Source organism: Myroides sp. LJL115, assembly GCF_054871665.1.
The window spans coordinates 1-57671 of the sequence record NZ_JBTXLS010000008.1 but is presented as its reverse complement, the minus strand read 5'-3'; the positions used below and the strand labels follow the sequence as shown (position 1 = coordinate 57671).

Below are 57671 nucleotides of genomic sequence, written 5' to 3'. Positions count from 1 at the left end.
CTACTTGAAGGGGGGAGTAGTTCTTTTTGTTAATGGGAACCCCACTAAAAATGCTATATTACGATAAGGGATTATAAAAATATAAATTACATTATTTGAATAATCACAACTATAGTGCAAAGGTAGTAAATAAATCGGTACACAATGGGTTTGGTTGAAAATATTAAAGTTAATTTATTGTGAATTAAAGGGTTGTGTTATTTACTACTTGTTATCTTAAGTTATAATAGATATAAAAAACATAGATTAGCACAGGATTACAAGGTTTATTTTTATATTGCTAGTTAAATACAAACCATAGTATGGTATAATCCGAAGGAAAACCGTTTCTAATGGTTTATAAAAAATGGCATTTTAAATACTTCGTGGAATAATAAAACAAATGTTTTAAAATAATTATTCTTTAATTGCGTTTGTATTTGAAATAACAATTAATTAAAAGGAAGTCATTTTACATGATAAAAAGGAGTCTGTTACTTATTTGTTTTTTAGTGGGAGTACATCAAGTACAAGCTCAAAAAAAGCATCAAGAGTTAACCAAAGAAGATTATTTAGAGGATTTTGATGTATTGGTAAATATTATCCAAAAGCAACATCCTAATGCATATAGATTCACCACAGATCAGGAATTTAATGAGAATGTGGTGCGCTTAAGGCATGAATTAGAGCAAAATCCTACCTATGCTCAGTTTTTGTTATCAAATCCTTTGTCATATATCAATGATGCACATTCTGGGTTGAGTACCGATTTAGTTTTTTTTGAAGACTTTGCAAAACAAGCATATTTTTTTCCTTTTTCTACTGTAGTTTATAATGGTAAAGTATATGTCAATCAATTTGGACAAGATATCCCGCAAGGTGCCTTATTAGTGGAGGTTAATGGCCATAAAGTAGAAGACTTGCTAGAAAGTATAAAAATAAGTTCCGATGGGGGTATTCAAGCAATTAATGCAAAGGATTTTTCCTTGTATTGTTCCTTTATGTTTAGTGATAAAGATACCTATGAAATCACTTATAAACTAGGAGATAATGCTCAAGAGCAATTCCATATAAGTCTTAAAGCTGTAGATTACTCCCGTAGTTATTACAATTCTCAAAAATCTATACTTCCAATTGATTTAATAAGCTATTCCTATGGGATTTTTGCTAAAGAGTTAAATGATGATACATATTGTTTGACTATTAAAACATTCGGATTTTCAGAAGAATATGCTTATCATAAGCTTAACGAGTTTTTTGGAGAACTCAACAGGAAAGGAATTAAGAATTTAGTTATCGATATTAGAGCCAATGGTGGTGGTCTATTAAGTAATATTCCTTTGTATTACTCTTTTATATCCAAAGACAAAACATTTTCTAATAAATACAAATACGCCACAAAGGTGATTGATATTCAAGTTAGAGAAAATTTAGTGGATAGTAATGAAAGGCAGCTATCCGATATGGATATTAAGAATATGGATAATTTTATGCTTCAACGTTATGACTATGATCCTCAAAGTGAATATTACTTTGGGAATAGTAGACTAGAGGAGAATTATTTGGAGAATTATCCTAGGGATAGAAATGCTTTTGATGGCAATGTGATACTATTAATAGATAATAATACAGTCTCTGCTGCAGCTTATTTTGCGAGCTTATTTCAGCAAAACAATAGAGGAATAATTGTCGGTCAAGAAACTAGAACTTGTAGCAATTTCACCACTGCTTCCTGGTTTTTAAATTATAAACTTCCCAATACCCAAACTATTGTGAATTTACCTCGTTCCGAAGTGTTTTTTAATCAAGATATAGAAGAGCAAGTCCAATGTAGAGGGGTAATGCCCAATTTGTCAGTGAGTGAAGGACTTTTTGTAAAAAGTTTAAAGCAAGCAAAAGACCCAGATATTGAATTGGTCTTACAGTTATTGGAAAAACAAAAAGTAAAGCAAAGAGTAATGCAATCTAATTTGGAGTAGTTTGTAAGGTAAAGCTGCTACAGGAAAAGGGAAAATTGTTGTTGCTTTTGACCCTTGATGTGTTTTATTGAAAAAAATCGGCATTAGGTAGTAAAATTCCTTTTATAAAGTAGGGTTTAAGTATTAATTGTCTAAATTTGGAATACAAATATAAAATTCAAATACAAAGATATGAGTCAAGAGATAAGAGATTTACAACCTAAGGAGTTGTGGGGTCAATTTGCAGATTTAAATGCAGTTCCTCGTCCTTCAAAAAAAGAAGAGCGCGTAATTGAATTTATGATGAACTTTGGTAAAAGTCTTAATTTAGAAACAATTAAAGATCAAGTAGGTAACGTTATTATTAAAAAGCCTGCTACCTCTACAATGGTTGATCGTAAGACAGTAGTGTTACAATCCCATTTAGATATGGTGCATCAAAAGAATAATGATACAGAGTTTGATTTTGATACTCAAGGTATACAAATGTTTGTAGATCAGGATTGGGTAAGAGCAAAAGGTACTACTCTTGGTGCAGATAATGGAATAGGAGTAGCTACTATTATGGCTATTTTAAAGAGTAATGACATTGAGCATCCTGCTATTGAAGCTCTTTTTACCATTGATGAAGAAACTGGTATGACAGGTGCTAAAGGTTTAGTAGGTGGACTTTTAGAGGGAGAGATTCTTTTGAATTTAGATACAGAGGAGGATGACGAAATTGATATTGGTTGTGCCGGAGGTATAGATGTAACTGCTACTGCAGAATATGACGAAGAATTAGTTCCTGAAGGATCAGTTGGTTATAAAATTACAGTGAAAGGTTTGAATGGTGGACATTCTGGTATGGATATTCATAAAGGACTTGGTAACGCTAACAAAATTATGAACCGTTTACTTTTTGATTCTTTTGATTCTTTCGGCTTACAAATCGAATCTATTGTAGGAGGGAGTTTACGTAATGCAATACCAAGAGAAAGTGTAGCTAGAGTTATAATTGCTCAAATTTATGATGAGGCTTTCGTTTATGATATGAATGTCTTAGTGGAAGAAATTAGAGAAGAATTGCACACAGTGGATCCAAACTTTGAAGTGGTTTTTGAGAAATTAGAATCAAGTGATTCACCTAAGTTTGTAATGCCTCCTATGGCTCAGTACTTCTTTGTGCGTTCCTTATATGCAGCTCATAATGGGGTGTATAAAATGAGTACAGATTTTGAAGATTTAGTAGAAGCTTCAAATAATATTGCAAAGGTAGAAGTGGGGAAAGGGAAGTTATCGGTTAAATGTTTAACTCGTTCTTCGGTAGAATCTTCTAAAATGGATTTAGCCAACTCTCTGAGAAGCGCATTTGAATTAATGGGTTGTGAGGTAGAATTCTCTGGGTCTTACCCAGGATGGAGTCCTAATTCAAATAGTGAGATTTTAGGAGTTTTAGAAGAAATATATGAAAAGCAAAACAATGCTAAAGCTAATGTAGTGGCTTGTCATGCAGGTTTAGAATGTGGGATACTAGGTACGCATTACCCGGAGATGGATATGATATCTTTTGGACCAACCATTCGTGGAGCTCACTCGCCAGATGAAAGAGTTAGCATTTCTTCAGTTCAGAAATATTGGAAGTTTATTTTGGAAGTATTGAAAAATATTCCAAAGAAAAATTAAATATGTTTATAAGCCAACTTTCTAAGTTGGCTTATTTTTGTAGGATTAAAACCTTATTTTTTTATACAAAAAAGTTAATACCGGATTAATTACTTTTTCTGCTAGATTTTTTGTAATTTGTACCCAAAGTTTAAAAAAAGTACATACTATGAAGAAAACACTTTTAGCACTGTTATTTGTAGGAGCGTTAATGGCTTCTTGTGGAGATAAAAAACAAGACAATACTGGTGAGAATACCACTGAGGTAGAATCAGTACAACAAAAGAATTTAAATTATACTTTGAGTTGGACGGCTTTTAAAACGCCTGAGAAAGTTGGAGTTACTGGTAGTTTTACCGATATTAAATTATCGGGATTAAACCAAAAAGGGACTACTATAGAGCAAGAATTACAAGGAGCGACTTTCGTGGTAGCTACCTCTAGTGTAACCACAAAAGATGCCGCAAGGGACCAAACTTTAGTAGCTAGTTTCTTTAGTCAAATGACTGGGAATATTAGTGGTTTTTTCGGTGAGTTTACCCAAGATAAGGTATTGATTCACTTGACAATGAATGGAAAAACAATCGAAAAGGAGTTTGATTACACTACTATTGAAAATGGTATTCATATTAAAGGTAGTATCGATATTATTAGTGATTTTGCTGCTCAGGGTGCATTTAATAGCCTACACGAGGCTTGTAAGGCCTTACATGAAGGTAAAACTTGGTCTGATGTAGATATTTCAGTGGATATTACAAAATAATGTAATTGTAAAAAGCATAAATTTGAAGGGGAATATTTAGTGATATTCCCCTTTTTTATATACCTTTGCAAACCAAATTAATTATCTGTTTAAAGATATGTTAGATAGACTACAAATTATAAAACAACGTTTTGATGAAGTTTCTGATTTGATTATTCAACCAGATGTAATCATGGATCAAAAGCGTTATGTACAATTAAATAAGGAGTACAAAGATTTAAAACAGCTTGTTGAGAAACGTGCTGAATACATTGATGTAACTGGAAATATTGAAGAGGCTAATGAAATTATCGCTGATGGTAGTGATGATGAAATGGTGGAAATGGCAAAAATGCAACTTTCAGAGGCAAAGGAACGTTTACCAGAATTAGAGGAAGAGATTAAATTCTTATTAATACCTAAGGACCCAGAGGATGCCAAAAACGTAATGGTGGAGGTAAGAGCTGGTACAGGTGGGGACGAGGCAAGTTTGTTTGCTGGTGACCTATATAGAATGTATACTAAATACTGTGAAAGTAAAGGTTGGAGAACTTCTGTGGTAGATGTAAATGAAGGAACTTCTGGAGGTTATAAAGAGGTTATTTTCGAAGTTACTGGAGAAGATGTTTATGGGACTTTAAAATTTGAGGCTGGTGTACACCGTGTACAGCGTGTTCCTCAAACTGAAACTCAAGGTCGTGTACATACTTCAGCCGCTACTGTAATGGTTTTACCTGAAGCAGAAGAATTTGATGTACACATTGATATGAACGATGTTCGTATTGACTTATTCTGTTCTTCAGGTCCTGGAGGTCAGAGTGTGAACACAACAAAGAGTGCTGTTCGTATGACACACGTTCCAACAGGATTAGTGGCTCAATGTCAGGATGAAAAATCTCAACATAAAAACAAGGATAAAGCTTTATCTGTTTTACGTTCAAGATTATATGAAATGGAACTTGCTAAAAAGCAAGAGGAAGATGCTATTAAACGTAACTCACAAGTAAGTAGCGGAGATAGATCTGCTAAGATTAGAACCTATAACTACCCTCAAGGTCGTGTAACGGATCACCGTATTGGTTTAACTCTATACGATTTAGATGGAGTAATGAATGGTAATATTCAGAAAATCATTGACGAATTACAAATGGTTAGTAATACAGAGAAGCTTAAAGAAAGCGACGTATTCTAATTTATTGATTCTATTATATTTAACCACACTTACTTTTGTATAGTGTGGTTTTTTTTAAAATACTAATTTGCACTTAGAATGACCACACAACAATTAATTGAGCAGATAAAAAGCAAGAAATCCTTTCTTTGTATAGGATTGGATGTTGATTTGAATAAAATACCTAAGTATTTACTAGATCAAGAAGATCCTATTTTTGCTTTTAATAAAGCCATCATAGATGCAACCCATGACCTAACGGTTTCTTATAAGCCTAATATAGCTTTTTATGAAGCATATGGTTTAAAAGGATGGGAGTCTTTAAAAAAGACTATCGATTATATTAATACACATTATCCACAGATTTACACTATCGCCGATGCAAAACGTGGTGATATAGGTAATACTGCTACCATGTATGCAAAAGCTTTTTTTGAAGATATGGATTTCGATAGTGTGACTGTTGCACCTTATATGGGGAAGGATTCTGTAGAACCTTTTTTAGCCTTTGAAGATAAGCATGCTATTTTACTAGCTTTAACAAGTAATGCTGGAGCCTTTGATTTTCAAACCCAAGAAATCGATGGAGTTCCTCTTTATGAGAAAGTACTTAGTGTATCTCAGAAATATAAAAATGCACATAACTTAATGTATGTTGTTGGTGCTACAAAAGCAGAATACTTTCAACAAATTAGAAAGATAGTTCCTAATAGTTTTTTATTAGTTCCTGGAGTTGGTGCTCAAGGAGGCAATTTACAAGATGTTTGTAAATATGGACTAAATAAGGATGTTGGTTTGTTAATCAACTCTTCAAGAGGAATTATTTACGCAGGAAATGGAGTAGATTTTGCAGAGAAAGCAAGAGAACAAGCTTTAATAATGCAGCAGGAAATGGAGCAAATTTTAAATTCAAAGTAATGATTGTTTTAAAAGACCAAATAGGTAAGGAGCATAGTTTTCAAACTACTCCTAAACGTATTGTATCTTTAGTTCCTTCTCAAAGTGAAACGCTTTTTGATTTAGGTTTGGAAGATGAGTTAGTTGGAATTACTAAGTTTTGTGTTCATCCATATCATTTAAGAGCTACTAAAACGAAAGTGGGTGGTACTAAAAAAGTAGATGTAGAAAAAATTAAGGCATTACGTCCTGATATTATTATTGCCAATAAGGAAGAAAATACTCTAGAGATTGTAGATAGTTTAAAGGATATTTGTCCAGTATGGGTTACGGATGTAGTAACTCTAGAGGATAATATTCAAATGATACAAGATTTTGGAATATTGTTTAATAAACGTACTGAGGCGCAGAAGTGGATTGATAAAATTAATTTTGCGCAAAAGGATTTTATGCAATTTGTAGCTAGTAAACCTAGTTACAAAGCAGCTTACTTCATTTGGAGAGAGCCTTATATGGCTGCTGGAGATGATACTTTTATCAATGAATTAATGCGCATTAATAAATTCGAGAATATTTATACTAATAAACCTGGTAGATATCCTGAAGTTGAAATACGTAAAATTAGAATTCAAGGGGATCCTGAATTGATTTTCTTATCCTCAGAACCTTATCCATTTAAAGAAGAACACGCCTTTGAAGTAGGACGTTGTACGCATCATGGTAAGACTGTATTTGTGGATGGAGAAATGTTCTCTTGGTCGGGAACTCACTTGTTTAAGGCCTTTGAATACTTTAAGCAGATTCATAATAGAATTGAATAGAAAAATAAAAACCGAGTAGGGGCCTAATCCTACTCGGTTTTTTTATTAACTAACCCTAACCTTTATGAAATCAATCATATTTTGTTAGTGCAAATATCTAAAAATAATATTTCTTAATTAGTTAAATGAATGTTATAATATTGTTATTTAATCAAAATGTTTAATTTTTTACTTTTTGTTAAACAAGTTTCTTAAAAGTTTAGATTTATTGTTTTTTACGTCTGTATTTTGGTTAGAAGTAGTAGTATTTGGAGTATTTTCTGTTTTATCTTGAATGGAGAATACTTCTTGTAGTAAAGAATTGCTTCTAGCCCCTGGTAAATTTTCTCTTATGGATTGTTCCTCTACAGCTATCATAGTAAATACCCCTTGCATTGTTTCTTTGGTAACATAGTCCGTTAAATCGGTATTAACTGGTTTTACTAATGGTAGGTTATTATAGGTGTTGAAAATATTTTGCCATACTTTATCTGCTCCTACTTTAGAAAGAGATTCATTAATTATGGGAGTTAGTTGGTCGTATAAAGCGTTACTAGTTGCATTTTTTAGATAAGTAGTAGCTCCATCAGGAGTTTGAAGTAAGATGGAAGTTGCATCTTTAAAGGAAATGTTTTTAACTGCTTCTACAAATATTGGTGTAGATTGTTTTACTGCAGTTTCTGCTGCTCTATTAAGTAAGATAAGTCCTTGGTCCGCTAGATTAGACATTCCTAATTTACGTAAAGTTTCATCTACTTTTCTTACTTGCTCAGGTAACAAAATTTTGACCATTTCATTTTTATAAAAACCATCTTTTTGTGTTAGGTTAGCCACTTTTTCAGTAATCCCTTTGTTTAAAGCAAGTTTTAAAGCCTGAGCAATTTTGTCTTGTGGTAAAGAAGTCAAAATACCAGGGTTTTCTTGCGCATGTAATTGGATTGTAGTTGGGCTCAAACATAGCATTGCTGCAAATAGGATGCCTTTTAGTTTTAAATTCATTTTGTTGTATTAGGTTATTTATAATAATTCTACTGCTTGTGATTTTATAGCCTGTAGTGTAATCTTAGTGTTGTTTTTAAGGGGTATTGCTCTTTGAAATAACTCTTGTTGTAACTCATTAGAGTTTGCATAGGTAGAATCTTGGCCAAGTTGTTGAATAGTAGCTATGATTGTTTGTTGTTGCGTTATAATTAGCTCCCATAGGGCATCACTAACATAAAGTTGTTGGGTAATATTATAGTCGACCTCTTGATTGATATGTTGGATTAAAGCTAAAGTATAAGCACTTTTATCCTGTGTAGCCAAAGGAACTCTAAGTATTAAGTTTTGTAAATCAATACGCTCTATTAGTAAAGTTAATCTTTCCAATGCTTGAAGTTTTAAAGCATTAGAATCTAACTTTTTTTCTAGGCTTTGTTGTAAAAGTCCTCGGCTGATTTTTACCTGTTGTTCTAGAACTCTTTTAAATATCAAATTATTAATTAAAATTACTACCATTGCTGGTAAGACATAAGCTACTATAGTAAGTGCGGACTGTAGATTCATTGTTTTGTTTTTTTACAAAAATAGACAATATTATCTTCTAAGGTTAACTTTTTTATAATTGCAAAAACTTGTTATAAAGCCACAGGAGTTGTAATTTTGATTTTTTACTAAAAGAGAATATGCAAAATTATATTGATCAGTTAAATGAGGCACAAAGAGCTCCCGTATTACAAAAGGACGGGCCAATGATTGTTATTGCTGGTGCTGGATCTGGAAAAACGAGAGTTTTAACTTTGAGGATTGCTTATTTAATGCATCAAGGAGTGGATGCGTTTAATATCCTAGCTCTGACCTTTACCAATAAAGCTGCTAAGGAGATGAAATCCCGTATTGCACAGATTGTAGGTGGCTCTGAGGCTAAGAATCTTTGGATGGGAACCTTTCACTCTGTTTTTGCGCGTATTTTAAGATCAGAGGCAGATCGTTTAGGTTATCCTTCTAATTTCTCTATTTATGATTCTCAAGACTCTCAACGTCTTATTGGTCAAATTATAAAAGAGATGCAATTAGATAGAGATATCTATAAGCCAAAAGAAGTGCTTAATAGAATTTCATCCTATAAAAATAGCCTTATCACTGTAAAGGCATATTTTGAAAATCCAGAGTTACAAGAGGCTGATGCTATGAGTAAAAAACCTCGTATAGGGGAGATTTACCAAAACTATGTGGAACGCTGCTTTAAAGCAGGTGCCATGGACTTTGATGATTTACTGCTAAAGACAAATGAATTACTAACGGTATTTCCCGATGTTCTGGCTAAATACCAAAATAGATTCCGCTATATTTTAGTGGATGAGTACCAAGATACCAATCACTCTCAATATTTAATTGTCAGAGCTCTTTCGGATCGTTTCCAAAATATTTGTGTAGTTGGAGATGATGCACAAAGTATTTATGCCTTTAGAGGGGCGAACATTAATAATATTTTGAACTTCCAAAAGGATTACGACAATGTTCAAACATATCGTTTAGAGCAGAACTACCGATCTACTAAGAATATTGTAGAAGCAGCCAATACTATTATTGATAAAAATAAAGTAAAGCTAGAGAAGGTGGTTTGGACTGCTAATGATCCAGGCCCCAAGATTAAAATTCATCGCTCCTTGACAGACGGAGAAGAAGGTAGGTTTGTTGCCTCAACTATCTTTGAATTAAAGATGAGAGATCAAGCTCAAAATGGAGATTTTGCTATCCTATATAGAACCAATGCTCAGTCACGTGCTATGGAGGATGCATTAAGAAAAAGAGATATTCCTTACCGTATCTATGGAGGATTGTCTTTTTACCAACGCAAGGAAATTAAAGATGTACTATGCTATTTAAGGTTAATTATTAACCCTAAAGACGAAGAGGCTTTAATTAGGGTAATTAACTATCCAGCTCGAGGTATTGGTGCTACTACTTTAGATAAATTAACTATTGCTGCCAATCATTATAAACGTTCTATTTTCGAGGTAATGGAGCATATCGATAAAATTGATTTAAAGATTAGCTCAGGTACCAAAGGAAAATTGACAGATTTTGTTAATATGGTTAAGGCATTCCAGGCCAATGATGCTACCATGGATGCTTATCAATTAACAGAACATGTTGCTAAGAAAACAGGACTTGCTCAAGAATTAAGAAAAGATACTACTCCTGAGGGTATTGCTAAAATGGAGAATATTGAGGAATTACTCAATGGTATTAGAGATTTTATTGAGGGGCAAAAACAAATTGATGGAGCTAGAGGCTCTTTAAGTGAATTTATGGAAGATGTAGCATTAGCTACTGATTTAGATAAAGACAATGGAGATGATGATAGAGTAGCTCTAATGACCATTCACTTGGCTAAAGGGTTAGAATTCCCAACTGTTTTTTGTGTGGGGATGGAAGAAGACTTATTTCCAAGTGCAATGAGTAAAAGTACTCGTTCAGATTTGGAAGAAGAAAGGCGTCTTTTCTATGTGGCATTGACAAGAGCAGAACATCAAGCCTACCTAACCTATGCCCAATCTAGATATAGATGGGGTAAATTAGTAGATAGTGAGCCTTCTTGTTTTATAGAGGATATTGATGATCAATATTTAGAATATTTAACTCCGGTAGAAACTAATTATAGGTATAAGCCAAGAATGAATGCCGATGTTTTTGGGGATGTAGATAAAAGTAAATTACGCCTTAAAAAACCGGAGAACGGTACGCCTCCAGCTTATATAACTAATAATCAAGAACCAACCTTGGATAGAAATATTAGAAAGCTAAAGCCTATGAGTACTACTTCTTCTGATAGTGCGGTTTCTATGGATAACCAAGCTTTAGCTAGCGGGCAAACTGTAATGCATGAGAGATTTGGTAAAGGACTCATTTTGAATCTAGAAGGTGTTGGAGCTGATAAAAAAGCGGAGATTAAATTTGATGTTGGAGGAATTAAAAAATTGCTGTTAAGATTTGCCAAGCTAAAGGTATTATCGTAAATTACAAATAAATAGTACAATAGAATATGGCACAGTTTATTAAAATTTACCCAGAAAACCCCAATGAAAAGGAAATCGATAAAATTGTAAAGATTTTGCGCGATGGTGGGTTAATTATTTATCCTACGGATACAGTATATGGGTTAGGGTGTGATATTACCAATTCTAAAGCTTTAGAAAAGATAGCTAGAATAAAAGGTATAAAATTAGATAAAGCAAACTTTTCCTTTATATGCTCCGATCTTAGTAATATTTCGAATTACATTCGACAAATAGATACAGCTACCTTTAAAATATTGAAAAAAGCACTTCCTGGGCCCTATACCTTCATTTTGCCGGGTAATAATGAATTGCCAAAGGAGTTTAAAAAGAAGAAAACGGTGGGAATTCGCGTTCCAGATAACAGTATATGTAGGGCAATAGTGCAAAAATTAGGAAATCCTATCGTTTCTACTTCCATTTATGATGAAGATGAAATTTTGGAATATACAACCGATCCAGAACTGATATTTGAGAAGTGGCAAAATAAGGTAGATGCCGTTATTGATGGTGGGTATGGTGATAATCAAGCCTCTACGGTTATTGATTTGACCGAATCTGAGCCAGTACTTATTCGTCAGGGTAAAGGGGATGTTGATTTTTTATAAAAACAAGTACATTATATAATGACCTTTAAGGTCAAAAAACAAATAGCAATAAAGATATACTGCTAATAAATTAGATAATTAAAAACAGTTTTCTTATTTTTGTAACTGTTTAAATTAAATGCTAAACTTATCGAACTATGAATTTACATGAATTTCAAGGGAAAGAAATATTAGCTAGCTACGGAGTAAGAGTACAACGTGGGTTAGTGGCTAATAACGCTGAAGAGGCTGTTGAAAAAGCAAAAGAACTTACAGAAGAAACTGGTACAAGTTGGTATGTAATTAAGGCTCAAATCCACGCAGGTGGAAGAGGTAAAGGGGGAGGAGTTAAGTTGGCTAAGAACTTAGAGCAAGTAAAAGAGATTGCTGGTAACATTATCGGTATGGATCTTATTACTCCTCAAACTCCACCAGAAGGAAAAAAAGTTAACCGCGTTTTAGTTGCAGAAGATGTATACTACCCAGGGGAAAGCGAAACTTCAGAATTCTATATGTCAGTTTTATTAGATAGAGCTAAAGGACGTAATATGATTATGTATTCTACTGAAGGTGGAATGGATATTGAAGAAGTAGCTGAAAACACTCCTCATTTAATCTTCAAAGAAGAAATTGATCCAGCTGTTGGTTTACAAGGATTCCAAGCTAGAAAAATTGCTTTCAACTTAGGATTAACAGGAAACGCTTTCAAAGAAATGGTGAAGTTCGTAGATGCTTTATACAGAGCATACATTGGAAGTGATGCTTCTATGTTTGAAATTAACCCAGTATTGAAAACATCTGATGATAAAATCTTAGCTGTTGATGCTAAAGTTACTATCGATGATAACGCTCTTTACAGACAAAAAGAGTATGCTGAGTACAGAGACTTTTCTGAAGAGAGACCAATTGAAGTAGAAGCTAATGCTGCAGGATTAAACTATGTAGACTTAGATGGTACTGTAGGTTGTATGGTAAACGGAGCTGGATTAGCGATGGCTACAATGGACTTAATTAAGTATGCTGGTTTCGAACCTGCTAACTTCTTAGACGTTGGAGGAACTGCTGATGCTAAACGTGTTGAAACTGCTTTCCGTATTATTTTAAAAGATCCAAACGTAAAAGCAATTTTAATTAACATCTTCGGAGGAATCGTTCGTTGTGACCGTGTTGCTCAAGGAGTTGTTGATGCTTACAAAAATATGGGTGACGATATCAACGTGCCTATTATTGTACGTTTACAAGGAACAAACGCTGAATTAGCGAAAGAATTAATTGATGCTTCAGGTATGCCAATTTTATCTGCTGTAGCTTTCCAAGAAGCTGCTGATCAAGTTAAAGCTGCATTATCTTAATTCAATAGATTACAACAAAGTAAAGGGGCTGTCTCACAATTGGAGACAGCCCTTTTTTTGCTTAATAAATATCGTATTTTACTTAGTATAATTTAATTATTTAATCTAAAATATAAACTATATCTAAATAACTACTTCTGAATGACAGCAAAGTAACCTTTATGAGATATTCCCTTTTTTTTGGTTAGAAATGTCGTTTTCGGAAACATTAAAAATTTAGACGAGTTTATAAATGAAAAAACGTTTTATTAAGTTCTATTAAAGGTAGTATGAATGTTTTTTTTGTTTATATTTAAAGGAATATTAAATTTAAATTTTCTACAATGAACTTAGAAGGAAAAGTAGTTTATATAACTGGAGCAACAAAAGGGATTGGAAAAGGAATAGCTAAGGGATTATTGCAAAACAATTGTAAAGTAGCCTTTAGTGGAAGGGATCAAAAAACAGTAGACTTAGTAACACAAGAGTTATCAGAATTTGGTGATGTCTTGGGTATTGTATCTGATGTAAGAGTATTTGATCAAGAACAAAGTGCTGTTGATAAAATAGTAGAGCGTTTTGGTAAAGTGGATGTGGTGATTGCAAATGCAGGTTTAGGAATCTTCGCTCCAGTGTTTGAGCTTTCTTTAGAACAGTGGAATGCAATGATTGATACGAATTTAACTGGAGTTTTTCATACTTTAAAAGCGAGTGCTTCAGAGTTGATAAAAAATAAAGGTTACTATATCTCTATTGCCAGTTTAGCTGGTATTAACTTTTTTGCCAATGGAGCGGGATACAATGCTAGTAAATTTGGAGTTGTAGGATTTACTCAAGCAGCAATGCTTGATTTGAGAAACTACGGGGTTAAAGTAACAACTATTCTTCCAGGGTCTGTAACAAGCAATTTTAACGATCATACTCCCACAAAGGCGGATGCTTGGAAAATTCAACCAGAGGATATGGCTGAATTAGTAGTAGATATACTTCAAATGAAAGCAAATGTATTACCTAGTAAAATTGAAATACGTCCGACAAAGACTTCCGTATAGCAGAAAAAGGACGGATGAATTTTGTGAGGCTATCCTTAAAGGCAGTTTATAATTAATAATTAACTAATATGAGTAGAGATTTTGGTAGCTTAATGCTGCGTCTTGGTGTAGGTGGACTTATGCTTTTGCATGGTATACACAAGCTAATTAATGGACATGATTATATTATTTCGCAATTACAAGAAAGTGGCTTACCTAAGTTATTGTGGCTAGGTGTACCGATTTCAGAGGTTTTAGCCCCTATTTTATTAATATTAGGCTTTGCAACAAGGATATCCGCTTTTCTTATTGCCTTTACTATGGTGATGTCTATTGTTCTAGTAAAAGGAGTAGAGGGCTTTTTTATAAACCCTGCTACAGGGGGAGTTAATGCAGAATTAAATATACTGTTTTTAATAGCAGCTATTACTATTGTATTTATAGGGCCAGGTAAACTGGCAATTTATCAAGGAGATAAAGGTATTTTCAAATAAAGATAAAAGGGGCTGTCTAACAATTGAAGACAACCCCTTTTTTGTTTATAAATATCGTATTATACTTAGTATAATTTAATTATTTAATCTGAAATATAGACTATACCTAATAAATTACTTCTGATTGACAACGAAATAACCTTTGTGAGATAGTCCCTTTTATTTTCTAAGTATATTCTCCATTTTTTTTCCTTTGGCTAACTCATCGACTAATTTGTCTAAGTAACGGATCTTTCTCATTAGTTCTTCTTCTATTTCCTGTACTTTGTAGCCGCATATACTCCCTGTAATTTTATAGGCATTCTCATTAAAGTTTGGAGCCTTATCAAAGAATTCTTCTAAAGTGTATTTGTTTATAATGGTTTGTTGTATGGCCTTTGGGTCATAACCAGTAAGCCAAGTTATTACTAGATCTAGCTCTAGGACAGTTCGTGCCTTTTTTTCTACTTTATTGATATATAAGGGGTATATGCTGGCAAAAGTCATTTGGTAAACACGATTATTCTTCATCTTTTTGCTAAAGTTTAATTCTTATTTTTAAATATACAACTATTAGCGTTTGTTACAGTGGTAAACGGGCAAAATGTCAGGGATTTAGCCTCTATATCATATTAATTCGCTTTTAGTTAAAATTTAAAATTCTATATTTATAATATTTTAAATTTTGAATTTGTGTTAAATTAATATTTAAAGAAAGCTTTGTTGGTTATTTGTGTGTTTTTTTGATAATTATCGTATCTTTAGTATTAGCAAAAGTATTTAATTATGAATAATCAACTTCAACCCATAAAATGGATTCCAGCTAGCATTGCTGTGGCTATCACTTTAATTATTTGGTTTGTAATTCCAGTCCCACAAGGGGTTACTCCAAATGCTTGGCATTTACTAGCCTTATTTGTAGGAACTATTGCCGCTATTATTGGAAAGGCTTTGCCAATTGGAGGTGTTTCTATTTTAGCTATCGCTTTAGTAGCTATTACAGGGGTAACTAATCCAGCAAATCCAAAGGCTGCTTTAGCAGATGCTTTGAGTGGTTTTTCAAATGATCTAATATGGCTTATTGGAATCTCTATTATGATTTCTATGAGTTTAAGTAAAACTGGATTAGGGCCTCGTATTGGTTATTACCTTATTTCTGTTTTTGGTAAGAAAACATTGGGTATAGCCTATTCATTGGTGTTCTCTGAAATGGTTTTAGCTCCTGTTACTCCAAGTAACACAGCAAGAGGAGGAGGAATTATACATCCCATTATGCGATCAATTGCTTCTAGTTTTAATTCTAGTGAAAAACAGGGTACAAGTGGTAAAATAGGTACTTACTTAGCTCTAGTGAATTATAATACTAATCCAATTACTTCGGCTATGTTTATAACTGCTACAGCGCCCAACCCACTAATTATAGCCTTGATTTATGAAGGTACTTCGCCTGGGGAATATTTATCTTGGATTACATGGGCTTTAGCAGCCTTTTTGCCTGCGATTATCTGTTTGATAATTATGCCATTAGTAATCTATTATCTGTATCCACCAGAGATTAAAAAGACACCCGACGCACCATTATTTGCAAAACAACGTATTGCAGATTTAGGGCCAATTTCTCTAGCGGAAAAAATCACTTTAGGCGTTTTTATACTCTTACTATTGCTATGGGCTGGAGTTCCTGCTGCTGTGTTTGGTGAAACTTTTGCTGTTCAGCCCACTACAGCCGCCTTTATAGGTTTGTCTGTTTTAATTGCAAGTGGGGTTTTAACTTGGGAAGATATTTTAAAAAATACAGGTGCTTGGGATACTATTGTTTGGTTTGCTGCTTTAGTAATGATGGCCTCTTACCTTGGTAAATTAGGCTTAGTTAGTTGGTTGGCCAATATTGTGGGTTCTGGTATTGATGATTTAGGAGTGTCTTGGGCAGTAGGAGCTGGTATACTGTTGCTAGTTTATGTTTATTCTCATTACTTTTTTGCCAGTACAACTGCCCATATAACGGCGATGTTTGGAGCCTTTTTCGCTGCAGGTATAGCCCTTGGAACTCCACCAATGTTATTGGCTTTGGCTCTTGGATTTTCATCATCTTTAATGATGTCTTTGACCCATTATGGTACAGGTACAGCGCCCATTATTTTCGGTTCCGGTTATACTACTTTAGGACAATGGTGGAAGACAGGATTTATAATGAGTGTTATAAACTTATTAATCTTTGTTTTCATAGGAGCTCTTTGGTGGAAATTCTTAGGTTTTTGGTAAAATACGTAGGTAAAACTATTTTGTAAAAACAGGTAAGTAAATTAATTTGTACACTTCAGGTTAGATTTTTTATGCTTGGGTTAATATTTTTATAATAATGGTATTTTAAAAGTTTAATTTTGCTTTGAATTTAAAAATATATATGATACTATTATTAGTTTACTTATCACTTGCCTTATCGATATCTTTTATTTGTTCGATAGCTGAGGCGGTTTTACTATCTATTTCTGTTGCATTCTTACGTACTAAAGTAGAATCAGGTGACAAAAATGCACAAAGCATGCTAGATATGAAAAAAGACGTAGATAAACCCTTATCTGCTATTTTGTCTTTAAACACTATAGCTCACACTGTTGGAGCTGCGGGAGTTGGTGCACAAGCAACTTTAGTTTTTGGACAAGCTTATTTTGGAGTTATTTCTGCGATTTTAACCTTGCTTATTCTTGTACTTACAGAAATTATTCCTAAGACTCTAGGGGCCAATTATGCCAATGAATTATATAAGACTAGTACTAAAGTAATCAAAATGATGATTTGGGTATGTTATCCTTTGGTATTGCTTTCTTCTTTTTTAACCAAGCGCCTTACAAGAGGACAAAATTCTAATACAACTAGTAGAGAAGAGATTGCTGTTTTAGCAAGTATTGGGGAACAGGAAGGTATTTTAGAAGGAAAAGAGAATCGTATTATTCAAAATATTATAGCATTAAAATCTGTGGATGTTGATCAAATTCAAACACCTCGTATTATGATGGTAAGTGCTGATAGTGAAATGACTTTAGGAGAGTTCTTACAGAACAAAGAACTTTTACATTTCTCTAGAATTCCAATTTACCAGGATAATAAGGATAATATTATTGGTTATGTATTAAGGGAGGTAGTTTTTGAGTATTTAGCTGAGGACAAGTTTGATTTAAAATTGTCGGATATAAAAAGAGAAATTCTTGTTATAAGTCAAAGAAATAGCGTGGTGGATGCTTGGAATAAATTTATTGACAACCAAGAGCATATCGCTGTTGTAACTAATGATTATGGTGAAGTCAGCGGACTTTTATCTCTAGAGGACGTTTTAGAAACACTTTTAGGTTTTGAAATTGTAGATGAAAAGGATCGCATTGTGGATTTAAGAGAATTTGCCATGCAGAGATGGAAAAGCAAACAAAAGAAATACCAATATTTAGATTAAGAAGTACAGTTTTTACACAAGTATATAGTCCACCAAGAGCCTAGTTTTTACTAGGCTCTTGCTATTTAAAATGGTTATACTTTTTTGGTTTAAACACCTTTTAACTTAAAGTAATACTTTATGTTTGTTGTTTAAGTAGTTAGCTAGTAATTGATTGTGTTATTTTTAAAAGCGTTTAGTCTGTGTCTAATATATGATTAGACCAATAATAGCCCCGGAGAATAGAATAACGATTGGGTGGATTTTAAAGCCAATACTACAAACTAGTGCAAGAGCAAAGAGTATAATGCTATCTATGCCTGTAAAGTTTTCTGACGTAGTCATCGATAGGGCTGCTAAGGCAATTAGGGATATACCAAGAGGTTTAATTGCCGACAAGGCGTAGGAAAAATATTTATTAGACCTAAATTTGAAATAATAGTAGCTAATAAAGCAGATCATTATAAAGGAAGGAAGGCATAAAGCTAGTGTAGCTATAAAAGAACCTAGAATAGAGACCACCGGAGAATACCCTTGATTCTCTAAAGTGATGAACCCTACATAAGTGGCCGAGTTGATTCCAATTGGCCCTGGCGTCATTTGGGAAATGGCAACTAAGTCTGTAAACTCTTCCTTGGTTATCCAGTGGTTGTTATCTACTACTTCTTCTTGAATAAAAGACAACATGGCGTAACCTCCACCAAAACCAAAGGTTCCAATTTTAAGGAATACCCAAAATAGTTTTAGAAATATCATGTGTTAGCTTTTTATAATTATACTGTGATATATTATGCCCGAAATACTTCCAAGGAGTATAATCCAAATAGGAGATAAACCAGCAAAGAACATTAAAGCAAGTGCTATACAAGGAAGTATTAAGGTTTTAGTTGTCATTTTATTGGCTTTAATAGCTGTATAACAAGGCGCCGCGATTAAAGCAACTACTATTGGCCTAAGGGCTTTAAAGGCTTTTGCTACATAGATGTTTTGTTGGAACTGGGCTAAAAATATTGCTATAATAAGCAATAAAATAAATGGTGCAATTATCGTTGCTAGACCGGCTATTAAAGCTCCTTTTATACCAGCAATTTTATAACCTACCAAAGCGGCAATATTAGTGGCAAAAACTCCAGGTAAAGATTCCGTTATAGCTATTAACTCATAAAATTCTTGATTGGACAGCCATTTTTTTTGAACCAAATCTTTTTCTATCAGAGGAATTACAGCGTAACCACCTCCAATGGTGAACATTCCAATTTTTGTGAAGATTAAAAATAAATGTAAAAGCATATTTCGATTAATTATTAGTTCACAAAGTACTGATTTTGTGTCTAACCACATAGACATAGTTAATTTTATTACTGCTCTTAATATATTTTTGAAAAGAAGGGGTTTATACCTATTCTTTGCTTGCTTTACTGGTAAAACAAGGAAAGAGAAAAAAAACTAATTTTATTTTAAGTCAGAAAATAGACTATTTAGTAGATAGAAATATTTTTGTTTAGCATATGTTGTTATTTTAGGTTGCAACCTTTATAAATCTATCTTTTTTTAACTTTATTAACAAAATTCAAGAGAGGTTTAACTTTGCATTATTTGTAAATTTCACAATGTTTTTAGTTTTTATTTTATTAAGTTTATAGCAATGATTGCTAATTCGTAGAAATATTTATAACAATGGTTCTATAAATACTATGTATTAGCAAATAATAAACCATCAAAACAACTAAAAAATATTGAAATGTTTAAGAAATTACTTGTTGCAAACCGAGGAGAGATATCCATTCGAGTTTTGCGTGCTGCTTCAGAGATGGGCATTAGAACTATAAGTGTGTACACTTATGAGGATAGATATTCAATGCATAGGTATAAAGCAGATGAGTCCTATCAAATTGGACAAGATGACCAGCCTTTAAAACCATATTTGGATATTGAAGAAATTATTCGTGTAGCCAAAGAAAATGAGGTAGATGCTATTCATCCAGGTTATGGCTTTTTAAGCGAGAATGTGGATTTTGTACGTCGTTGCGAACAAGAGGGTATTGTCTTTGTTGGACCTAGAAGTAGTGTAATGGAACAACTAGGGGATAAAATTGCAGCAAAAAAATTGGCAAAACGCATCGCAATACCAGTAATTGAAGATGCCATTTTGGAAGGACAAGATATAGTGGAAATCGAGAAAATTGCACAAAGTATTGGTTTTCCTTTAATTTTAAAGGCAGCTGCTGGTGGTGGTGGACGCGGAATGCGTATTGTTAGAGAAGTAAGTGAAGTAAAATCAGCTTACCTTGAGGCTAAGGGAGAAGCTAAAAAGGCTTTTGGTGATGATAGTATTTTCATGGAGCGCTTCATAGAAAATCCAAAACATATTGAGGTACAAATCTTAGCAGATAATTATGGGAATATTGTACACTTATTTGAGAGGGATTGTTCGGTACAACGAAGATTTCAAAAGGTTATTGAAATTGCACCTGCACCAAATTTGTCTGCTAAATGTAAAAAGGAAGTGTATGATTATGCTACCAAAATCGCCCAAGAAGTACAGTATAATAATGCTGGTACTGTGGAGTTTTTAGTAGATCAACAAGATCATGTATATTTTATTGAGGTAAACCCTCGTATTCAAGTAGAGCATACTATTACTGAGGTAATTACAGGAATTGATATTGTTAGAAGTCAAATTTTAATTGCTCAAGGGGTTCATTTAGCTGATCCTAAGATCCATATTCTAGGTCAAGAAAGTTTAAAAACTAATGGATATGCAATTCAGTGTCGAATTACCACAGAGGATCCATTAAATGATTTTAAACCAGATTATGGTACTTTAATGGCTTATCGCAATGCAGCAGGTTATGGGATTCGTTTAGATGAAGGCTCTGCTTATCAAGGAATGAAGATATCTCCTTTTTTTGACTCTATGATTGTGAAAGTAACTGCTTCAGGACGTACACTAAGTGGTACATCTCAACGTATGTTACGCGCTTTATCCGAGTTTAGAGTAAGAGGAGTAACTACCAATATTTTATTCTTAGAACAAGTTATTGGCCATCCTGTTTTCAAAAAAGGAGATTGTGGAGTTAACTTTATTAAAGATCACCCAGAGTTGTTCCAAGTAAGAAAACTTAAGGACTCTTCTACTAAACTATTAAATTATATTGGAAATATTCAAATCAATGGACATCCTGATGTAAAGATTTACGATCCTTCAAAAGTGTTTAGAAAAGAGAAACAACCAGATTTCGATTCTTTAAAAGGTTTCAATTCAGGGTATAAGGATATTCTTGTAGAAAAAGGAAGAGATGTTTTAATGGAGCATATCGCTAGTGAAAAACAAATTCTCTTTACAGATACCACTTATAGAGATGCTCATCAGTCTTTGGTAGCAACTAGAGTAAGAACAAAGGATATTTTGGCAGCTGCTGGTAGTTTTGCTCAAAATAACTCTGGTGTTTTTTCAAGTGAAGTTTGGGGTGGAGCTACCTTTGATGTTGCTATGCGATTTTTACATGAATGTCCATGGGAACGCTTAGCACAAATTCGCCAAGCTATGCCTAATGTTCTGTTACAAATGCTCTTTAGAGGCAGCAATGCAGTTGGTTATTCTAGTTATCCAAAGAATGTTATCCAGCAATTTATTGAACAAGCTGCTAATCATGGTATAGATATATTTAGAATATTTGACTCTCTGAATAATTTAGATTCAATGGTTACTGCCATTGATTACGTTAATAAATACACCAATTCTATTGCTCAAGGATCTATTTGTTATACAGGAGATGTTTTGCGTACAACCAACAATAAGTACAATTTAAATTATTATGTTGATTTAGCTTTAAAATTACAGGATGCCGGGGCTCATATGCTAGCAGTAAAAGACATGGCTGGTTTATTAAAACCACAAGCAGCTCATGAATTAATATCTACTTTAAAACAAAATATATCAATTCCAATTGCATTACACTCCCACGATACAGCAGGAACGCAAATAGCGACTTATTTAAGGGCTATTGAAGCAGGTGTGGATAGTATTGATTGTGCTATTGCATCTTTTAGTGGTACTACTTCTCAACCAAGTTTAAATTCATTAGTAGCCCTTTTACAGGGGCACCAAAGAGAGAATACCTCCATGAATTTGCCTTCTTTGAATCAGCATTCTAATTATTGGGATGTAGTGAGAGAGAAATATTACCCTTTTGAGTCGGATCTAAAATCTTCTACTGCAGAGGTATATGATAACGAAATTCCTGGAGGACAGTATTCCAACTTAAGGCAACAAGCAGAGGGAGTTGGTCTAGGAGATCAGTTAGATGTAATAAAGAAAAATTATGCTGTTGTAAATCAAATGTTTGGTGATATCGTTAAAGTAACTCCAAGTAGTAAAGTAGTGGGGGATATGGCCTTATTTATGACTGCCAATAACCTAAGCCAAAAAGATGTATTAGATCCAAAACAAAACCATAGTTTCCCTGCATCTGTTGTAGGTTTTTTCAATGGGGATATTGGAGTTCCATATGGTGGTTTCCCAGAAGAATTACGCAAGATTGTCTTAAAAAATGAAGTTGTAGGCCCTTCTAGGGAAGCTATTTTAGAAGATATTGATCTGGATTTAGCTTTCAGTGATTTCAATAGGGATTACCCTAGTGCTAGTTTCTTAGACTTCTTATCCTACCAAATGTTTCCGAAGGTATTTGCTGATTTTTATAAGCACAGGCAAACCTTTGGGGATGTTCAGAACATACCAACTAGTTCTTTCTTTTATCCAGTAAAGATTGGACAAGAAATACAGGTAAAAATAGCCAAAGGTAAGACTGTTCACATTACCCTTAGATTTATATCTACTGCGGATGAATTAGGTTATAGAACGGTTTCTTTTGGATTAAATGGAGGAATACGAATCATTAAAGTAAAAGACAATAGTATCACCTCTACAAAAGCACAACATAGGAAGGTAGAGGATAGCAAACACCAAGTAGGGGCGCCTTTACAAGGGAGTTTATCTAGTATTTTGGTAAAAGTAGGGGATAAGGTGGAACCTGGAACTCCTTTATTTGTTATTGAAGCCATGAAAATGGAGAGTAATGTTACTGCTTCTACTGCTGGGGTTGTAACTCAAATCTATTTGCCAAGTGGTGTGATGGTAGATCAAAATGATGCTGTAATAGAAATAAAATAGATTTCTATATAAATAATAATATTAGGAGGCTATCTCATAAAGGTTATTTGAGTGTCATTCAGAAGAAAATTATTAGGTATAGTTTATATTTTAGATTAAATAATTAAATTATACAAAGTAAAATACGATATTTATTAAACAAAAAAGGGGCTATCTTCAATTGTGAGACAGTCCCTTTTTGATTTTATATTAATTGCTATCTTTAACTTATAAAAATGCTGATATTTTTAGCATAAATAATTAGCTCCATAAAGGAGAATAATATTCTGGAATGTATGTATGAAACTTTTCAAACTATAATCGTTATTATCTGCTCTATTACTTTATTTATTTTTGGACTACAGAGTTTTAGTAGGGAGATAGAGTCTATAGGTACACATAAACTTTCTCTATTGGTAAGTAAAGTAACTAAACTACCCTTAGGTGGTTTTTTCTTAGGCGCTATCTTTACTGCAGTTATACAATCTAGTACCTTAGTTTCTACTTTGACAGTGACCCTAGTAAATAGTGGGGTTATTGCATTTAAAGATAGTATAATGATACTTTTAGGTACCAATATTGGTACTACATCTACTGCGTGGATTGTATCTTTAAATTCCTCTTTTTTAGGGCCTTTCTTTATTGTATTAGGAAGTACCCTTAGTATGATACCCAAAAAGATAGCTGTTATTGGTAAACCTATTTTTTATTTTGGTTTTATTTTCTTTAGCCTATCTTTTATATCAGTGGCAATGGAGCCAATAAAGAGTAACCCATATCTCATGGCTATACTTGCAAAAGCATCAACGCCTATTTTAGGTATTATTTATGGGATAATAATTACTATTATAGTTCAGTCTAGTTCAGTTGTAGTAGGTTTGGTGATTGTTTTACTTGGTCAAGGTACCATTGATATAAATGCGGCTATTCCTATTGTTATTGGGGCCAATATTGGAACAACCTCTACTGCATTGTTAGTGAGTATGCGTTTATCGTCTTTATCCAAATTAGTTGCTTTTGCCAGTTGCATGTTTAACATTATTGGAGTTATTTTACTTTTTCCCTTTTTAGGTTTTTTAAAGGATATTGCTCTTTCCTTTAGCAGTCAAGCTTCTTTGCAAGTAGCCATAGCTTTTACTTTAAGTAATACTTTTACTTCTTTGTTCTTTTTAGTGTTTTTACAACCAACTTTAAAAAGACTAATGAAACACCATTGGTACCAAGAGGCTAAACTTGGGATTTAAAATTTTTAGTGGCTAAACTTGTAAATTACAAGTATAAAATATAAAAGCTTTAAGACTAAGTGTCTTAAAGCTTTTATATTAGGGAAAATAGTTATTTTTAGAAGGCTATTTTATAAAAGTATAGTATCTAGCTCCTACTAAATTTGGATTTTCTTCTTCCACAAAATTTAATGCGAATTGATCTTTTTGCGGATTAATAGGTTCTTTAAGCTCTTTTTTGTGTAATGCCATATAAGTAGGGAAATCAATTTCAAATGACTCGTCCAAAACCTGAGTAACAGAAATTTTAGGAAGTCCTTCTTGCCATTTTTGCTCTACGGTTGCTTCAAAAACTTTGGATTTAGAACCAGAACCATAGGCGATAAAACCAATGTTTTTTCCTTGAATATCTTTGTTAATACTTTGAAAGTAAGTAAGAGTAGAAAGCAAGCCTAAAAAAATAGAACCTGTATATATATTTCCGACCTTGGCTGAAGCTATTTCAGAAGGTGCAATTTTATTTTTTACAATTTCTAAATAGTCTTCTGATTTAGCAAAAGCCTTGATTTGTTCATTTACATTCTCTGCTTTTTGATCTATTAAAGATGGATCCTCTAAAAGTATTATTTCCTGGAAAGTTCTTCTTCCTTGGTAGCAATAAGGCAAATGCATTAAAATGGATTCCCAATTGTTATAGTAATTTTGTTGGTCAATGTTATTGACAGATTTGAAATTACTATATGCTTGTTTTATTCTTTCAATATAACACTCATTGGAATATTGTCCATCAAAAACAGGCTGTTCCTTATGAACGGAAACTTCAGCTTCTAAAATATTGAACCAAGGTGTATTTTGTTCCTGTTGCGTTATTTCTTTTTTAGAAATTTTGTGATAAGGCTTGAAGAAGTCAAATACACTTTTGGTAGCTACACCGCTTTGTCCATGGAAACTTAAGACTCTAGGATCACTACTTATTAATAGAGCAATAGCACCAGCTCCTTGGGTATATTCTCCCGTAGATTCTAAATCATATTTTGCATGATCTGTAGCAATTACAATAGCTTTTTTGGTTGGATTTGCACGTACAAAATCTAAGGCATTCTGCATGGCATCCACAGCTCCAATACAAGCAAACGTATGATCTACTGCGTCACAGTTTAAAAAGCTGTCTTTTGGATAAACTTGTTCTAATAATCCTAATACATAAGAAGCAATTGGCTTTGAATTGTCCAAAGAGCTTTCACTTCCCACGTAAATCTTAGCGATTTTATCAAGGGGACAATTAGGGTTGTCTTGTAATAGTCGGTATGCTGCATTGGCAGCCATAGAAATAACATCTTGGTTAGTGTCTAATAAAACCATTTTCTCAAGTCCCAAACCTTTGATTAATTTCATTGGTTCAATCTTACGCTCTAATGCTAGGGTAGTAATGGGCAAATGAATACTTGGTATATAAAAGGAGATACTGTCAATTCCTACTTTCATGATGTGTCTTTTAAAAGTGACCTGTAAAAATAGCAGTAATTAAAATATTAACCATACAATAAATGGTGTTTTATTCTAAAAAAGAATTAACATAGCTATAATACTATTGTATAGGAAGAGTCCTGCTGCTTTAATAGGCACAAAAACAGCTATATAAAATAAAGTCCTTAAAAATTGGAAAAAGTAAAACACAAAGATCTTTGTATTTTATTTGTCTTTTATTAGAAGTAAAAAGACAAAAAACAGTCCGTAAAAGAAATACTAAACTGTAACTTTCTATTCTAGGTTCGAATAGGGAAACGAAAACTGCAACTAGCCTTCTATTAAAAATGTAATAAATACAAGTAAAGGGGGGACGCTACTTAACTTATACATTTTTTATATTTTTTTAGCCTCTTGAGATTCATATTTTTGAATCACTTCAATGAAGCTATTACATTGAGATTTGGCTAAAATATTTTTGCGGTGGGTTTGGATGGTCTGTATACTTATTACTAATTTATCCGATATCTCTCCGCTATTATAGCCCTCTTTAATTAAACGTAATATTTCAAATTCTCTTTTTGTTAGATGAAAATGATGTTCATCTTTAATGTAGGTGTTGGTGGTTAAATCAAATATTTTAAAATTGTTACCGATTTCTTGTTGTAGGGAAGGAATCACTTGATGTTGTATTAAAAGTTTACTTACTTTTCCATCTGTGGTTACTTCAATGACTTGCCTTTTCTCTAAGACTCGAATGTACCGTTTATTGGCACACCGTATTCTAAAATGGAAGTAAATCACATACTTAAAGAGATCGCCATAATCAAGTTTAGAGGTTAATTTTGTTGCTCTTTTACGATATTTATTGACATCGTCTTGATCTTGCTCATGTATTAGTTTTTTAAAATGGCTCCATTTCAAAAAACGAGGTGGGTGTCCTGTTGTGTTTTCAAAAGCTGAGTCCGATAAAATAGCTTTATCCAATATACAATCCTGTATATAAAAATAGTATTTCATTTTTCTAGCCAATGCAACCTCAGGACTGGTAAACGCTGTTTTATTTCTAGGGTCTACCTTTTCATAGATTGATTGGGTGAATTCTATCATTTTATCGAGTGTAATTGCATTTTCTACAAATTATAATCACTTGGTTTAAAAATAGGTTGGCTCAAATTTATTATCTCATATAATGAAAGTGTTTTTAATGGTTAGTAAAGGGCTTGATTTTTCTTAATATAATGTTCTGATACATACAAAAATATAAAAAAAAATAGAAACACCAAACTTACAAAAAACTGTTAAAATAACTTAGTGGTAGTATTTTGAAAGATGATATTTTGTTAAATCAATAAGTGATATATCATTTAATTCATAATGTAATTGTTATAATGTAATAAAAAGAGTGAAAAAAGGCGAAAAAAGGGCTGAAAATAGTGAGAAAAATACCCTAAAAAGGGTATGTTTTGGTGTTCAAATTAATAGAATCTTTGCCTTGTCAACAATAACTACTTCGAGTGCAGTAACTTGAAAAGTGAGACTAAGCATAGGCCATATTGTTTTACAAATATATAGTAGACTTTGGTAAAATTTGTTTTTTTTCATAATAGAGATAGTAAACAAAGAAGAGGTAATTGGAGACCTTATTAACAAACTTTTTTTATTAACATCATTTTCTAAAATTATGAAAAAAACAGTATTATGCTTAGCAGCAATTGCATTCAGTGGATTTGCATTTGCACAAAACAACAGTTCTACAATTGATCAATTCGGAGATCAAAACTTAGCTAAACTTCGCCAGATTGGTGACTCAAACACTAGTCAAATGGAGCAAGCTGGACTTGGTAACCAATCAGAAGTAGAACAGTATGGAGACGATAACAACTCTCAAGTTCGTCAATCAGGTTATGTAAACAATAGTTATGTTGGACAAGGTGGTAACGGAAATAGCGCTGACGTAGAACAAATTTTTGTTGGAAATGATTCTTCAGTTACACAAATTGGAGACAACAACCAATCAACTGTTTTCCAAGATGGTTTCTTTAACCAAGCGGAACTTATTCAAATTGGTAATGGTAACGAGAACGATGCTTTTCAAGAGGGTAATGATAACTTAACTTTTTTAGGGCAACAAGGAGATGATAACTGGGCTCGTTCAAGACAGTATGGAGATGAAAACGCTTCAGTATTTTACCAAATCGGTGATAACAACGTAGCTGATGTAATTCAACAAGGTGATAACAATGGAAGTGAAATTTCCCAGTTCACAGATTGGGGATATGCTACTGTTGTACAAGTTGGTGAAGAAAACTTAGCTTTAGTTGAGCAAAACAATGCAGATCACAGTATTTCTATGACTACTCAGTATGGAGAAGGAAACTATGCAGAAGTTTTACAGAAAAATGGAGAGCAAAACTTTAGTATAATCGAACAAGATGGTATGTATAATGCAACGTTCATTACTCAAAATGGAGCAGGGAATATGCACGATACTTACCAAGAGGGGGCTGCAAACTTATCTTATACCATGCAAACTGGTAACAATAACGCCGCTTATGACACTCAAATTGGTAATGGACACTCTAGTGTAACTCATCAAATTGGTAATTTAAACTCTTCTCAAGTTTATCAACAAGGTGGATCAAACTAATTTTTAAAATTTGATTGCTTATTGAAATGAAATAGGGTGAGTTAGCTCTCAAATTAAAAGGCTGACTCATCCTTTTTATTTATAAGAAAAGGAACGTTTTATTTAAAACCTATTATTATGAAAACAAATAAGTTATTTTATACGTTTTGTCTTTTTGGTTTTAGTTCTTTAATCTATGGACAAAATCCAGTACATATTGATCAAATTCACCTACAACCCTTTATGGGGGAATCAGTAACAAAGGTACCTATAGTGATTTTAAACTCTTCGCAACAGAATAATACTGTGAATGTACTGCAACATGGGGACGAAAATAAACTACAAGCTTCCATAACGTCCGCCTCTTATGAGGCTACTTATGGACAATTTGGAGATAGAAATTATATAGATGTGGATGTAAGTGGATATCAAGTTCAACAAAATGTGCGTCAAGAAGGAGGTAACAACTCAATGGAGCACTATACTAATAATCCTTATGTAAGTCAAAATGTAGAAGTATTTCAAGAGGGATCAAACCAATCTATTTCTATTTATGGCGAAAACTCTATGACTAAAGAGATGACTATACATATACAAGGGGATAATCGCTCTTTAATTATTAATAATTTCAATTAAAATGATAAAAAACATTGTTATAAGACAAGTAAGCCTGCTACTCTTTATAATAATGTTTTCAAGTGTTAGCTATAGTCAAATACTTAATACAAAAATACAAGCAGAATTAAATATCCAATACTTTGAGGATAATATGTTAGTTACTGCTCAAGCTTTTAATAAAATAGATCAGACTAAAAGTTTATCTGCAGTCTTTTCAATTATCAAGTCTTCTGACTCGCTTGCCAATCAAGCCTTGGAAAAGAGGGAAGGTAGATTTGTCGTACAAGAATTCCAAACAATAACCCTTTTTGAAGAATATGTAGAATTGAATCAAAATGAAAGTCTTACACTTTTATTATTGTTATATGACACTAATTCAGATTTGGTTGGGATGAAGCGTTTGGCTTTAAATGAACAAATAGATTCTTTGAGGATAAAAGAGGCCTTTAGCGAGCAACTCGCTAAGTATAGTAGCCAAGTGAGTGGTCCTCCAGAATATAAGATAGTTCACTTAGAAAATATTGTAATTGATCAAACAAAAACAAAAGCAGGTAGGGATTTTTACCAATTGTTTTATAGTCAGTTTATTGCCACTAATATCAAAACTAATGCAATCATCAAAATAACAGAAACCTGGAGTATGGGCTCTAGTACCATTTTGAGAGTATATGCTGACAATCAGTTGCTATTTGAGTTTTTTGTACGCAGCCAATATGATTTTATTAGAGTGATGGTTAAAGTTGCCCTAGCTAGGGTTCAACGTTATATAGCACTTGAAAACCAAAAGGAAAAGCGCTTAAAAATTTATTAATCAGTACTTAATACCTAAACAACATGAGAAAAATAATCTTTTTAACAACTCTACTATGGGTAGGGTTTTGTTATAGCCAGCAGTTATCTTATAAGCCCATTAGTCCATTTTTTGGCGGGGAGACTTTTAATTACCAAATGATCCTATCTTCTGCCCAAGCACAAAATAGCTTTAAGGAGAAAAAAGACGAGAAAGGAACAAAAAATTCCCAACAAGTTTTTGAAGAAAGAATTAATAATCAATTGATGAACCAACTATCTAGGGAACTCTTTGAAGAAAGTTTTTCTAATGGAATAAAAGAAGGAGTTTTTACTATAGGGACGTTATCTATTGAGATTTTTGAAACAAAAAATGGAACTGTAATTAATATGTTAAATACAGTGACAGGGGAATTCACACAAATAACTATGCCAAATAACTAAGCAATATGAGAAAATATTTTGCAAGTGGTATATTATTAGCGTTGACACTAACTGGTTGCGGGGCCTATATGAATCAACCCTTTTCAAAAAAAGGAGCTCGTGTAGGAGAAGTAACTAATCAATATAAAATACTTAAAGATCTTCCCAAGCCTACTGAACCAATTGTAGCAGGGGTTTACAATTTTCGCGATCAAACAGGGCAGTACAAAAGCATTGAAGTAGGTAGCTCGTTTAGTACAGCTGTTTCGCAAGGGGGAACTACTATGCTTATTAAAGCTTTAGAGGATAGTGGATGGTTTACTGTTGTGGAAAGGGAAAATTTAAGTAATCTTTTAAATGAACGTAATATAATTCAAACCACAAGGGAGCAATTCAAAAAAGCCGGAGAGCCAACACAAGCGCATTTACCGCCTTTACTTTTTGCTGGAATCCTCCTAGAAGGAGGGGTAATTTCCTATGATACTAATATTATTACAGGAGGCTCTGGGGTACGCTACTTCGGGGTGGGAGCTGCTAATCAATATAGAGAAGATAGATTGACAGTGTATTTAAGAGCTGTTTCAACGACTAATGGTAAGATACTTAAAACGGTGTATGTATCAAAGACAATTTTATCACAAGCCGTTTCAGCAAACCTCTTTAAGTTCGTTAATTTTCAGCGCTTATTAGAGGTTGAAACTGGGTTTACCACCAATGAACCTGTTCACTTAGCGATGAAAGAGGCTATTGAAAAGGCTGTGAATGGTTTGATTATTGAAGGGATCGAATCTAACCTATGGTCTACTTCTTCTGGAGAAGAGGTAGATAAGGCTTTAATTGCTGAGTATAATTATAAGAAGCAACAAGATGAGTCAACAAAGTTGTACGATCGCAAGCTAGATGTTTTAAATGATAAAAACAGTGTAGAGCTTACCGGTGGAGTAAGCCTTTTAGATGGAGATATTAAAAAGAAAAAACCAGGGTATTCCTTTAGGTTAGCATATGCTAGAGCGATTAGTCAAGTTTTTGATGCGCAAATTAGCTTAAATGCTCTTTCGCTTAAAGCAGGAAATGAATTTTCCAGTCAAGTGTATAGTTTAGATGGAAATATTAGAGCTACTCTTTTACCCCATGATAAGCTTTCCCCATACATTTACGGTGGCCCTGGTTATTTTTTATTTCATAATAGTTCAGCCAAAAAGACTAAATCTTATTTTAAACTTCAATATGGTTTAGGCTTAAGTTATAAGGCTAGCTCTAAAGTAAGTATCATTGGTTTTGCAGAGCAAAATATCACTTTTAATGATGAATTAGACAACCTTAAAAGTGGAAAAAGAGATGATTACTACTTCAACTTTGGGATTGGATTAAGGTATTACTTTTAATTTAAACGACATGAAAACACAATATATAAAGATATTATTAGTAGTACTTTCTCTTGTATTTATAAGCATTTCTTGTAGTGAAGACTATCAAGATGAATTTGGAGAAGGTACCATTGAGGGGACTGTAGTCTCGCATGACGATCTAAAGCCATTGGCTAATATTAAAATTGAGACTTCTCCACTTACTAATACGGTTTTTACCGATGAAGATGGTAAGTTCATCTTAACTAACGTAAAACAAGGAGATTATTCTGTTAAGGGGCAAGGAAAAGGATATGTAACAATTTTTGAACCTACAAAGGTCTATAGCGGTAGAAAATCTAATGTAGTACTGGAAATGGAGTACCAAAAAGAAGAACAGACTCCTCCGATTGTCCCAGTTTTAAAAACTCCTAAAAACAATGAACTTCTAACTAGCACTTCGGCTAATTTTTCTTGGAGTTCAGAACCCGATATAGTAGGAGAGGTTAATTATACTCTGACTTTACACAATGCCAATACAGATAAAGTTATTTATTTGGAGGGAATAAAAGATTCGGTTTATACTTATGATGAATTAGAGCTTGGAGCTAAATATTTTTGGCAAGTAACTGTAGATAATTCCCTACATGAGCCAGTAAAAAGTGAAATGGGGTCTTTTAGTGTATTTACTGCTCCTTTAGAGAATAGAATTCTATTTACCAGAAAGGTAGCTGAGAATAATGTACTTTTCTCTACAAACGATAAAGCAGAAGACTTTGCTTTAACGTCTTCTAATATAAATAGTTATAGACCTAGAAGAAATTATGAGGCTAACAAAATTGCCTTTTTACAAAATAATGGAGCTAGTACAGATATTTATACCATTAATAGGGATGGATCTAATTTAACTAAGGTTACTACAGATGTTAAACCAATGGGGTTCAATATGAACGAATTAGGTATATGTTGGCCTAGTCAAAGTGACAAAATATATTTTTCAAATTTTGATAAGTTGTATCGTATTTCTTCAAATGGTCAAGGACTTGAATTAATCTATCAAACTAAAGATGGGGCTTTTATCTCTGAAATGGACGTAAATCATACCCATAGTATAATTGCTTTGAAAACCAATGATTCTAATGGTTACCAAGCATCTATTTATGCGGTAGATTTTAATGGGAACCTTTTATTTAGTGTCTTGGATAAAGTGGATGGAGCAGTATCAGGTTTACATCTATCTTCTAACGGGCAAAAACTTGTTTACTCTCATGATATTTCTGGAGAGCAAAATTCAGAATATAGAAGATTTGATAGTAAGATCTTCATTTACGATAGAAAGACAAATGCTTCTAGTTCAGTTTCTGGTAATAAACCAAATGGTACAATAGATATAGATCCGAGGTTTTCACCAAATGAGGCTTATATTATTTTTACTAATACTTCCAATGACGGAAAGTCTTCCGCCAATTTATATAGTATGGATATTAATTCTAAAGATAGGAAGTTAGTTCAAAGCAATGCCAAAATGCCAGATTGGCTATAAAAGGTGGAAAACATTTGAAAAGAGATTATTTTCTAAATACTGCATACTCGTACTTTAACACATAGAAACCTTAGTGAGAATCTCAGGTACAAGTTGTTTAGGTAACCTGAATTTTAAACTGGTTTCTTTCAAAGGCTTGAGGTGTGCGGTACGAGTACAGGCAGTATTATTTTTTATTAAAGTTTAGACTTTAATTAGCTATAAATACTATTTAATTACTCTAGTTTTGTAGATTAAATATAATTAGAGAAAAATTGAAAAATTCCAAAGGAAAGCTACATCCAAGAAGTAAACACAATGAGCTATATGATTTTAAAGAATTGGTTAATCATGTAAGTGAACTCCAAGGGTATATAATTAAAAACCCTTTAGGAATAGATACTATTGATTTTTCTAATTATTCGGCTGTAAAATGCTTGAATAAGGCAATACTTGCAAAAGATTATCAAATTAACAGTTGGGATATTCCCCAGCAAAATTTGTGTCCACCTATACCAGGCAGGGCGGATTATATTCATTATTTAAATGATCTGTTACAAGAAAAGGAGTATGAGAAGCCTTCTGAGATAACTAGTATTTCCATCTTAGATATTGGGACAGGAGCTAGTATGATCTATCCTTTAATAGGATGTAGAGAATATAACTGGAGTTTCTTAGCTTCTGACATAAGTAAAGCATCTTTAGATAATGCTCAGAAAATTATAAATGCTAATCCAAATTTAGCAGTAAAGGTTCAATTAAAAGTACAAAGCAATTCTAATCATATTCTAAAAGGTATTATTACCTTGAATCACTATTTTGATGCGGTTATGTGTAATCCTCCTTTTTTCAATTCAAAGGAACAGTACAATAGCCAGGCAAACAGAAAGAATGCCAATTTGGGAAATAAAAAAAACATCGAAAATCGTAATTTTAGCGGTTCTTCTAATGAATTATATTGTCCCGGAGGTGAGAGGCGCTTTATTGAAAACTATATCTATGAGAGTAGACATTATGCCAAACAGGTAGGATGGTTTACCACTTTAGTTTCTAACAAAGATAATTTGTTTTTTTTAAAGTCTTTATTAAAGCGATTAAAAGTCGATTCTTCCCAGATTATCCCAATGCAACAGGGCAATAAAGTAAGTAGAATATTAGCTTGGCGTTTTTAAGTGACCACAAAAGAAAATTAATGATATAAGGAGTAGAAGATTAATTTAAAATATATTGGGCTTGTAGAGAAACATCTTTACAAGCCTTTTTTGTTTTAAACAAGTATGTTTTTGAATATATATAGTGACTCGAAAACTAGCCCTGTTTAAAGAAGCGTTATAAGCTATTATAGCTACTGTTTAAAGTATATTCTAAAGGTCTATGATTATCTTATTAGAGTAGTGTACTTCTGGTCTTTAATCCGCTTTAAATTAACAAAGGACAAGTTATGTATTTGACTTTTAGGCTTTAAATAGGGTATAGTTCGATATTTTGTGGCTTAAAAAAGTGTTCTAATAGCTAAATAATATAAAAAGTAGCTTTAAATCGGAATAAGGTGTTAAAATTTTAACTTAAAGTACCTTTTTGGAGTAGTTTATTATGAGGCTAAAAATTGATAATTTGTCTTTTTTTTTGTATTTAATAGTATTATACGTTTTGATATGTTAATTTTTGATATTTAAAAGTATAGTGTTACTTAGTAAAATAGAGTAGTTGTTAGTTTAGTTTTTATCAATTTTACAGGTAGTTTAAATTATCCTATTTAGTATAGTGCTTTAAAAAGATATAAGTCTGATTGTAAGCTAGTTGTGTGTGTAAAGAACTGGTTTTATAGCTGTTGCTTTATAACCTTTTTTTGGTTGTAAATACCCTAATACCAATTTTTTGAAACATAAATTGTAGTAAAATTATCAAAATTTGTTTCAGTAAAAGACAATGCGCATTACTGTGTTCCGTATTAATGGAAAAACATCAAACTACTTACTAACTATGAATAAGAAATTACTATCAGTAGCATGCTTAATGGGAGCTTTTTCCCTTTATGCGCAAGTTGGTGTTGGAACCCTTGTTCCAAATAAATCCGCAGAACTTGCTGTAATATCCTCCGAAAGAGGGTTATTAATTCCAAATATCGCTTTAGAGGACTTGACGGATGCTGTAACAATTAAGGCTGGAAATATAGCAAGTCTACTTGTGTATAATACTAATTCAACAGATGTATTAAGCCCAGGGTATTATTATTGGGAGAATAATAAATGGAATAGACTTCTAATTACAGAAGACATTCCTCAGGTGGTTATCGACAACTTCGAAGAAATCTCTCAGGATGTTCATGTAACGAATATAATTGAAAATATTATTAGAAACACCCAAGGGAATGTTCTGTATGATGATGATAAATTATATTATATCGATAAGTCTAAAAACCAGACAACTTTACTTTTTTCAAGTGATGACTTCATCACTATCTTAAACTATGATATTATTACAGGTATTTTAACTTACAAAAATGAAAGTGATAATTTAGTCAGTGTAGATATTAAAAGTGCTGTCAAGACTTTTGAATCGGTTACAAAAATCGTTCAGAACCTAAACGATCATACCATCATATTTTATGATGAGAATGGAGATTCTACTACAATTGACTTGGAAGGATTTGTCAAAAGTGCAGAGACAGTTACCACTTTAGTTAAAGATGGACCTGGGAAATATACTTACACAAATGAAAATGGCCTTCAAACTAAGATCAATGTTAGTGGGGATTTAGTAGATATTATTCATGGGAAATTAGACTTAGACTTGTATAATATTTTAAAAACTTTTGTAAAAGATCATCAAAGTGTAACACGTCTTTTCTATAATCCTACCACTAGGATTTTAAATTTTACTGACGAGAACGAACAGGTATTTGAATTTGATTTGACCCAAATAGTGCAAGACAACCAGGAGAAAACTAGAATTGATGCTACTACCTCTAAAAACATTACTGTTCAAAGTAATGTTAATGGTAACACCTTAACCTATACTTTAGAGGTAAAGCCTGCTACGGCTAGCTCTCTAGGAGTGGTCAAGCCAGGAAGTGGTTTATTAGTAGACCAAGAGGGTGTTCTAAGTGTTGACGTGAGTACTGTGATTCAGGGCAAAGATCTAAAGGGTAATAACAAGATTGTAGTTACCAATGGACAGGGTTCTGTATTAAAAGAAGTAAACTTAGATATTGATGAAAGTAAATTGAGTTTACAAAATATAGGAGGAATTTTAAACCTAAATCAACTTTTTAAAGGGGATAAGGGAGATATCTTAGTTGTAGATCAGAATGGTGATATTGTTTGGTCTGCTATAGATGTGCTTACTACAAACTCTTTAACTTTAGATAATTCTTCTTTAGTATCAAAGGTAAATGGGATACAATCTTCAGTAAGTTTAGTAGATAAAATATCTACTGAAATGCTTCAAGGTAGAGCTGTAACTCAAGATAAATTGGGAGCTACTCCTGCGCAAAAGACGATGGTTGGAGTTGTCCAAGGTGACGGAAGTGTAAAATACCAGAAGTTATCTCAGGATAATTTCGAGGGCAAACTATTACAATCTGCTAATAATCTACTAACAGTAACTAACGGAGATGAATCTATTTTAAAAGATGTAACCCTTTCTATTAATCAAGCCAATTTTGATTTAAGTTTAATCGGGGGTAAATTAAACATTACACAGATTAATCCAGGTAGCGCTAATACTGTTTTAATAACTAACAATAATGGCGAGTTAGAGTGGGTAAATAAAACGCTTATTTCACCAGAGATTATCCATAATCTATCTAGTACTGGAAATAATATGACTTCAACTATTAATGGAGTTGATAAACCTGCCACTATTATTGCTGAGGTTAAACATGCCTTAGATGGTAATAATTTAACAACGAGTGTCAATGGTATTGAGTCTAATAAAATTAATTTAGCAAGCATTGATCACACTTCTAAAGTAATCGAAGGAGATAATGTACAGGTTATTGAGGATATTGCAGGCAATGAAACTTCTTATACCGTATCTGTTTCTGATGCCGCTATTCAAGCTGCTCAAAAAACTACCTCTGTTGCACCAGGAGCAAACATAACTGTTGCCTCTACAACTTCTCCCGATGGTAAACATACCGTGTACACTATTTCTTCTGCTACCTTTACTCCTGATATTGACATTCAGAATGGCCAGATTATAACTAAAGTTGTGAAAGGTACTGGTGTAGATGTAGAATATACACCTAGTGGTGATGGAAAATTGCATACATATAAAGTTTCAGTTGATCCAACACAAGAACTACTCGAAGGTGATGTTACAGGTGCACTAAATGATAATACTGTAGTTGGTCTTCAAGGAATAGAAGTTTTAGAAGGTACACCAATAGATAAGCAGGTACTTACCTACAATGCAACAGCAAATAAGTGGGTACCTAAGACTCAAAGTATATCTGAGTTTACTGATGGTAAATCACTTAGTTCTACAGATCTAGATTTGTCTTCAGAAGCTAACGTAGCTTTACTAAAAGATGTAACCGCAAATATTAAATCAGGGGCAGTAACTACTATTAAGCTTTTCGATGGTGCCGTGACTACTGCTAAAATTGAGGATAATGCAGTTACTACAGCTAAAATTGCTGATGCCGGGAGCGATCAAGTTTTAGTAACTAATACTAGTGGAGAGCCAATTTGGGAAAATAAAAGTACTCTTGTAGCAGGTAATCAGAAAACAAGTTCAGTTAAAGCAGGAACTAACGTAACAGTTGTTCCCACAGTTAACGGTAAGGATACTGAATATTTGGTTAACGCTTCTATTTCTGATACAGATATCCAAAGTGGTCAGATTCTAACTAAAGTTGTGAAAGGTACTGGCATAGATGTAGCATATAGTAGTAGTGCTGATGGGAAACTACATACCTATACGGTGTCAGTTGACCCAACAAAAGAATTACTAGACGGCGATGTTACAGGTGCATTAAATGATAATAGTGTAGTTGCTCTTCAAGGAATTGGAGTATTAGAAGGTACTCCAGCAGATAATCAAGTGCTTACCTATGATTCTGTACAGGGAAAGTGGATACCAAAGTCCCCAGTTATTGCAGGTAAGGTTTCTGTAGCAGCTGGCCTAAATACTACTGTTACTTCAGGAGCTAATCCAACAGATGCAAATGAAACCATTTATAAGGTAAATGTAAAGAGTGCTTTACCTAGTTTCTTTTACATGCCTTCTGTTTTAGTTCCAACAAGTGCTAGTGCGAACTTACCATCTGGAGTTGCATTTAATAATGCCACTAGAAAAGGGGAGATTAACTTATATGAAATATTCAATGATCAATTTGAAACTCCAATAGCCAAAAGTGATCAAAGTGCGGGCTTGCCACTTTTTGAAGCGGATGAGTTGAACTATTTTGTAACCTATGCAGATCCTACTGTTTATACTAATGTTCATGTTTCGGATGATGGAATATTGACTTATGAGGTTTTAAATACTGCAAATGTTAGTGTAGGTTCATTTATGAATATTGTTTTTAGTATTCGCTAATCTAAAAAGTCTACAAATATGAAAAACATCATCTATTTGCTAGTCTTATGCATGGTTTGTATAGGGGGTAGCGCTCAAAATATAGTTGTTACAAGTTGGGATGATTTAGCTAAAAGTATCTCTACGGAAGAATTAAGGGAGTTAGAAAGCAAAGTTTATGGTTATGAATCTTCCATGAGTGTATATCCTAATGGATATGTACATTCCTTTCTTAAAAAAGGACAAGAAGAAATAGATATATTATTCATGAATGGACTCTTTCCTTTAGAAGTAGTTAAAAACGTTCCAGAATTTAAAGAGTCAATGAATAATATCAGAGTTGTTTGCATTGATTTATCAGAAGCAGAGAATCTTAATACAATGCGAAATGTAGATTTAAAGTTTTCTTTATTACCTAATCTACAGTATATAGTACTTACTTCAATTAGTGAAAATCAACTAATTAAAGCTGAAGTTAATTTTAAAGCTAGAGCAAATCAAAAGGGTGGAGATTCAAAGAGAATACTTCTTCTAAGTCAATTACAACCTGAAAACACATAAGCTATGAAAAAAATATATATAGATAAGCTAAGAGTACATCTAAGTATATTACTTTTTTTAGTGTGTACTTTTTCAGTCTTAGGTCAAGATGAATTTACTTTGAGAACTTCCTCTAAGGCGCCTTCTCCACATACAAATGAAGGGATTTATAATCTCAGGGGAGATTTCACGATGATTGGTAATTCTAATTTGTATGACAATAACAATCCAAATAATAGAGATAAGGGAAATGGTAACAATGGAAACATGAGCTTTTATAAATTATCTGGAGATGGTTCTAGTATCAGTAACTCTTCTTCCTCAACTTTGGTAAAGCCAACCGGTTTAGATTTAACTTGTACTAAGATCGTTTATGCTGGATTGTATTGGACTGGTAGGGGAGAAAACAGTTCCAATGATGCAACAAAACTTAAAAATGGATTGCAAAAGAAAAAGATAAAAGTAAAATTACCAGGTCAATCTAATTATGTAGAATATAACGCTGATGTTAGTAATATAGGTAATAGTTCTCAAAGAGACATATATACTTCCTATGTAGATATTACAGATAAAGTAATTGCTTTAGGAAATAATGCTTGGGGGACTTATAGTGTTGCGGATATTGCCACAACAATAGGAAATGGATCCTCTACTGGTTATTTTGGAGGGTGGGGAATGGTAGTGATTTATGAAAACCCAAAACTTAGTTGGAAGGATATTACTGTTTTTGATGGGTTTAGTTTTATCAACGGAGCGGATGCCTCTTCTAAAATTAAAAATTTAACTGTGACTGGCTTTAGGGCTGCTCAAAGTGGGGCTATTAGTGTAAAGCTGGGAATTATTGCAGGAGAAGGTGATGCGGATATTGTAAATGATTTTCTTCAAATGAAATTAAATACAAGTAATTCCTATGAAAAATTAAACCATGGGCCAAATACTCAAAACAACTTCTTCAATTCTACAATTGATATTGCGCCTAATACTCGCGTACATAATAATACAAATAACTACGGGGTAGATGTATTTACTTTTAAGTTAGACAATAGCAATAATAAGTTTATTGATAATAATCAACAAAGTACTAAATTCCAATATGGGACTACTGGAGATACCTATGTAATCAGTACTATAATATTTGCTGTGGATGCATATGTTCCAGAGGTTGAAGCATTCAATAGTATCACTACACCTGGTATTTCTTCGGGATCACAAGTAAATCCTGGGGATGAGGTTTCCTTTGAATTAACTATAAAGAACAAAGGAAATGAGAAGATTAAAGATGGAAAAGTACAGGTAGTCATACCACCGAATATGCACTTTGTATCTGCTTCTATTGATTCAAGTTTGGATGTAAAAGGTTCAGTTTCATGGAGTCATCCACAGGGGAATAACTCTGCTGCTCTATCTGGCGGTATAATAACATGGGTATTTGATAAACAATTATCTAATGCAGATAAAGACGCAATCCTAGGTAAATTACGTTATACTCTAAGGGCTACGGATAATTGTGAAATACTTACTAGTTCGTTTAACAACTGTTTGTTAACAGCTGGTATTAACGGAAAAGTTAGTGGTATTGGACTTAATTCCAATATAGAATTGGATACTCCTTTTGTCAAAGGATACTCAGAGTCTAATTGCTTTGAGGCAGAGTATGATAGTATGGATTTGGATATAAATTTATCTCCAGCCTTTTTATCCAATTGTGCTACAATAGGTCAAAGTGGAGCCAAAGTATTTGCAGTTGCATGTGATAGTTCTTCTAATGAAGTGCCTCGCGCTACAGTAGAAGTTTATTATCCTTCGGGTACAAAGTTTTATTCTATTGACTTCAGTATTCCTAATGCACCAGCTGTTTTAGTAACTGGAGATTTTCCTGCTTCTGAACTGGGGATTGTGTATTACGCGCAATTACCTTGGTCTAATTTTGGATGTTTCTTGCAATTTAAAGCTGTTTCTAGTCAGATAAGCACTACGCCAACAGTACAGAATATCGACGTGTGTTTAGGTGATAACTATACTTTAGAAAATAAAGTTTCCCAGGTTGGACTTCAGCATGGACTGACCCTTTTCTACTTTGGAAATGAAACTGATTCTACTCCACTAAGTCAGATTCCACATCCTACAAATGAAGGAGTATATACCTACTATGTCGCTGAAGGACGTACTGGTTGTTATGGAGAAAAGATAGCTTTTACTGTTACAATAAAAGGATTGCCCATCGAGCAAACACTGGAATCGCATTGGCAGTTTTGTGAGAACTCTGATGGTTTATATAAAATAACTACAAGCGATACGGTAGTATGGGAATATGCCTTAGCGCAAGACCCTAATACTTGGATTGTGTTACAGAGTAACTCATTTAATTCCATCTTACAATCAACCTCTAATAATTTAAAAGTATCGCATGCAAGCCAAGTGATTAATGGTGTTTTAGTTAGGGTAAGAGTTTCTAATTCTAATGGATGTAGTAGTTACTCTGCGCCAATGAAAATAGTGGTAGATGATTGTTCTACTATTAGTAACCCAGCCTTGCCAAGTAAGGCGTACAAATAGTCTATAATATGAAAACTAGTGCAAAGATAAATTGGATACTGGCACTCATTTTTACTAGGTTACCAATTATTGGATTTGGTCAAAATAATGCTGGACCTAAAGTGGTGAATGCTGGTAAAATGAGCATGGAGTCTAACTCCTTGGTAAGTGTAGCATATGATTTTTCAAATCTACCTACTGCTCAGGTGATCTCCGATGGGACTATAATGTTCTATAGAGATTTTAATAATGATGGATTTTACGAAAGTTCTGTAAATAAAAAAACAGGGAAAACCTACTTTACCCGCTGGAATCAAGAACAGGGTGCTCAAGTTATCTCTGGAGATGCCATAAGTAGTTTTCACGATATTATTTTTGATAATAGTCAATCAACCATGGCTTTCGACATTAAGAATAATATTGATATTCATGGAAAAGCAGAATTTAAGCAAGGTATTTTAAAGGTAGATTCTACCCAAAATCCTATCACGAAAGTTTCTAGAGGGATGGTAAGTTTTTTAAAGGACTCTTCTTGGGAACAAGCTAGTGATATAAGTCATGTGGATGGTTATGTGGAGAAGATAGGTAAAATGGATTTTACCTTTCCTAAAGGTAATAAAAGCATGTATCGTCCTGCGATAATCACCTCTGCTAAAGAGGATAAAGATGCTTACTTAGGTAGGTATGTCTTTGACGATTCGAACTTTTTCCATGCAAGAAGTCCGTATTCAGGGGTAATTGAAGAGCTTAATACTAAAGAATATTGGATTATTGAAAAGGCAACCAATTCTGCTACTGATATCGTTTTGACATTAACATGGGATTCTAGAACTACCCCAAAAAAATTATTGGACAATCCTGAGAAAGACCTACATATAGTGAGATGGGATAGTAAGCAAAATCTTTGGGTAGACGAGGGTGGAATTGTAGATATAGCTAGTAGACAAATTACTACACCTGTAAGTGTAAAAGGGTATGGTTTTTTTACTCTAGCTAAGGTCAAAACGGATTGGATACTAGATGGGGATGTAGTGATTTACAACTTAGTAAGTAGTAATGAGGACAATATAAACGATTATTTCTTAATTGAGAATATCCAAAGGTTCCCTAATAACTCTGTACATATTTTTAATCGTTGGGGGGTAAAGGTATTTGAAACCACTAATTACGACCCTCAGGGAGATGGATCAGTCAATGTTTTTAGAGGGTATTCAGATGGAAGAGCAACTATTGCCAAAAATGAAAAACTTCCAACTGGGACTTACTACTATATTGTTGCTTATGAGTTTAAGGATGCAAATGGAGCAAGGATGATTAAAAAATCGGGATACTTACAGTTAGAAACCAACTAAAAAAACAAGAAAATGAATAAAATAATAAATTTCAGGGCATGGATGCTTGTCGTTTTTTTAGGGATAATAACTCTAAGTAATGGCTTTGCGCAGCAAGATCCTCAATATACTCAATACATGTATAACCATGCAAAAATAAACCCTGCTTATGCAGGAAGTGTAGATAACTTAGGAATTTATGGACAATATAGAACCCAATGGGTTGGTCTTGAAGGTGCTCCAAAAAGCGTAAATGCTTCGATAACTTCTCCGATAGCTCAAAGTGGCTTGGGATTAGGTGTTCATTTTCAAAATGACAAAATAGGAGCTATGAATAGCAATACTTTTGCAATAGATCTTTCCTATACCATAAATTTAAGTTGGAACTATAAGCTAGCTTTCGGAGTAAAGGGATCTGGTAATATTTTAGATGTTAACTATGACAAATTACATATCTTTAATCCCAGTGACCCAGTGACTCAAAACAACGTAAACAACAAATTTTCTCCAAATATTGGGGCAGGGGTGTTTCTTTACTCTGAAAGTGCTTATGTGGGGTTCTCAATTCCAGCTCTTGTGTCTAACTCTATTTATGATGCAAATCATATTAAAACTCTAAAAGAAAGAGCCCATTATTATTTGACAGGAGGATATGTGTTTGATTTTAATCAGACTTGGAAATTAAAGCCAGCTACACTTTTAAAAGCGGTAGAAGGCGCGCCTTTACAAGTAGATGTTTCTTTAAATACAATGTTTAAAGAAAAATTCACTTTGGGTGTAGCTTATAGATGGGATGCAGCAGTTAGCTTTTTGGCTGGCTTTCAAGTGGACAATACCATATTTATCGGCTATAGTTATGATACAGATACTACTAAGCTTGCACATTATAATAATGGGTCACACGAGATTTTTATGCGTTTCGATTTGTTTAACTCAACTAAGCGAACTAGATCAGCGAGGTTCTTCTAAAAGGGCATTATCATGAGACATAAATTTATAAATATTGGTATGGCCATTCTTTTAAGCCTCGGTACTATAGGAATTAGTCATGCTCAGATTAGGCAGCAGAAAATAGCAAATAAGGAAGTGGAAGGCTATGCATATAGTAAAGCGATCGCTAACTATTTACGCATAATTGAAAAGGATAAAGCTAATGCTCAGGTGTATGTGAATTTGGGGGATGCGTATTATTTTAATGCAAAGCTGGATCAGGCCTTTGTTTGGTATGATAGATATTTTCAAATGCAGGATAATTCTACTATAAGTCCAGATCATTTCTTTCGATACGGTCAAAGTCTTAAAGCAGTAGGAGAAAATCAAAAAGCTGAACAAATATTAGCAATTTGGCAAGAGAGTTTAGCATCTTCTACCAATGAAAATTTTGTACTAGAAGATTTAAGTGAGGTTACACCACAGCAAAAAGTAGAATTACAGTTACTACTAGTAAATGGGGAATTTGCTGATTATGCAGCAGTTGCGACACAAAATAAAATTGTTTTCACTTCTTCTAGAAATGATGAAGATCAATCAAAAAAAATAGATCCATGGACCAATGAACCATATACAAGTTTATTTGAGTTAAATAATCAGGGATCAACTATGGCTAAACCTTTAGAATTTGAGGGAGGTTCTAAAGAAGTTAATTATTCCTCTAGTAGCTTTTCTGCCGATGGTAATACAATGTTTTTTACCGCAAACAACAATAATTTGAGAGGCAAGAAAAAATTCAACAAAAAAAGTAGCTCTCTATTGAAAATATTTAGAGCTACAAAACTTCCGGATGGAACGTGGGGACGAGTATTAGAATTATCGATTAATTCGGATAATTTTAATACAGCCCATCCGAGTGTATCTATCGATGGTAAAGTACTTTACTTTACCTCAGATAGACCTGGTGGATATGGAGAATCTGATATTTACAAAATTAATTTACAGGATTTTACACCAGTAGGAGAAGTGGAGAACCTAGGACCAATTATTAATACTCCAGGTAGAGAAACTTATCCATTTATAAGTAACGAACAATTATATTTTAGCTCTGACACCCATAGGGGATTCGGTGGATTAGATATCTTTAGTTCGACATTAGTGAAGGATAATCAATGGGGAAATGTACAGAACTTAGGTAGTATGTACAATAGTTCATTTGATGATTTCGCCTACTTTTCCCAAGCTAAGGGAGTTGGCTTTTTAAGTTCTAATAGACCTACTAATGATTACCAAAATGATAACATTTATAGTTTTAAAATTTGTTTGACCCAACTATCCGGAACTATAAAAGATGAAAGAACTTTAGAAAATATAGCAAAAGGATCTCTGAAGTTTTACCTATCTGATAATAGTTTGTTTCAAGAATTAGTTAGTGATCAAAATGGGGATTATTATACTGATTTACTTGGTTGTGATCAAAACTACACTGTTAGTATACAAGCCGATGGCTATTCACCTAAGACTATTTCTGTGAACTTGTCTGCAGACAAACCCAAAGAGAATATTGATGTTTTCCTAGCCTCTATAGAAACGCAACCCCTTTTGCAGCCACCTAGCATAGAACCTATTTATTTTGATTTTGATCAGGTAAAAATAACTCCGCAGTCCAAGAGGATTTTAAGTGAAATACATGATGTGTTGGAATCCTATCCTCAAAGCAAAGTAGTAATAACCTCACATACCGACAGTAGAGGGTCACAAAGCTATAATATGGAGCTTTCCAAAAAAAGGGCCCAACAAACTGCACAATGGCTAATAAATAGTGGAGTGGACTCAGATAGAATTTCCACTAAATGGAAAGGAGAGCAAGAATTGGTAAATAAATGTAAAGATGGTGTTCCTTGTTCTTTGGAGCAACATGCCTTAAATAGACGAAGTGAGTTTGAACTTCTAGAGCAATAAATACCTATTTTTTGATTACAGAAAGAGCGATTGTTGAAATCGCTCTTTCTATTTACTTAATGATTTCTTTAGGAAAATAGCTTGTGTTCTATTCTTGATTTCTAGTTTATTGTATAAGTTATTCACGTGATACTTTACAGTATTTACAGAAATGAATAGCTTTTGCGAAATTTGAGTATTACTCATACCTTCCCACAAACAGGTTAGAACTTCTGTTTCTCTTTGTGTTAGATTGTGTTTTATGCGTAAAGCATCCAAAGGAGAAAACTCTTTACTACGCTTAGAGTAGGTGGAGGATTTATCTAATCTAACTAAATGATTTTCAATCTCTTTTCTGTAATCATAGTTTTGGTTTTGAATTTCTTTAACCTTGTAAATAATGGTAGAGGTAATGATTAAAATTCCAAAAGTGCAAACTAACCTAACACTATTGATAGTGAAAAAAGAGAATATATCTCCTTCCAAAGTCAGGTGTAGTAAATAACCCATAGCCACTAATAGTAAAGTGGAAAAAGTAAGGAAAAGAAATTTTGCGTATACATTTTTATTTAACTGAGTTGCTGTTAAAATAAGACAAAATAAAGGTGGTATAAAACTCAATAAAACTATGGTATCCAATAAAAAAGGCTCTGAATAAAAAGTGAAGACTAATGAAAGAGTGAAAATTAGGATAAATAAAGTAATAAACAATGTACGGTATTGTAGAAAAAAGTGCTTGAAATCTAAGAAATGTAGTGTAAATATACAGATACACAAGGAGATTAATGGTAGATTCCATGCTTGTAAATAAGGCATTTCCCAAGTAGCATCAGAAATATAGTAAAACATTCCATCTTCATAGAATAATGAGATGAAAATAACAATTTGTAGGGCGCAATAACTTAGGAAGCGGTTATCTCTAAATATGAAATAAAAAATAAAATTAATAAAAATCGTAAGGGTGGCAAGTCCATAATAATTTCCAATATATAGAAGTTGTTTGGCTTCATGACTTGTAAATTGACTTCTTTCCTGGGCTAAAATATTCAAGTTTTTTAATGGATATTGCTTAAGATTAAGGTAATAGGTAGTATTATCTGTCACTATATAATGATGGGCGAAGCGGCTCTTAACAAATTCTCCTCTACTATCTAAATTCTGGGGAATAAGATGTAGTTTATTAACATTATAAGCATATAAATCATAACTAAATATATGGGAATTGGGGATTTGAAATATAAGAGGGGAGAATAAAATATCTTCATCTATTTGACCTTTGATCCAATTGTTATTTAAGGAGTCAGTAGCGATTTGTAATGTCTTAGAATTAAATAAAGGTCGATAGTTTAGAGATTCTATATACTCTTGTTGCTCTATAGGTACTCTAGCTATAGATAAAGAGCTGATTATAAGGCACAATAAGAGTACCAAAAATCTAGAGGATTTTTGTGAGACAGCGAGAATCATTGTAGTGTTAGTTAGGTAATGATAAAAATACTAAATTCCCCAATTCAATAAGAATTAGTTATGTTAAATGTGCTGATGTTTAGCTATTTATGTGATTTATATGAAAGAGGATGGTTTTTGTTGAAGTTAATTTTTGTAATGTCTTAAAATTCTCTAGGATGGGAATAAGGAAGGTATTGCTATTGCGTAAATATAAATACTTTAACATAATGCAATAGGTAAGGTTTGAGAATTTTTAAATTAAGTTTAGTGTTTTTTCAAGATTTAATCATTTTGCGTATAAAATGACTGTTTAAAGATGAATTCCTTGTTTTGTATTTTGAATTTTGTTGGGGAGTTTAAATAAATTATTAATATATTAGATTTTTAACCTAACCTAGACTAGCTATTTATGGAAAAGCATTTTCAAATTTTAATTATTGGGGCGGGTACTGCAGGAATAATGACCGCTGCTCAATTAATGAAACGTGATAAAAACTTACAGATTGCCATTATCGATAGTTCACAAAAGCATTATTATCAACCAGCTTGGACTTTGGTTGGAGCTGGCAGCTACAGCAAAGAAAAAACAATTAGGCTAACTAAAGATTTAATACCAAAGGGAGTCACTTGGATTCCACAAATGGCTCAAGAGATTATAGGAGAAAAAAATACTGTCATCACTGATACAAAAGATGTATACACCTATGATTACCTAGTGGTATGTCCTGGTTTAGTAAATGATTTGTCTTTAATTGAAGGGCTTAAAGAGGCAATTGATCAAGGTGTAGTTTGTAGTAATTATATAGATCCTGAATATACTTGGGAACTTTTGCAAAAATTTGAAGGAGGGACCGCATTATTTACCCAACCCAATACTCCTATTAAATGTGGGGGTGCTCCCCAAAAGATCATGTATTTGGCTTGTGATTATTTTAAAAAGAAAAATATAGACAAAAAGACTAAGGTTTTATTTCCAATGCCAGGTAGTGTAATTTTTGGTGTTAAACCTATTGCTGCTACTTTAATGCAGGTAATTCAAAGATATGGCATTGAATTTATGCCTTTTCATAATCCAATTAAGATTGACCCAATTTCAAAAAGAGCTTATTTTAAAATTAACGATCCATCGAATCAATGCGTTGTAATTTCGGATGATACTAGAATAAACAGTAAGATAGAAGATGGGATTTTTAGTGTAGATTTTGATTTTTTACATTTAGCACCGCCTCAAAGCGCACCAGAGTTTATCAAAAAATCCGACTTAGTTAACTCCGCTGGTTGGCTAGAGGTAGATTTAAATTCTCTACAACACCTTCGTTATGCTAATATTTTTGGTTTAGGTGATGTGGCAGGATTGCCTACAGCTAAAACAGGGGCAGCAATTCGCAAGCAAGTTCCTGTAGTGGTAGACAATATCTTGAACATGCTTGATAATAAGGAGGCTAAAAATACACAATACCAAGGTTATTCCTCATGTCCTTTAGTAACAGGATATGGCAAAATGGTTTTAGCTGAATTTAACTACAAAAATGAATTCACCCCTGATCCTAAATTAAAACAAATGTTGATTAAAGATAGCTCTAAAGAACATTGGAGATTATGGGCACTAAAAAAGTATATGCTTCCATATCTGTATTGGAATAAAATGCTCAAAGGAGAGCAAGTGTAGTATGTTTTTAAAGGATAGGCAATGTTTTTTAAAAACGTTGCACTATCTTTAGTAGTAGAATTTGAATCAAACTTTTATTTTATCACTTATGATGTACGCTTATGTATCTATCGGTTTAGTATTGGCCTTTTTTGTTTTTATACTTTATGTTTCTCTAGTGAAGAAGAACCTTAAAAACCATAAAAATAATATATTAGTTTTTTTAGGACTAATTGCTATTTGGACTTTGCTATACTTTATATTGTTGTAAAAAATTTTTATAAAAGCTGTAGGGCAATATGAGCACAAGCTTGTGCATCACTCAAAGCATGGTGATGATTTAGGGAATCAAATCCAAAATAAGAACTTACTGTATTAAGCTTGTGGTTTATTAGATGTGGGAGAGCTTTTTTAGCTGAGCGGTACGTGCAAAAAAAAGGATTTTCTACTGGAGATAGGCCATAGGCCTGTAGAGAAGCATTTAAGCAGCTTTTGTCAAAAGCACTATTGTGTGCTACAAAAGGTAAATCTTGTATAAAAGGAGTGATTTGTTGCCATACTTCTGGGAAGTTTAAAGCATTTATGGTATCCTCTTGGGTTAAGCCATGAACTTTGGTATTCCAATAACTATAAAAATTAGGAGTTGGTTTAATTAAGGCATAAAATTCCTTAACGATAATTTTATTGATTACCACAACTATTCCTACACTACACACGCTAGTTCTGTGTTGGTTGGCAGTTTCAAAATCTATTGCAACAAATGAATCCATAGTACATATAATTTGTAAAGGTTACCTAAAAGGTATTTTACAAAGATAATAATCCAAAACTTCCCAGGTATATAGGTGAGGGAGTTTTTTATTGGAATGTATTTTTGCTGTTTCTATTGGAGTAAATCACTTGATTATACTTCTTTCACTTGTATTATTTTGACAGGGCATACACTTTGAGCCTGTATGGCGTTATCTAGAAAGCTATAGTCGTTGGATTTTAGGGTATGGAAGCCTTTGTTATCGATGGCATTTAGCAATACTGTTTTCCCATCTTTTTTCGACATTTGAAAAATTTCTGGGGCAAGTTCTACACAATAATTGCATCCAATACATTTGTCTCTTTGTAAAGTGATTATGATCATTTTTCTTGTACAATTTTATAAAGTTTATCCGATAATCTTACTCTAAAAGGAACTACAACTGTACAGTTTTGTCCTCTCATACCAATATCGGCTGGAACTCCATTTACAAATAGCTCTTCTAGTAGCATTTCTTTAGCTCCAGTTGTCGGGCCAGTAATTAAAAGAGTATCTCCTTTTTTAATGTCGTAGGCTTCAATTTTAAATTCCACAATACTAGCTTTAGTATAATAGTGTAAAACTTTTGCGATATATACTTTTTTCTGAGTGGCATTACTTCCTGGGTTATCGCTCCATTGGCCAAGTTTTTGTCCTAGATAATAACCAGACCAAAAACCTCTATTGTAGACTTTAGATAGTTCACCAAGCCATTGTGTGATCTTTTCTTTGGTATATGCTCCTTGTTCTATGCTTTTTAAGGCCTGTTTATAGGTTTGAATAACTTTAGCTACATACTCTGGCGAGCGGCCTCGACCTTCTATTTTTAATATCTGAACACCACTTTGTATAATTTGATCCAAAAACTCAATAGTACATAAGTCTTTAGGGGACATCATATACTGGTTGTCTATTTCTATTTCGAATCCACTTTCTTGATCTATTACGGTATATTTCTTTCTACAATTTTGTTTACATGCTCCTCGGTTTGCTGAAGAGTTATGGGAATGCAGGCTTAAATAACATTTACCAGAAACAGCCATGCATAAGGCTCCATGCGCAAATATTTCTATTTGAATCAATTGACCACTAGGTCCTTTAATTTGCTGTTTTTGTATGCTTTGGGTAATATGCTTTATTTGCCTAAGGCTTAATTCTCTTGAGAGTACAATAGTATCAGCAAATAAGCTATAGAATTTTATAGTTTCAATATTGGTTATATTTAACTGAGTGGAAATATGTACAGCAAGGCCTAGTTCTTTGGCTAAAACTATTACGGCTTGGTCGCTGGCAATTACAGCGCTAATATTGGCCTTCTTAGCTTTTTGCAATAAATTTCTTACCACAGACAAGTCGTGGTCATAAACAATGGTATTAAGCGTAAGATAACTATGTACATTCTTTGCCTTACAACGTTTTACAATCTCTGGTAAATCTTCCATAGTGAAATTAATACTCGCTCTTGCTCTCATATTTAATTGATCCACCCCAAAATAGATTGAGTCCGCTCCATTGTCTAGAGCTGCTTGTAGGGATTCAAAATTACCAGCTGGGGCCATTAATTCCACTTTATTGTATTGTATCATTGGTATTATATTTGAACTAGCTTTGCCAAATGCAAAACTTTATATCGTTATCGAAAGTGTTTATGGTTCTAAAATATAGTCTAGCTAGACTATAGATATTTCAAAATTAGAGTAATTATTCCTAGGTAAAAGCCCTTTAAAGTAATATTTAAGAGTATATACTTTTTACTACTGAGCCCTTTAGTAAAGAGTTTATTATTGCAATTACATTTAGTTGATTGCCCCACTTTTGTGGTCAACAAGGAATTTACTTTGTTTTTTCTTGGCTATAGCTCCAAACGGAGGTATATTTATTGCCAAAGGTATTTTAGATGAACCCAACCACTCAAAACAATTCAAAAGTAGCCATTATCGGAGCAGGTATTGCTGGATTAACTATGGCTTTAGCTCTTAAAAAGCAAAATATTGACTTTGTAATATACGAATCTGCCAAGAAGCTAAAACCTGTAGGTGCTGGTATTGCTTTAGCAGCTAATGCTATGCAAATTTTCAATTATTTTGGAATTAGTGAAAAACTAAAGCAAAGTGGAGTTAGAATGCTTCAAGTCGAATTAAGTGACTTTAACTTAAATAGACTTTCAACCAATGATTTACTATCATTTGAGAACAAATTCAAAGCTTTAAATATTGCTATTCATAGACGGGAACTACATCGTATTTTAGTAGAAGAAATAGGTATAGAAAATATCCTATTAGACAAACGACTTGCTTGTGTAAAACAAGAAAATACCCAAGGCTACACTCTAATTATGCAAGAAGGTAGTAATTTTACTCATTCTATTGTAATTGGAGCCGATGGTTTGCGCTCAAAAGTGAGAGATTTTGTACATCCCAATAGTAAAATTAGAAACGCAAAACAGGTATGTTATAGGGGTGTAGTTGATTTTAATTTACCTAATGAGTTAGACAATACTTCTTTAGAAGCTTGGGGTAGTGGTAAGCGTTTTGGGTTTGTAAAAATTAATGACAATCAGGTGTATTGGTATTTCTTAATCAATGAGAATCTTAAAAAAGCGTCAACTACTTTGTTTAATTATTTGGAGGAATGTCCAGATATGGTAAGAGAATTAATACAAAAAACACCCTCTGAGAATATTTTTGAGGATAACATTTACGATTTAGAACCTATAAATAATTGGGTAAAAGGTGGAGTGTGCTTAATAGGTGATGCCGCCCATGCAACTACCCCAAATCTAGGACAAGGCGCTTGTCAAGGTATTGAAGATGCCTATGTTATTTCTTTACTCTTAGAAAAGTATGACCTTCTTACAGCATTAGAAAAATATCCTAGCTTAAGGAGAGAAAAAGCCCATAAAGTTGTTAAACAAAGTTGGAATCTAGGCAAAGTAGCTCAGCTAGAATCTGTTTTATGGGGAAATATGCGAAATGCTGCATTTCAATTATTGCCAGAATATTTGGCTAATAAGCAAATGAATTGGCTTTTTGATATCCATAAATATAAAGAGGAAATAAATAAACTTTAGCCTTTGGTTAGACGTATTTCCTAGAATATTGGTTAATTTTGCAGCCTTTAAAATTGCTCAAGCTCCGTTATATCTATAGTGTAAGGATTAGTGAGCTAAAAATATTACATATTTCTGATGGAAAAAATTGCACTAGGTCTAAAGCGAAATTGGAAACAATTTACACTATTAATAGTAGTAAATATAATGATAGGAGGTATGGTTGGTTTGGAAAGAACTGTAGTTCCTTTAGTGGCTACGGAAAGCTTCCATATACAGTCCGACGTTATAATATTTTCTTTTATAATTGCCTTTGGTCTAGTTAAGGCGGTTACAAACCTTTTCTCTGGAGCATTAGGCGATAGATATACTAGAAAACGAGTACTTATCTTAGGTTGGCTAGTTGGCCTGCCTGTTCCTTTTTTGCTAGCTTATGGACCAAGTTGGAATTGGATTATTTTTTCTAATATTTTACTTGGTATTAGTCAAGGGCTAGCTTGGTCTATGACTGTCAATATGAAAATAGATCTTGTAGGTAGTAAAAATAGGGGACTAGCGATGGGATTAAACGAAGCCGCAGGATATGGAGCTGTGGGTTTAACTGCCTTATTAACTGGGTATATAGCCTCTTCTTATGGATTGCGTCCTGCTCCTTTTTATTTAGGAATATTTTATACTCTAGCAGGAACAGCTTTGTCTATTTTTTTAATTAAAGACACTAAAGCATATGCTGTTTTAGAATCTGAAAGTCAAGGTATTAGTTCAAATGAGGCAGAAGAAAAGCCTAGCTTATGGTGGGTTTTTAAACAGACTTCTTATAAAAATAAAAATCTATTTAGTATTTCTCAAGCTGGATTAATTAATAACCTAAATGATGGAATGTCTTGGGGTGTTTTTCCTTTGTTGTTTTTATCTATGGGCGTTGGTTTAGAGGGTGTTGGTTGGATCAAGGCTATATATCCTATTGTTTGGGGAGTAGGACAAATTATTACAGGTCCACTTTCAGATAGATGGGGGAGAAAACCTCTTATTGTTACAGGAATGTTTGTACAAGTAGTTGGTCATATAATCATTGGTATAGAAATTCTCGAACCCTTACATGCTGGGTTATGGGGATCTGTTTTTTTAGGATTAGGAACAGCTATGGTCTATCCAGCTTTACTTGCAGGTATTGGAGATAATGCTATGCCTAATTGGCGTGCTTCCTCTTTAGGAGTTTATCGTTTTTATAGAGATATGGGATATGCAGTAGGAGCATTAATGGCAGGAGTAGTTGGAAATCTTTTTGGCTTAATGTGGGCAGTGCACATAGCAGGTCTTCTAACTTTAATTTCTGGTATTATTGTATGGGTTAATATGGATCCTGATACGCAACAAAGTTAGGCTTTGCGATACAAATAAAAGGAAGGTTACTTTATTACCTCCAGTTATGCGTTTTTATAACTAGTGAGTTAAACTTATAAAAAAAGCTTTTCCATTACAAAATTAGTAAGGTAAACCTCTTGTAGTTTTACTTGTTGCTCTTTAATAACAGTAAAACCTTTACTTAAAAAAAAAGGTTTAGAAGTAATGGAACTATGGGTAGTTATTTTCTTATGCTTAATTGTTTCTATTATTTTTTGATATAATGCACTAGCAATACCTTGGCCTTGGTGGTCTTTATGAACAAAGAGATGATCTAGGTATCCACTAGGAGAAATATCTATAAAACCAACTATTTCACTCTTAATTTGGGCAACAAAACTATGGTTTTGTAAAAGCGATAAGTTCCATTGACTTAAATCTTTGTTGGGATTTGCCCATACTTTAATCTGGCAATCCGAATAATCTCTAGCATTAGTTGATTTGACTGTATCTATAAAAAGTGATAGAGTAGCTTGAGCATCTTTAAAAGTATAGGCTCTAATTATCATTATTCTCTTTTTTATTATAAACTAACTTCAAAGGTACCTTTTTCTGTAGGATAAAAGAGTTTTAGTTGTCTTTTATTGGTTTATTATCTAGTTTTTTTGTAATAAAAATTTAAAGTTATCTTGTAATAAACTTGACGAACCTTAGTTTTTTAATTATCTTGTCGCTTGGAAGAATGCACATAGCAAGTTATTTTCAATAAAGCTATAATTTATAGAGCATTAGATTTTATATGAATACAAAAATAGTAAAAGCCTATGGTACCCATAGTGCAGAGCAAGATTTAGAATTGATGAGCATCACACGCCGCTTAGTAGGGAAGAAAGATGTAGAAATAGAAATTTTGTATTGTGGAGTTTGTCATTCAGACCTACATACAGCTAGGTCTGAATGGGGGGCAACCATGTATCCAAATGTACCAGGACATGAGATTATTGGTAAGGTTGTTCAAGTTGGTAATGAAGTTAATAAATTCTCTATTGGGGATATAGTAGGGGTTGGCTGTATTGTGGATAGTTGTAGAGAGTGTGAAAGCTGTAAAGATGATTTAGAGCAATATTGTGAAGTAGGACACACCCAAACTTATGATAGCTTTGATACGCAGTTAAATCAACCTACTTTTGGAGGTTATGCACAGAGTATTGTAGTGGATCAAGATTTTGTTTTACATATACCAAAGAGTTTAGATTTAAAAGCTGCTGCTCCTTTACTTTGTGCAGGTATTACTACCTATTCTCCTTTAAGACATGCTAATGTAGGGCCTAAGTCTAGAGTAGGAATCGTTGGTATAGGAGGCTTAGGACATATGGCTGTAAAGTTAGCAAAAGCAATGGGTGCTTATGTAGTGGTAATCACTACCTCAGCTTCTAAAGTCCAAGACGCTATGCGCTTAGGAGCTGATAAAGTAGTATTGTCAACAGATAAGGATCAAATGAAGCAAAACGCTCGTAGTTTAGATTTTATATTAGACTGCGTTTCTGCTCAACATAATATTAATAGGTACTTAAATCTTTTAAAACGAGATGGTAAATTAACCCTTGTAGGAGCACCAGAGAAGCCATTAGAAGTAGCAGCATTTAGTTTAATAATGCAGCGTATTAACTTTTCAGGATCTTTATTAGGTGGAATTAAGCAGACCCAGGAAATGCTTGATTTTTGTGCTGAACATCAAATTCATGCAGATGTTGAGCTCATCAATATTGATCAGATCAATGAAGCTTTTGAAAATCTCTTGCAAGGTAAAGTCAAATATAGATATGTGATTGATATGGCTTCTTTAAATCAAAAATTAATAAAAGAGTAATTATTTATTAGACGAAAAAGATTATATTATTCATTATGGAGTATTATTTACCTAGTATTCTAGCGATACAAACTAGCCTTTCTTTAGACATTCCTCTTTTCCTTTGGCAATTATTTAGTCTTATACCAATAGGTTTAATAATCTATGCTATTTATAGACTTTTTAAATCAAAATATAGTCTTGGACAAAGTATTTTGTTTTTTCTACTTATTTTGGTGGTTCCCGTTTTAGGTAGTATAGTGTTCTTATCAGTGGACAATATGCAAAGAAAGAGGGAATCTCAGGTATAGATCTTCACTAAAAGCTAATTATATAAAAAAGAAATTTCAAAAAGATATTTCCCAGGATTGTTGCCTTTAAGTAGCATACTTCACTAATAGTAAGCTATATAAAGGCAATATTTATTTTAAAGCAAGTAGTAGTGTAAACACTATGTTCTTTATTTTATCTAGACTAATAATCTTTATACTGAATTAAGTTATTTTAGTTTATATTTAAAATCACTATTGTCCGATAAAACTTTAAAAAAAGTATATGAAATTGCACCAATCAAGTTAATTATTTGCTTGTAGCGATTTTTATTTTACTGATTTTCAATACTAAACCTCAAGAAAAATATAATTGGTGCTCTACTTGTTTGTCTATAATCCAATCTTTTTCTGGAGTCTCTGAAAAATCATCAGAGCAATGGGATTAAACAAATGAATTTTACAGAAGCTGATTAAATTGGAAAAAGCCCAATTTCGTTTTAAGTCCTTCTTAATAACCATAAACAATAAATTTACAATTAAAGTGCAGTATTTCTGTATTTTAATTGCATTCTCATTTATCCTCCCGGCAGGAAGTACTTCAAAGGAAAGTTCTGTTTTAGCTTTTTGAAAACAAGTCCGATTTGCCATCTGGTTTTACACAAGGCTGCTATAAAATCGGCACGTAAATCAAACAAGTTGTCGATGAATTCAAATTCCCTTTTATTTTCTCTGTCATAGAGCCTTACCTTTTTCAAAGTTAAGGTCTTATCCTGCACTTTGGCTTCTGAAAGCCAGACTAAACTCAGAAATCTTTCATCTGCATTAATAATAGAATGAACTTTAATACCTCCTTTAGTTTTGCCGTTTTTTGGCTTTCTGCCTACAGAGGATAATATGTTTTTAAACAGGCTAATTTTAGTACTGACTATTAGTTTGACCTATTTACCAAAAGTTTCTTTAATTCGGCTGTCTGATAAGTCATCACCACACCTGGTTAAGAGTTTATTGTAAATCTGAGCATAGAATTCAACACTCCTATTTTCGTTGGTATCCGACAAAGTACTTCTTCTAGGAATATGGTCTAAGTAGAAGTTTTTGGTCTTGTGTGTGTCTGGGTATTTCGGTCGGACCGTGCCACCCATTTCGGTCAAAAGGTGCCACTTTGAAAAGTTATACAATAATACAAAAAAAGTTAATTTAATCTCTAAAAATTTGTCC

46 protein-coding genes and 1 pseudogene are annotated in these 57671 nt (G+C 33.2%); 33 read left to right on the top strand and 14 right to left on the bottom strand.

Translation table 11 applies throughout. The features are described 5' to 3' along the window. Positions 1-455: 455 nt before the first annotated feature. The 6 genes from ACYSNX_RS03515 (at position 456) to ACYSNX_RS03490 (ending at position 7212) form a co-directional block, all read left to right on the top strand. On the top strand, positions 456-1958 hold the full coding sequence (locus tag ACYSNX_RS03515; RefSeq protein WP_461753307.1) for a S41 family peptidase: 1503 nt from the start codon (positions 456-458) through the stop codon (positions 1956-1958). Between the two features lie 171 nt (positions 1959-2129). Further along, positions 2130-3602, top strand: coding sequence for an aminoacyl-histidine dipeptidase (locus ACYSNX_RS03510; protein WP_461753306.1), 1473 nt, complete (start codon positions 2130-2132; stop codon positions 3600-3602). 148 nt (positions 3603-3750) lie between these two features. Beyond that, the gene (locus ACYSNX_RS03505; protein ID WP_461753305.1) at positions 3751-4344 is read left to right on the top strand and encodes a YceI family protein; all 594 of its coding nucleotides are present in this window, start codon (positions 3751-3753) and stop codon (positions 4342-4344) included. Between the two features lie 97 nt (positions 4345-4441). Continuing rightward, positions 4442-5515 carry a peptide chain release factor 1 gene (prfA, locus tag ACYSNX_RS03500; RefSeq protein ID WP_461753304.1) on the top strand — a complete coding sequence of 358 codons (1074 nt, stop codon included), beginning with the start codon at positions 4442-4444 and terminating at the stop codon, positions 5513-5515. A 78-nt stretch (positions 5516-5593) separates the two neighbouring features. Beyond that, positions 5594-6412, top strand: coding sequence for an orotidine-5'-phosphate decarboxylase (gene pyrF, locus ACYSNX_RS03495; RefSeq protein ID WP_461753303.1), 819 nt, complete (start codon positions 5594-5596; stop codon positions 6410-6412). Beyond that, on the top strand, positions 6412-7212 hold the full coding sequence (locus tag ACYSNX_RS03490; RefSeq protein WP_461753302.1) for an ABC transporter substrate-binding protein: 801 nt from the start codon (positions 6412-6414) through the stop codon (positions 7210-7212). Before pyrF ends, ACYSNX_RS03490 begins: the two co-directional genes overlap by 1 nt. A gap of 168 nt (positions 7213-7380) precedes the next feature. Here ACYSNX_RS03490 and ACYSNX_RS03485 read toward each other — a convergent pair whose 3' ends face one another. Then, a complete protein-coding gene (locus tag ACYSNX_RS03485; protein WP_461753301.1) occupies positions 7381-8190 on the bottom strand; it encodes a DUF4197 domain-containing protein in 810 nt (269 codons plus the stop codon). Positions 8191-8208: 18 nt separating this feature from the next. Further along, positions 8209-8736, bottom strand: a complete 528-nt coding sequence (locus ACYSNX_RS03480; protein WP_461753300.1) for a DUF7935 family protein — start codon at positions 8734-8736, stop codon at positions 8209-8211. A gap of 119 nt (positions 8737-8855) precedes the next feature. On the opposite strand from ACYSNX_RS03480, the gene ACYSNX_RS03475 reads away from it, so the two are divergent. The 5 genes from ACYSNX_RS03475 (at position 8856) to ACYSNX_RS03455 (ending at position 14674) form a co-directional block, all read left to right on the top strand. Beyond that, the gene (locus tag ACYSNX_RS03475) at positions 8856-11192 is read left to right on the top strand and encodes an ATP-dependent helicase (RefSeq protein ID WP_461753299.1); all 2337 of its coding nucleotides are present in this window, start codon (positions 8856-8858) and stop codon (positions 11190-11192) included. Positions 11193-11218: 26 nt separating this feature from the next. Further along, positions 11219-11839, top strand: coding sequence for an L-threonylcarbamoyladenylate synthase (locus ACYSNX_RS03470; RefSeq protein WP_461753298.1), 621 nt, complete (start codon positions 11219-11221; stop codon positions 11837-11839). A 137-nt stretch (positions 11840-11976) separates the two neighbouring features. Then, the gene (sucC, locus tag ACYSNX_RS03465) at positions 11977-13170 is read left to right on the top strand and encodes an ADP-forming succinate--CoA ligase subunit beta (RefSeq protein WP_461753297.1); all 1194 of its coding nucleotides are present in this window, start codon (positions 11977-11979) and stop codon (positions 13168-13170) included. A gap of 323 nt (positions 13171-13493) precedes the next feature. Next, positions 13494-14201: an SDR family oxidoreductase gene (locus ACYSNX_RS03460; RefSeq protein ID WP_461753296.1), complete on the top strand. Its 708-nt coding sequence runs from the start codon at positions 13494-13496 to the stop codon at positions 14199-14201. A 68-nt stretch (positions 14202-14269) separates the two neighbouring features. Continuing rightward, complete coding sequence (locus ACYSNX_RS03455) at positions 14270-14674, top strand: DoxX family protein (RefSeq protein ID WP_461753295.1); 405 nt, start codon at positions 14270-14272, stop codon at positions 14672-14674. 159 nt (positions 14675-14833) lie between these two features. On the opposite strand, the gene ACYSNX_RS03450 is transcribed toward ACYSNX_RS03455, so the two are convergent. After that, positions 14834-15184, bottom strand: a complete 351-nt coding sequence (locus tag ACYSNX_RS03450; protein WP_461753294.1) for a DUF2200 domain-containing protein — start codon at positions 15182-15184, stop codon at positions 14834-14836. Between the two features lie 255 nt (positions 15185-15439). On the opposite strand from ACYSNX_RS03450, the gene ACYSNX_RS03445 reads away from it, so the two are divergent. Next, the gene (locus tag ACYSNX_RS03445) at positions 15440-16915 is read left to right on the top strand and encodes an anion permease (RefSeq protein ID WP_461753293.1); all 1476 of its coding nucleotides are present in this window, start codon (positions 15440-15442) and stop codon (positions 16913-16915) included. A 142-nt stretch (positions 16916-17057) separates the two neighbouring features. After that, positions 17058-18101: a CNNM domain-containing protein gene (locus tag ACYSNX_RS03440; protein ID WP_461753292.1), complete on the top strand. Its 1044-nt coding sequence runs from the start codon at positions 17058-17060 to the stop codon at positions 18099-18101. A gap of 186 nt (positions 18102-18287) precedes the next feature. Here ACYSNX_RS03440 and ACYSNX_RS03435 read toward each other — a convergent pair whose 3' ends face one another. Both ACYSNX_RS03435 and ACYSNX_RS03430 read right to left on the bottom strand, forming a co-directional pair. Next, positions 18288-18836, bottom strand: a complete 549-nt coding sequence (locus tag ACYSNX_RS03435; RefSeq protein WP_461753291.1) for a chromate transporter — start codon at positions 18834-18836, stop codon at positions 18288-18290. Positions 18837-18839: 3 nt separating this feature from the next. Continuing rightward, positions 18840-19421, bottom strand: a complete 582-nt coding sequence (locus ACYSNX_RS03430) for a chromate transporter (protein ID WP_461753290.1) — start codon at positions 19419-19421, stop codon at positions 18840-18842. Positions 19422-19821: 400 nt separating this feature from the next. Here ACYSNX_RS03430 and ACYSNX_RS03425 point away from each other — a divergent pair, with 400 nt between their 5' ends. Both ACYSNX_RS03425 and ACYSNX_RS03420 read left to right on the top strand, forming a co-directional pair. Next, positions 19822-23253 carry a pyruvate carboxylase gene (locus ACYSNX_RS03425; RefSeq protein WP_461753289.1) on the top strand — a complete coding sequence of 1144 codons (3432 nt, stop codon included), beginning with the start codon at positions 19822-19824 and terminating at the stop codon, positions 23251-23253. Between the two features lie 275 nt (positions 23254-23528). After that, positions 23529-24476, top strand: a complete 948-nt coding sequence (locus ACYSNX_RS03420; protein ID WP_461753288.1) for a Na/Pi cotransporter family protein — start codon at positions 23529-23531, stop codon at positions 24474-24476. A gap of 105 nt (positions 24477-24581) precedes the next feature. Here ACYSNX_RS03420 and ACYSNX_RS03415 read toward each other — a convergent pair whose 3' ends face one another. Continuing rightward, positions 24582-25940, bottom strand: a complete 1359-nt coding sequence (locus ACYSNX_RS03415; RefSeq protein ID WP_461753287.1) for a hydroxymethylglutaryl-CoA synthase family protein — start codon at positions 25938-25940, stop codon at positions 24582-24584. A gap of 378 nt (positions 25941-26318) precedes the next feature. Continuing rightward, entirely contained in the window at positions 26319-27032 is a 714-nt protein-coding gene (locus tag ACYSNX_RS03410) for a response regulator transcription factor (RefSeq protein WP_461753286.1), read from the bottom strand. A 574-nt stretch (positions 27033-27606) separates the two neighbouring features. On the opposite strand from ACYSNX_RS03410, the gene ACYSNX_RS03405 reads away from it, so the two are divergent. The 13 genes from ACYSNX_RS03405 (at position 27607) to ACYSNX_RS03345 (ending at position 46073) form a co-directional block, all read left to right on the top strand. Then, a complete protein-coding gene (locus ACYSNX_RS03405) occupies positions 27607-28572 on the top strand; it encodes a hypothetical protein (RefSeq protein ID WP_461753285.1) in 966 nt (321 codons plus the stop codon). Positions 28573-28689: 117 nt separating this feature from the next. Beyond that, on the top strand, positions 28690-29187 hold the full coding sequence (locus ACYSNX_RS03400; RefSeq protein WP_461753284.1) for a hypothetical protein: 498 nt from the start codon (positions 28690-28692) through the stop codon (positions 29185-29187). Between the two features lie 52 nt (positions 29188-29239). Further along, positions 29240-29980, top strand: a complete 741-nt coding sequence (locus tag ACYSNX_RS03395) for a CsgE family curli-type amyloid fiber assembly protein (protein WP_461753283.1) — start codon at positions 29240-29242, stop codon at positions 29978-29980. Between the two features lie 23 nt (positions 29981-30003). Next, positions 30004-30402, top strand: a complete 399-nt coding sequence (locus ACYSNX_RS03390; protein WP_461753282.1) for a curli assembly protein CsgF — start codon at positions 30004-30006, stop codon at positions 30400-30402. A 5-nt stretch (positions 30403-30407) separates the two neighbouring features. Then, a complete protein-coding gene (locus tag ACYSNX_RS03385) occupies positions 30408-31766 on the top strand; it encodes a CsgG/HfaB family protein (protein WP_461753281.1) in 1359 nt (452 codons plus the stop codon). 10 nt (positions 31767-31776) lie between these two features. Next, positions 31777-33270, top strand: coding sequence for a carboxypeptidase regulatory-like domain-containing protein (locus ACYSNX_RS03380; RefSeq protein WP_461753280.1), 1494 nt, complete (start codon positions 31777-31779; stop codon positions 33268-33270). A 254-nt stretch (positions 33271-33524) separates the two neighbouring features. Next, the gene (gene rlmF, locus ACYSNX_RS03375; protein WP_461753279.1) at positions 33525-34421 is read left to right on the top strand and encodes a 23S rRNA (adenine(1618)-N(6))-methyltransferase RlmF; all 897 of its coding nucleotides are present in this window, start codon (positions 33525-33527) and stop codon (positions 34419-34421) included. A gap of 811 nt (positions 34422-35232) precedes the next feature. Further along, positions 35233-38796: a hypothetical protein gene (locus ACYSNX_RS03370; protein ID WP_461753278.1), complete on the top strand. Its 3564-nt coding sequence runs from the start codon at positions 35233-35235 to the stop codon at positions 38794-38796. A gap of 18 nt (positions 38797-38814) precedes the next feature. Further along, positions 38815-39336 carry a hypothetical protein gene (locus ACYSNX_RS03365; RefSeq protein WP_461753277.1) on the top strand — a complete coding sequence of 174 codons (522 nt, stop codon included), beginning with the start codon at positions 38815-38817 and terminating at the stop codon, positions 39334-39336. Between the two features lie 3 nt (positions 39337-39339). Further along, the gene (locus ACYSNX_RS03360; RefSeq protein ID WP_461753276.1) at positions 39340-41871 is read left to right on the top strand and encodes a hypothetical protein; all 2532 of its coding nucleotides are present in this window, start codon (positions 39340-39342) and stop codon (positions 41869-41871) included. 8 nt (positions 41872-41879) lie between these two features. Then, the gene (locus ACYSNX_RS03355; protein WP_461753275.1) at positions 41880-43202 is read left to right on the top strand and encodes a gliding motility-associated C-terminal domain-containing protein; all 1323 of its coding nucleotides are present in this window, start codon (positions 41880-41882) and stop codon (positions 43200-43202) included. A gap of 42 nt (positions 43203-43244) precedes the next feature. After that, entirely contained in the window at positions 43245-44150 is a 906-nt protein-coding gene (locus ACYSNX_RS03350; RefSeq protein ID WP_461753324.1) for a PorP/SprF family type IX secretion system membrane protein, read from the top strand. A gap of 12 nt (positions 44151-44162) precedes the next feature. Then, complete coding sequence (locus ACYSNX_RS03345) at positions 44163-46073, top strand: OmpA family protein (RefSeq protein ID WP_461753274.1); 1911 nt, start codon at positions 44163-44165, stop codon at positions 46071-46073. 48 nt (positions 46074-46121) lie between these two features. On the opposite strand, the gene ACYSNX_RS03340 is transcribed toward ACYSNX_RS03345, so the two are convergent. After that, a complete protein-coding gene (locus ACYSNX_RS03340) occupies positions 46122-47519 on the bottom strand; it encodes a LuxR C-terminal-related transcriptional regulator (RefSeq protein ID WP_461753273.1) in 1398 nt (465 codons plus the stop codon). A gap of 391 nt (positions 47520-47910) precedes the next feature. Here ACYSNX_RS03340 and ACYSNX_RS03335 point away from each other — a divergent pair, with 391 nt between their 5' ends. Beyond that, on the top strand, positions 47911-49170 hold the full coding sequence (locus ACYSNX_RS03335; protein WP_461753272.1) for an NAD(P)/FAD-dependent oxidoreductase: 1260 nt from the start codon (positions 47911-47913) through the stop codon (positions 49168-49170). 257 nt (positions 49171-49427) lie between these two features. On the opposite strand, the gene ACYSNX_RS03330 is transcribed toward ACYSNX_RS03335, so the two are convergent. The 3 genes from ACYSNX_RS03330 to ACYSNX_RS03320 form a co-directional block, all read right to left on the bottom strand. After that, entirely contained in the window at positions 49428-49919 is a 492-nt protein-coding gene (locus tag ACYSNX_RS03330; RefSeq protein WP_461753271.1) for a 3'-5' exonuclease, read from the bottom strand. Positions 49920-50053: 134 nt separating this feature from the next. After that, complete coding sequence (locus ACYSNX_RS03325) at positions 50054-50284, bottom strand: ferredoxin (RefSeq protein ID WP_461753270.1); 231 nt, start codon at positions 50282-50284, stop codon at positions 50054-50056. Beyond that, positions 50281-51525, bottom strand: coding sequence for a peptidase U32 family protein (locus ACYSNX_RS03320; protein ID WP_461753269.1), 1245 nt, complete (start codon positions 51523-51525; stop codon positions 50281-50283). The genes ACYSNX_RS03325 and ACYSNX_RS03320 overlap by 4 nt, the downstream gene beginning before the upstream one ends. Before the next feature lie 311 nt (positions 51526-51836). Here ACYSNX_RS03320 and ACYSNX_RS03315 point away from each other — a divergent pair, with 311 nt between their 5' ends. Together ACYSNX_RS03315 and ACYSNX_RS03310 are read left to right on the top strand one after the other, a co-directional pair. Beyond that, positions 51837-53009: an FAD-dependent monooxygenase gene (locus tag ACYSNX_RS03315; RefSeq protein WP_461753268.1), complete on the top strand. Its 1173-nt coding sequence runs from the start codon at positions 51837-51839 to the stop codon at positions 53007-53009. A 117-nt stretch (positions 53010-53126) separates the two neighbouring features. Then, the gene (locus tag ACYSNX_RS03310) at positions 53127-54371 is read left to right on the top strand and encodes an MFS transporter (RefSeq protein WP_461753267.1); all 1245 of its coding nucleotides are present in this window, start codon (positions 53127-53129) and stop codon (positions 54369-54371) included. A 74-nt stretch (positions 54372-54445) separates the two neighbouring features. On the opposite strand, the gene ACYSNX_RS03305 is transcribed toward ACYSNX_RS03310, so the two are convergent. Beyond that, on the bottom strand, positions 54446-54901 hold the full coding sequence (locus ACYSNX_RS03305) for a GNAT family N-acetyltransferase (protein ID WP_461753266.1): 456 nt from the start codon (positions 54899-54901) through the stop codon (positions 54446-54448). A 230-nt stretch (positions 54902-55131) separates the two neighbouring features. Between ACYSNX_RS03305 and ACYSNX_RS03300 the strand changes: the two genes are divergently transcribed. Together ACYSNX_RS03300 and ACYSNX_RS03295 are read left to right on the top strand one after the other, a co-directional pair. Then, entirely contained in the window at positions 55132-56202 is a 1071-nt protein-coding gene (locus tag ACYSNX_RS03300) for an NAD(P)-dependent alcohol dehydrogenase (RefSeq protein WP_461753265.1), read from the top strand. Positions 56203-56237: 35 nt separating this feature from the next. Further along, complete coding sequence (locus ACYSNX_RS03295; protein WP_461753264.1) at positions 56238-56492, top strand: PLDc N-terminal domain-containing protein; 255 nt, start codon at positions 56238-56240, stop codon at positions 56490-56492. Between the two features lie 536 nt (positions 56493-57028). Here ACYSNX_RS03295 and ACYSNX_RS03290 read toward each other — a convergent pair. After that, entirely contained in the window at positions 57029-57208 is a 180-nt protein-coding gene (locus ACYSNX_RS03290) for a hypothetical protein (RefSeq protein WP_461753263.1), read from the bottom strand. A gap of 183 nt (positions 57209-57391) precedes the next feature. After that, positions 57392-57671: pseudogene (locus ACYSNX_RS03285) on the bottom strand (IS4 family transposase); the annotation flags it as partial.

Bases quoted from the DNA above. Each gene is read 5' to 3' on its own strand.
- ACYSNX_RS03350 (WP_461753324.1), top strand. From the start codon at position 43,245: ATGCTTGTCGTTTTTTTAGGGATAATAACTCTAAGTAATGGCTTTGCG.
- ACYSNX_RS03315 (WP_461753268.1), top strand. From the start codon at position 51,837: ATGAACCCAACCACTCAAAACAATTCAAAAGTAGCCATTATCGGAGCA.
- ACYSNX_RS03325 (WP_461753270.1), bottom strand. From the start codon at position 50,284: ATGATCATAATCACTTTACAAAGAGACAAATGTATTGGATGCAATTAT.
- ACYSNX_RS03355 (WP_461753275.1), top strand. From the start codon at position 41,880: ATGAAAACTAGTGCAAAGATAAATTGGATACTGGCACTCATTTTTACT.
- ACYSNX_RS03310 (WP_461753267.1), top strand. From the start codon at position 53,127: ATGGAAAAAATTGCACTAGGTCTAAAGCGAAATTGGAAACAATTTACA.
- ACYSNX_RS03430 (WP_461753290.1), bottom strand. From the start codon at position 19,421: ATGTGGTTAGACACAAAATCAGTACTTTGTGAACTAATAATTAATCGA.
- ACYSNX_RS03320 (WP_461753269.1), bottom strand. From the start codon at position 51,525: ATGATACAATACAATAAAGTGGAATTAATGGCCCCAGCTGGTAATTTT.
- ACYSNX_RS03455 (WP_461753295.1), top strand. From the start codon at position 14,270: ATGAGTAGAGATTTTGGTAGCTTAATGCTGCGTCTTGGTGTAGGTGGA.
- ACYSNX_RS03405 (WP_461753285.1), top strand. From the start codon at position 27,607: ATGAAAAAAACAGTATTATGCTTAGCAGCAATTGCATTCAGTGGATTT.
- ACYSNX_RS03380 (WP_461753280.1), top strand. From the start codon at position 31,777: ATGAAAACACAATATATAAAGATATTATTAGTAGTACTTTCTCTTGTA.
- ACYSNX_RS03450 (WP_461753294.1), bottom strand. From the start codon at position 15,184: ATGAAGAATAATCGTGTTTACCAAATGACTTTTGCCAGCATATACCCC.
- ACYSNX_RS03385 (WP_461753281.1), top strand. From the start codon at position 30,408: ATGAGAAAATATTTTGCAAGTGGTATATTATTAGCGTTGACACTAACT.
- ACYSNX_RS03485 (WP_461753301.1), bottom strand. From the start codon at position 8,190: ATGAATTTAAAACTAAAAGGCATCCTATTTGCAGCAATGCTATGTTTG.
- ACYSNX_RS03295 (WP_461753264.1), top strand. From the start codon at position 56,238: ATGGAGTATTATTTACCTAGTATTCTAGCGATACAAACTAGCCTTTCT.
- ACYSNX_RS03505 (WP_461753305.1), top strand. From the start codon at position 3,751: ATGAAGAAAACACTTTTAGCACTGTTATTTGTAGGAGCGTTAATGGCT.
- ACYSNX_RS03340 (WP_461753273.1), bottom strand. From the start codon at position 47,519: ATGATTCTCGCTGTCTCACAAAAATCCTCTAGATTTTTGGTACTCTTA.
- ACYSNX_RS03510 (WP_461753306.1), top strand. From the start codon at position 2,130: ATGAGTCAAGAGATAAGAGATTTACAACCTAAGGAGTTGTGGGGTCAA.
- ACYSNX_RS03395 (WP_461753283.1), top strand. From the start codon at position 29,240: ATGTTTTCAAGTGTTAGCTATAGTCAAATACTTAATACAAAAATACAA.
- ACYSNX_RS03435 (WP_461753291.1), bottom strand. From the start codon at position 18,836: ATGATATTTCTAAAACTATTTTGGGTATTCCTTAAAATTGGAACCTTT.
- ACYSNX_RS03490 (WP_461753302.1), top strand. From the start codon at position 6,412: ATGATTGTTTTAAAAGACCAAATAGGTAAGGAGCATAGTTTTCAAACT.
- ACYSNX_RS03330 (WP_461753271.1), bottom strand. From the start codon at position 49,919: ATGGATTCATTTGTTGCAATAGATTTTGAAACTGCCAACCAACACAGA.
- ACYSNX_RS03390 (WP_461753282.1), top strand. From the start codon at position 30,004: ATGAGAAAAATAATCTTTTTAACAACTCTACTATGGGTAGGGTTTTGT.
- ACYSNX_RS03370 (WP_461753278.1), top strand. From the start codon at position 35,233: ATGAATAAGAAATTACTATCAGTAGCATGCTTAATGGGAGCTTTTTCC.
- ACYSNX_RS03365 (WP_461753277.1), top strand. From the start codon at position 38,815: ATGAAAAACATCATCTATTTGCTAGTCTTATGCATGGTTTGTATAGGG.
- ACYSNX_RS03420 (WP_461753288.1), top strand. From the start codon at position 23,529: ATGTATGAAACTTTTCAAACTATAATCGTTATTATCTGCTCTATTACT.
- ACYSNX_RS03400 (WP_461753284.1), top strand. From the start codon at position 28,690: ATGAAAACAAATAAGTTATTTTATACGTTTTGTCTTTTTGGTTTTAGT.
- ACYSNX_RS03515 (WP_461753307.1), top strand. From the start codon at position 456: ATGATAAAAAGGAGTCTGTTACTTATTTGTTTTTTAGTGGGAGTACAT.
- prfA (WP_461753304.1), top strand. From the start codon at position 4,442: ATGTTAGATAGACTACAAATTATAAAACAACGTTTTGATGAAGTTTCT.
- ACYSNX_RS03425 (WP_461753289.1), top strand. From the start codon at position 19,822: ATGTTTAAGAAATTACTTGTTGCAAACCGAGGAGAGATATCCATTCGA.
- ACYSNX_RS03335 (WP_461753272.1), top strand. From the start codon at position 47,911: ATGGAAAAGCATTTTCAAATTTTAATTATTGGGGCGGGTACTGCAGGA.
- ACYSNX_RS03445 (WP_461753293.1), top strand. From the start codon at position 15,440: ATGAATAATCAACTTCAACCCATAAAATGGATTCCAGCTAGCATTGCT.
- ACYSNX_RS03360 (WP_461753276.1), top strand. From the start codon at position 39,340: ATGAAAAAAATATATATAGATAAGCTAAGAGTACATCTAAGTATATTA.
- ACYSNX_RS03345 (WP_461753274.1), top strand. From the start codon at position 44,163: ATGAGACATAAATTTATAAATATTGGTATGGCCATTCTTTTAAGCCTC.
- ACYSNX_RS03460 (WP_461753296.1), top strand. From the start codon at position 13,494: ATGAACTTAGAAGGAAAAGTAGTTTATATAACTGGAGCAACAAAAGGG.
- ACYSNX_RS03305 (WP_461753266.1), bottom strand. From the start codon at position 54,901: ATGATAATTAGAGCCTATACTTTTAAAGATGCTCAAGCTACTCTATCA.
- sucC (WP_461753297.1), top strand. From the start codon at position 11,977: ATGAATTTACATGAATTTCAAGGGAAAGAAATATTAGCTAGCTACGGA.
- ACYSNX_RS03470 (WP_461753298.1), top strand. From the start codon at position 11,219: ATGGCACAGTTTATTAAAATTTACCCAGAAAACCCCAATGAAAAGGAA.
- ACYSNX_RS03415 (WP_461753287.1), bottom strand. From the start codon at position 25,940: ATGAAAGTAGGAATTGACAGTATCTCCTTTTATATACCAAGTATTCAT.
- ACYSNX_RS03440 (WP_461753292.1), top strand. From the start codon at position 17,058: ATGATACTATTATTAGTTTACTTATCACTTGCCTTATCGATATCTTTT.
- ACYSNX_RS03410 (WP_461753286.1), bottom strand. From the start codon at position 27,032: ATGATAGAATTCACCCAATCAATCTATGAAAAGGTAGACCCTAGAAAT.
- ACYSNX_RS03480 (WP_461753300.1), bottom strand. From the start codon at position 8,736: ATGAATCTACAGTCCGCACTTACTATAGTAGCTTATGTCTTACCAGCA.
- pyrF (WP_461753303.1), top strand. From the start codon at position 5,594: ATGACCACACAACAATTAATTGAGCAGATAAAAAGCAAGAAATCCTTT.
- ACYSNX_RS03300 (WP_461753265.1), top strand. From the start codon at position 55,132: ATGAATACAAAAATAGTAAAAGCCTATGGTACCCATAGTGCAGAGCAA.
- ACYSNX_RS03475 (WP_461753299.1), top strand. From the start codon at position 8,856: ATGCAAAATTATATTGATCAGTTAAATGAGGCACAAAGAGCTCCCGTA.